The sequence below is a fragment of the Planctomycetia bacterium genome (assembly GCA_015075745.1).
Lineage (GTDB): Bacteria > Planctomycetota > Phycisphaerae > UBA1845 > UTPLA1 > UTPLA1.
The window spans coordinates 1,095,419-1,152,878 of the sequence record JABTTW010000002.1; the positions used below are offsets into that span (position 1 = coordinate 1,095,419).

The 57,460-nt window shown below is 60.4% G+C and carries 53 protein-coding genes, 1 tRNA gene and 1 pseudogene (2 of these 55 cut by a window edge); 15 read left to right on the forward strand and 40 right to left on the reverse strand.

Features of this window, described 5'->3' with window-relative positions:
* The 17 genes from HS101_18050 to HS101_18130 all read right to left on the reverse strand — a co-directional run.
* Positions 1–4 carry the 5' end (the start) of a type Z 30S ribosomal protein S14 gene (locus HS101_18050; protein ID MBE7508170.1) on the reverse strand. It extends 182 nt beyond the left edge of the window, so 4 of the gene's 186 nt are visible here — the first part of the coding sequence; it begins with the start codon at positions 2–4; its stop codon lies beyond the left edge, outside the window.
* Between the two features lie 72 nt (positions 5–76).
* Positions 77–631, reverse strand: a complete 555-nt coding sequence (gene rplE, locus HS101_18055) for a 50S ribosomal protein L5 (protein MBE7508171.1) — start codon at positions 629–631, stop codon at positions 77–79.
* 47 nt (positions 632–678) lie between these two features.
* Positions 679–1,029, reverse strand: a complete 351-nt coding sequence (gene rplX / locus HS101_18060) for a 50S ribosomal protein L24 (protein MBE7508172.1) — start codon at positions 1,027–1,029, stop codon at positions 679–681.
* 25 nt (positions 1,030–1,054) lie between these two features.
* Positions 1,055–1,468: a 50S ribosomal protein L14 gene (gene rplN / locus HS101_18065; GenBank protein ID MBE7508173.1), complete on the reverse strand. Its 414-nt coding sequence runs from the start codon at positions 1,466–1,468 to the stop codon at positions 1,055–1,057.
* A gap of 15 nt (positions 1,469–1,483) precedes the next feature.
* The gene (rpsQ, locus tag HS101_18070) at positions 1,484–1,774 is read right to left on the reverse strand and encodes a 30S ribosomal protein S17 (protein ID MBE7508174.1); all 291 of its coding nucleotides are present in this window, start codon (positions 1,772–1,774) and stop codon (positions 1,484–1,486) included.
* Positions 1,775–1,798: 24 nt separating this feature from the next.
* Positions 1,799–2,050: a 50S ribosomal protein L29 gene (rpmC, locus tag HS101_18075; GenBank protein ID MBE7508175.1), complete on the reverse strand. Its 252-nt coding sequence runs from the start codon at positions 2,048–2,050 to the stop codon at positions 1,799–1,801.
* 54 nt (positions 2,051–2,104) lie between these two features.
* The gene (gene rplP, locus HS101_18080; protein ID MBE7508176.1) at positions 2,105–2,524 is read right to left on the reverse strand and encodes a 50S ribosomal protein L16; all 420 of its coding nucleotides are present in this window, start codon (positions 2,522–2,524) and stop codon (positions 2,105–2,107) included.
* A 56-nt stretch (positions 2,525–2,580) separates the two neighbouring features.
* A complete protein-coding gene (gene rpsC / locus HS101_18085) occupies positions 2,581–3,300 on the reverse strand; it encodes a 30S ribosomal protein S3 (protein MBE7508177.1) in 720 nt (239 codons plus the stop codon).
* Between the two features lie 6 nt (positions 3,301–3,306).
* Positions 3,307–3,648 (reverse strand): 50S ribosomal protein L22, encoded by a 342-nt coding sequence (gene rplV, locus HS101_18090; GenBank protein ID MBE7508178.1) that lies wholly within the window; start codon positions 3,646–3,648, stop codon positions 3,307–3,309.
* Positions 3,649–3,664: 16 nt separating this feature from the next.
* Positions 3,665–3,952, reverse strand: a complete 288-nt coding sequence (gene rpsS, locus HS101_18095; protein ID MBE7508179.1) for a 30S ribosomal protein S19 — start codon at positions 3,950–3,952, stop codon at positions 3,665–3,667.
* A gap of 42 nt (positions 3,953–3,994) precedes the next feature.
* Entirely contained in the window at positions 3,995–4,864 is an 870-nt protein-coding gene (rplB, locus tag HS101_18100) for a 50S ribosomal protein L2 (GenBank protein MBE7508180.1), read from the reverse strand.
* A 51-nt stretch (positions 4,865–4,915) separates the two neighbouring features.
* On the reverse strand, positions 4,916–5,227 hold the full coding sequence (rplW, locus tag HS101_18105) for a 50S ribosomal protein L23 (protein ID MBE7508181.1): 312 nt from the start codon (positions 5,225–5,227) through the stop codon (positions 4,916–4,918).
* Between the two features lie 9 nt (positions 5,228–5,236).
* On the reverse strand, positions 5,237–5,887 hold the full coding sequence (gene rplD / locus HS101_18110; protein ID MBE7508182.1) for a 50S ribosomal protein L4: 651 nt from the start codon (positions 5,885–5,887) through the stop codon (positions 5,237–5,239).
* A gap of 57 nt (positions 5,888–5,944) precedes the next feature.
* Positions 5,945–6,595: a 50S ribosomal protein L3 gene (gene rplC / locus HS101_18115; GenBank protein ID MBE7508183.1), complete on the reverse strand. Its 651-nt coding sequence runs from the start codon at positions 6,593–6,595 to the stop codon at positions 5,945–5,947.
* A 131-nt stretch (positions 6,596–6,726) separates the two neighbouring features.
* Positions 6,727–7,035 (reverse strand): 30S ribosomal protein S10, encoded by a 309-nt coding sequence (gene rpsJ / locus HS101_18120; protein MBE7508184.1) that lies wholly within the window; start codon positions 7,033–7,035, stop codon positions 6,727–6,729.
* A gap of 403 nt (positions 7,036–7,438) precedes the next feature.
* The gene (gene fusA, locus HS101_18125) at positions 7,439–9,559 is read right to left on the reverse strand and encodes an elongation factor G (GenBank protein ID MBE7508185.1); all 2,121 of its coding nucleotides are present in this window, start codon (positions 9,557–9,559) and stop codon (positions 7,439–7,441) included.
* 323 nt (positions 9,560–9,882) lie between these two features.
* Positions 9,883–10,488: a PEP-CTERM sorting domain-containing protein gene (locus HS101_18130; GenBank protein ID MBE7508186.1), complete on the reverse strand. Its 606-nt coding sequence runs from the start codon at positions 10,486–10,488 to the stop codon at positions 9,883–9,885.
* A gap of 629 nt (positions 10,489–11,117) precedes the next feature.
* Between HS101_18130 and HS101_18135 the strand changes: the two genes are divergently transcribed.
* From HS101_18135 to HS101_18145, 3 genes are all read left to right on the forward strand, one after another.
* Positions 11,118–11,852 carry a hypothetical protein gene (locus HS101_18135; GenBank protein MBE7508187.1) on the forward strand — a complete coding sequence of 245 codons (735 nt, stop codon included), beginning with the start codon at positions 11,118–11,120 and terminating at the stop codon, positions 11,850–11,852.
* 445 nt (positions 11,853–12,297) lie between these two features.
* Positions 12,298–12,915, forward strand: coding sequence for a sigma-70 family RNA polymerase sigma factor (locus HS101_18140; GenBank protein ID MBE7508188.1), 618 nt, complete (start codon positions 12,298–12,300; stop codon positions 12,913–12,915).
* Positions 12,915–13,217, forward strand: a complete 303-nt coding sequence (locus HS101_18145; protein MBE7508189.1) for a zf-HC2 domain-containing protein — start codon at positions 12,915–12,917, stop codon at positions 13,215–13,217. The genes HS101_18140 and HS101_18145 overlap by 1 nt, the downstream gene beginning before the upstream one ends.
* A 75-nt stretch (positions 13,218–13,292) precedes the next feature.
* On the opposite strand, the gene HS101_18150 is transcribed toward HS101_18145, so the two are convergent.
* Together HS101_18150 and HS101_18155 are read right to left on the reverse strand one after the other, a co-directional pair.
* On the reverse strand, positions 13,293–14,174 hold the full coding sequence (locus tag HS101_18150) for a hypothetical protein (GenBank protein MBE7508190.1): 882 nt from the start codon (positions 14,172–14,174) through the stop codon (positions 13,293–13,295).
* Entirely contained in the window at positions 14,171–14,848 is a 678-nt protein-coding gene (locus HS101_18155) for an RNA polymerase sigma factor (protein ID MBE7508191.1), read from the reverse strand. Before HS101_18155 ends, HS101_18150 begins: the two co-directional genes overlap by 4 nt.
* A gap of 637 nt (positions 14,849–15,485) precedes the next feature.
* Here HS101_18155 and tnpA point away from each other — a divergent pair.
* Complete coding sequence (gene tnpA / locus HS101_18160) at positions 15,486–15,938, forward strand: IS200/IS605 family transposase (GenBank protein MBE7508192.1); 453 nt, start codon at positions 15,486–15,488, stop codon at positions 15,936–15,938.
* A gap of 827 nt (positions 15,939–16,765) precedes the next feature.
* Positions 16,766–17,710, forward strand: a complete 945-nt coding sequence (locus HS101_18165; GenBank protein MBE7508193.1) for a hypothetical protein — start codon at positions 16,766–16,768, stop codon at positions 17,708–17,710.
* A 36-nt stretch (positions 17,711–17,746) separates the two neighbouring features.
* On the opposite strand, the gene HS101_18170 is transcribed toward HS101_18165, so the two are convergent.
* Positions 17,747–21,364, reverse strand: coding sequence for a tandem-95 repeat protein (locus HS101_18170; protein MBE7508194.1), 3,618 nt, complete (start codon positions 21,362–21,364; stop codon positions 17,747–17,749).
* A gap of 237 nt (positions 21,365–21,601) precedes the next feature.
* Entirely contained in the window at positions 21,602–23,521 is a 1,920-nt protein-coding gene (locus HS101_18175; protein MBE7508195.1) for a hypothetical protein, read from the reverse strand.
* A gap of 659 nt (positions 23,522–24,180) precedes the next feature.
* On the opposite strand from HS101_18175, the gene HS101_18180 reads away from it, so the two are divergent.
* Together HS101_18180 and HS101_18185 are read left to right on the forward strand one after the other, a co-directional pair.
* Entirely contained in the window at positions 24,181–26,271 is a 2,091-nt protein-coding gene (locus HS101_18180; protein ID MBE7508196.1) for an elongation factor G, read from the forward strand.
* 100 nt (positions 26,272–26,371) lie between these two features.
* A complete protein-coding gene (locus tag HS101_18185; protein ID MBE7508197.1) occupies positions 26,372–27,088 on the forward strand; it encodes a hypothetical protein in 717 nt (238 codons plus the stop codon).
* A gap of 68 nt (positions 27,089–27,156) precedes the next feature.
* Here the strand turns inward: HS101_18185 and HS101_18190 are convergent, their stop codons facing one another.
* Both HS101_18190 and HS101_18195 read right to left on the reverse strand, forming a co-directional pair.
* Positions 27,157–29,130 carry a PQQ-binding-like beta-propeller repeat protein gene (locus HS101_18190; GenBank protein MBE7508198.1) on the reverse strand — a complete coding sequence of 658 codons (1,974 nt, stop codon included), beginning with the start codon at positions 29,128–29,130 and terminating at the stop codon, positions 27,157–27,159.
* 630 nt (positions 29,131–29,760) lie between these two features.
* Positions 29,761–32,511, reverse strand: a complete 2,751-nt coding sequence (locus HS101_18195) for a phosphoenolpyruvate carboxylase (GenBank protein ID MBE7508199.1) — start codon at positions 32,509–32,511, stop codon at positions 29,761–29,763.
* A gap of 85 nt (positions 32,512–32,596) precedes the next feature.
* Here HS101_18195 and HS101_18200 point away from each other — a divergent pair, with 85 nt between their 5' ends.
* Positions 32,597–34,162 carry a hypothetical protein gene (locus HS101_18200; protein MBE7508200.1) on the forward strand — a complete coding sequence of 522 codons (1,566 nt, stop codon included), beginning with the start codon at positions 32,597–32,599 and terminating at the stop codon, positions 34,160–34,162.
* Here HS101_18200 and HS101_18205 read toward each other — a convergent pair.
* From HS101_18205 to HS101_18220, 4 genes are all read right to left on the reverse strand, one after another.
* Positions 34,159–35,562 carry a 2-oxo acid dehydrogenase subunit E2 gene (locus HS101_18205; GenBank protein ID MBE7508201.1) on the reverse strand — a complete coding sequence of 468 codons (1,404 nt, stop codon included), beginning with the start codon at positions 35,560–35,562 and terminating at the stop codon, positions 34,159–34,161. The genes HS101_18200 and HS101_18205 overlap by 4 nt on opposite strands.
* Before the next feature lie 75 nt (positions 35,563–35,637).
* Complete coding sequence (locus HS101_18210) at positions 35,638–36,618, reverse strand: alpha-ketoacid dehydrogenase subunit beta (protein MBE7508202.1); 981 nt, start codon at positions 36,616–36,618, stop codon at positions 35,638–35,640.
* A 25-nt stretch (positions 36,619–36,643) separates the two neighbouring features.
* The gene (pdhA, locus tag HS101_18215) at positions 36,644–37,774 is read right to left on the reverse strand and encodes a pyruvate dehydrogenase (acetyl-transferring) E1 component subunit alpha (protein MBE7508203.1); all 1,131 of its coding nucleotides are present in this window, start codon (positions 37,772–37,774) and stop codon (positions 36,644–36,646) included.
* A 206-nt stretch (positions 37,775–37,980) separates the two neighbouring features.
* Positions 37,981–39,222, reverse strand: a complete 1,242-nt coding sequence (locus HS101_18220; protein ID MBE7508204.1) for a HEAT repeat domain-containing protein — start codon at positions 39,220–39,222, stop codon at positions 37,981–37,983.
* Between the two features lie 104 nt (positions 39,223–39,326).
* On the opposite strand from HS101_18220, the gene HS101_18225 reads away from it, so the two are divergent.
* Entirely contained in the window at positions 39,327–40,379 is a 1,053-nt protein-coding gene (locus tag HS101_18225; protein ID MBE7508205.1) for a DUF89 family protein, read from the forward strand.
* Between the two features lie 225 nt (positions 40,380–40,604).
* Positions 40,605–41,234, forward strand: coding sequence for an HNH endonuclease (locus tag HS101_18230; GenBank protein ID MBE7508206.1), 630 nt, complete (start codon positions 40,605–40,607; stop codon positions 41,232–41,234).
* Between the two features lie 75 nt (positions 41,235–41,309).
* Here the strand turns inward: HS101_18230 and HS101_18235 are convergent, their stop codons facing one another.
* Together HS101_18235 and HS101_18240 are read right to left on the reverse strand one after the other, a co-directional pair.
* Entirely contained in the window at positions 41,310–41,591 is a 282-nt protein-coding gene (locus tag HS101_18235) for a hypothetical protein (GenBank protein ID MBE7508207.1), read from the reverse strand.
* Between the two features lie 240 nt (positions 41,592–41,831).
* On the reverse strand, positions 41,832–41,984 hold the full coding sequence (locus HS101_18240; GenBank protein MBE7508208.1) for a hypothetical protein: 153 nt from the start codon (positions 41,982–41,984) through the stop codon (positions 41,832–41,834).
* Between the two features lie 90 nt (positions 41,985–42,074).
* Between HS101_18240 and HS101_18245 the strand changes: the two genes are divergently transcribed.
* Together HS101_18245 and HS101_18250 are read left to right on the forward strand one after the other, a co-directional pair.
* A tRNA-Gly gene (locus HS101_18245) sits at positions 42,075–42,146 on the forward strand.
* A 74-nt stretch (positions 42,147–42,220) separates the two neighbouring features.
* Positions 42,221–42,667 carry a hypothetical protein gene (locus tag HS101_18250; protein ID MBE7508209.1) on the forward strand — a complete coding sequence of 149 codons (447 nt, stop codon included), beginning with the start codon at positions 42,221–42,223 and terminating at the stop codon, positions 42,665–42,667.
* Between the two features lie 135 nt (positions 42,668–42,802).
* Here the strand turns inward: HS101_18250 and HS101_18255 are convergent.
* From HS101_18255 to HS101_18285, 7 genes and pseudogenes are all read right to left on the reverse strand, one after another.
* Positions 42,803–43,333: pseudogene (locus tag HS101_18255) on the reverse strand (phage integrase SAM-like domain-containing protein).
* A gap of 15 nt (positions 43,334–43,348) precedes the next feature.
* Positions 43,349–43,642 carry a hypothetical protein gene (locus HS101_18260; GenBank protein MBE7508210.1) on the reverse strand — a complete coding sequence of 98 codons (294 nt, stop codon included), beginning with the start codon at positions 43,640–43,642 and terminating at the stop codon, positions 43,349–43,351.
* Between the two features lie 5 nt (positions 43,643–43,647).
* The gene (locus tag HS101_18265) at positions 43,648–43,974 is read right to left on the reverse strand and encodes a hypothetical protein (GenBank protein ID MBE7508211.1); all 327 of its coding nucleotides are present in this window, start codon (positions 43,972–43,974) and stop codon (positions 43,648–43,650) included.
* A gap of 31 nt (positions 43,975–44,005) precedes the next feature.
* Positions 44,006–44,287 carry a hypothetical protein gene (locus HS101_18270; GenBank protein MBE7508212.1) on the reverse strand — a complete coding sequence of 94 codons (282 nt, stop codon included), beginning with the start codon at positions 44,285–44,287 and terminating at the stop codon, positions 44,006–44,008.
* Positions 44,288–44,345: 58 nt separating this feature from the next.
* Complete coding sequence (locus HS101_18275) at positions 44,346–45,083, reverse strand: ImmA/IrrE family metallo-endopeptidase (GenBank protein MBE7508213.1); 738 nt, start codon at positions 45,081–45,083, stop codon at positions 44,346–44,348.
* A 3-nt stretch (positions 45,084–45,086) separates the two neighbouring features.
* Positions 45,087–45,479: a helix-turn-helix transcriptional regulator gene (locus HS101_18280; protein MBE7508214.1), complete on the reverse strand. Its 393-nt coding sequence runs from the start codon at positions 45,477–45,479 to the stop codon at positions 45,087–45,089.
* An 84-nt stretch (positions 45,480–45,563) separates the two neighbouring features.
* The gene (locus tag HS101_18285; GenBank protein ID MBE7508215.1) at positions 45,564–46,190 is read right to left on the reverse strand and encodes a hypothetical protein; all 627 of its coding nucleotides are present in this window, start codon (positions 46,188–46,190) and stop codon (positions 45,564–45,566) included.
* A gap of 89 nt (positions 46,191–46,279) precedes the next feature.
* Here HS101_18285 and HS101_18290 point away from each other — a divergent pair, with 89 nt between their 5' ends.
* The 3 genes from HS101_18290 to HS101_18300 all read left to right on the forward strand — a co-directional run bounded on the left by HS101_18290 (position 46,280) and on the right by HS101_18300 (position 49,714).
* Positions 46,280–46,960: a cupin domain-containing protein gene (locus HS101_18290; protein ID MBE7508216.1), complete on the forward strand. Its 681-nt coding sequence runs from the start codon at positions 46,280–46,282 to the stop codon at positions 46,958–46,960.
* 1,508 nt (positions 46,961–48,468) lie between these two features.
* The gene (locus tag HS101_18295) at positions 48,469–49,083 is read left to right on the forward strand and encodes a hypothetical protein (GenBank protein ID MBE7508217.1); all 615 of its coding nucleotides are present in this window, start codon (positions 48,469–48,471) and stop codon (positions 49,081–49,083) included.
* An 82-nt stretch (positions 49,084–49,165) separates the two neighbouring features.
* A complete protein-coding gene (locus HS101_18300; GenBank protein MBE7508218.1) occupies positions 49,166–49,714 on the forward strand; it encodes a hypothetical protein in 549 nt (182 codons plus the stop codon).
* 23 nt (positions 49,715–49,737) lie between these two features.
* Here the strand turns inward: HS101_18300 and HS101_18305 are convergent, their stop codons facing one another.
* The 4 genes in view from HS101_18305 to HS101_18320 are tightly spaced (at most 18 nt apart) and all read right to left on the reverse strand, a layout consistent with a single transcriptional unit that may run on beyond the window.
* Entirely contained in the window at positions 49,738–52,548 is a 2,811-nt protein-coding gene (locus HS101_18305) for a DEAD/DEAH box helicase (protein ID MBE7508219.1), read from the reverse strand.
* Positions 52,532–53,032 (reverse strand): hypothetical protein, encoded by a 501-nt coding sequence (locus tag HS101_18310; protein ID MBE7508220.1) that lies wholly within the window; start codon positions 53,030–53,032, stop codon positions 52,532–52,534. The genes HS101_18305 and HS101_18310 overlap by 17 nt, the downstream gene beginning before the upstream one ends.
* A 17-nt stretch (positions 53,033–53,049) precedes the next feature.
* Positions 53,050–56,805: a DUF1156 domain-containing protein gene (locus tag HS101_18315; GenBank protein MBE7508221.1), complete on the reverse strand. Its 3,756-nt coding sequence runs from the start codon at positions 56,803–56,805 to the stop codon at positions 53,050–53,052.
* Positions 56,806–56,823: 18 nt separating this feature from the next.
* Positions 56,824–57,460 carry the 3' portion of a hypothetical protein gene (locus HS101_18320; protein MBE7508222.1) on the reverse strand. Its footprint extends 326 nt past the window's final position, so only the last 637 of its 963 coding nucleotides appear in the window; its start codon lies off the right edge, out of view — the gene reads right to left on this strand; the stop codon is at positions 56,824–56,826.

A 57,460-nucleotide genomic window follows, 5' to 3' on the forward strand; every position in this document is an offset into this window, starting at 1 on the left:
CCATAGGCTTCGTCGCTTTCCTGCTGCGCCCACCGTCCCGGCTTCGACGCTGCGCGCCGGGCCCACTGTCGCCTCTTTACGATTCCTTCTCGTCCTTCCGAAACGGCAGACCTATCATGGTCAGCAATTGCCGGCTCTCGCGATCATCGCGCGCCGACGTGCAAACCGTGATGTTCATCCCCTGCTGAAATTCCACTTTGTCGGCGTCGACCTCCGGGAATACAGTCTGTTCCGTCAAACCCATGCTGTAGTTGCCGCGCCCATCGAAGCTGCTCGTCGACAGCCCGCGAAAGTCGCGAATACGCGGAATCGCGACCGCGATCACGCGATCCAGAAACTCGTACATCCGCGCGCCCCGCAGCGTCACCTTCAGGCCGATCGGCTGTCCCTCGCGCAGCTTGAAATTCGATACGCTCTTTTTCGCGCGACAAACGATCGGCTTCTGGCCGACGATCTGAGTCAGCTCCTTCTCCGCCGCGTCCAATCGCTTTTTCTCCTGGGTGGCCTTGCCCAGACCCATCGAGACCACGACTTTCTCAAGCCGCGGAATCGATAGCCGGTTCTTTCGCCCGAGCTCCTTCTGCAATGCGGGAAGAACTTCGTTCTTATACTTTTCGTAAAGCCGAGCCATGTTCGTTTCGCAGCCGCGCTTCTACGCGACCACGCCCTAATTCACTTTCAACTCTTGACCGCGCCGCGAACGTCTTCAAGGGCCGTGCCCCCTTTGGTCACCCGACGCTTGGACTTAATCTTGCCGCCGGACTTCTCCAATTCCATGTGAACCCGGCTGCCGCGACCCGTCTTCGGATCCACTGGCAACACATTGGAAACATGGATCGATGCTTCCTTGCGGATACGGCCGCCCTGCGGACTCCGACGGCTCGGCTTCATGTGGCGATAGACCAGATTCACGCCTTCGACCACCACGCGCTGCTTGTCGGGATCGACTCGCAGGACCTTGCCCTGCTCACCGCGGTGATCCCCTGAGATCACCTCGACCCGATCGCCTTTTCGTACTTTCGCCGCCATAAGCCTGTCTCACTCCGTCGCTGACTTAGACCACTTCGCTCGCCAGCGAGACGATCTTCATGAATCCCATGTCGCGAAGCTCGCGGGCAACGGCTCCGAAAATGCGAGTGCCTTTCGGGTTGCGATCATCATCGATAATCACCGCCGCGTTCGAGTCGAAACGGACATAACTGCCGTCCCGCCGCTTCACCGGCGACTTCGTTCGAACTATGACGCACTTGACCTTTCGTCGCTGGGCTCGTTCCTTGCGGTTGTTGCCCACGATGTAGTCGCTATTGGGTAGCGCCTTCTTCACGCTGCAAACAACAACGTCGCCGACCGAGGCGGTTCGGCGCGTGAAGCCCTGGCGCCGAGTCGATCCGCCCAGTACGCGAATCACCAACGCCCGCTTCGCGCCGGTGTTGTCTGCTATATCAAGGACGCTTTCCGACTGAATCATGGAAAACTCGCTCCGCTATGCCTGCACTGCCCGACGCACGACCTTTGAAAGCCGCCACGACTTTGACTTACTGATCGGCCGGCACTCAACAATTTCCACCACGTCGCCCACCTTGGCTTCATTCTGCTCATCGTGAACATGAATCACGCTGCGACGACGCTGATACTTCCCATATTTCGCGTGCTTCACCAGACGATCGATCCGGACCTTGATCGTCTTGTCGCGGCTGTCGCTATCGACGACTGCGAGGCGCGCTCGCCGGGCCTTGCGCACCGAAGTCTGATCGCTCTTTGCTGCATCCGTCATGGCTGATCCGTCCTCGTCCATTCTTTATCGAGTCGCCTTCGCGGCCGTTCCCGCGGACTCCATGTGATACTGCTTCTGCTCGATATCCTTCTCGCCGCGCTCGTTGAGCACCGTAAAGACCCGTGCAATGTCCTTCTGGGTCTTGTGAAGCTGGGAAGGGTCCTCCAGCTTTTCGGTGACGCGCTGACTGCGCAAATCGAACAGGTGCCGGCGCAGGCGATCCAGCTCCGCGTGCAGCTCTTCGGTCTTCATATCCCGGATTTCGTTTATCTTCATCTTCGCCGGTCCCGGCCCGATGCGTTCGAGCCAGCCTAAATACCCTTTTGTCGCTTACAGTCCGTGTCGCCGCTTCAGAAATCGACAGCGATACGGCATCTTCCTCGAAACTCGCGAGAGCGCCTGCCGGGCTACGTCCTCAGGAACGCCCCCGATCTCAAACAGCACGGTCCCGGGCTTCACAACGGCAACCCAGTAATCCGGTTCACCCTTGCCCTTACCCATGCGCGTTTCCAACGGCTTGCTGGAGACGCTCTTGTGCGGAAAGATGCGGATAAACACCCGACCCTGCCGCTGCAGATAGTGCGACGCACACATGCGCCCCGCCTCGATCTGCCTGCCGGAAATCCAGCCGGGCTCCAACACCTGCAAGCCGAAATCGCCGTAGGCAACCGTGTTGCCACGCGTGGCGTTCCCGTGAATCTTGCCGCGCTGATGCTTGCGGAACTTTACTCGCGCCGGCATGAGTGCCATGTCACTGACTCCCTATCCATCGCTCCACGCCGCGCTCGCGGCGAGGAGGTTTTCGTCTATTCTCCGCCCGGACCGCGAGGCCGGCGTCCGCCGTTGTCGCCGGCCGTGCCGGCAGCCACACGCTCGTTATGCGCTTCATCGCGGTAGGACCCATGGTGCAGCCAAACTCGCACGCCAAGCGCCCCGTATGTCGTGAAGCTCTGGGCAAATCCGTAATCCACGTGCGCCTGAAGCGTCTGAAGCGGGATCGATCCCAGCTTCTGCGTCTCCTGGCGGGACATCTCCGCACCGCCCAGACGCCCCTTGCAGATAATCTTGATGCCAAGCGCCCCAGCCGCCATCGTCGCCTCGCAGTGCATCTTCATAACGCGGCGGAAACTACCCCGCTTCTTCAACTGCTCGGCAATATCCAATGCAATGAGCTGCGCATCGAGATCGGGATTCTTGATCTCTTTGATGTTCACGCTCACCTTGCGATCGATCAGGTCTTCCAACGCCTCGCGAAGCTTGTCCACTTCCGCGCCCTTGGGACCGATGACCATGCCCGGTCGGGCAGTCGCCACCTGAACCTTGACCTCATTGCGGGTGCGCTCGATCTGAACGCCCGAGCAACCGGCATAAGGCGGCGTTCGATTCAGCCGCTCATGAATCAGCTTTCGAATCTTAAAGTCCTCAATCAGGAACTCCGCGTAGGCCGCCTTCGGGGCGAACCACTTGGAACGCCAGTCCTCGGTCACGCTGATCCGAAATCCAATTGGATGAACCTTCTGTCCCATGTTGGATTACTTCCTCGGTCCTTCCGCCACCGTCACTACGATGTGGCTCGTTCGCTTCATGATTGCATGTGCCCGACCGCGGTCCTTCGGCTGAAACCGCTTAATGATCGGGCCCGGGTCCACCCGAGCCTCGTGCACGAAAAGACCTCGAACGTTGGCCTCTTTTTCGTCGGCGTCCGCCATCGCTGCGCGGAGCACCTTGTCAATCAAAACGCTCGCCCGCTTGCGCGTGAACTTCAGCAGATCAAGCGCGTCGTCCACTGGGCGACCGGCGATGAGCTGAGTCACCAGCCGAGCCTTCCGCGGGCTGATCCGGGCATATCGATGTATGGAGGTCCATTTCGCCATTGGATTACCCAATCACTTACTTCTTCGCGTCCGCGTCAGCCTTCTTCACGCCGGAGTGGCCACGCCAGGTCCGTGTCGGAGAAAACTCGCCCAGCTTGTGTCCCACCATGTCTTCCGTCACAAATACTTTCTTGAATATCTTGCCGTTATGCACATCAAACGTGCGACCAACGAACTCAGGCGGAATCGTGCAGCGCCGCGCCCACGTCTTGATGGGTTCGTGACTGCCCATTGACATTGCCTTCTCGACCTTCTCATAAAGCCGAGGATCGACAAACGGTCCCTTTTTTAAGCTGCGTCCCATACGTTTCGCGCCCTAATCCTTCAGTCCAGTTTCTTGCGAGCCTTACTTGCGCCGCGGCAATGATACCTGTCCATAGCGACGACTCTTTCGCCGCCGCAGAATTCGTCGATTCGAGTTCAGTCGCGGGTTACGCGTCCGACCACCCTTGGCCAACTTGCCCGTCGGGCTGCACGGATGACGTCCGCCGCCGCTACGTCCTTCGCCGCCGCCCAGCGGATGGGCGACCGGATTCTGTGCCGTCCCGCGAACATGCGGCCGTCGGCCCAAATACCGCCGACGACCCGCCTTTCCGTACACGATGTTCTTAAAGTCAGCATTGCCGACCTGGCCGATCGTCGCGCGACAATCCGCTCGCACCTGCCGCATTTCCCCCGAAGGCAGAATGATCGTCGCCCAATTGCCTTCTTTGGCAACGAAGCGCGCCGTCCCACCGGCGGTCCGACACATCTTGCCCCCCTGGCCGGCGATGATCTCAATATTGTGAATGTCCAGGCCGACCGGCATGTCCTTCAGCGCCATCGCGCAACCGACCTGAGGCTCAGCCTTTGAGCCGCTCATCACCTTTGTCCCCGCCGTCAGGCCGTTGGGGGCAAGGATATATCGTAGCTCACCATCTGCATATTTCAGCAACGCGATAAAGCTGTTGCGGTTCGGATCGTACTCGATCGCCTCAACCACGGCCGCAATGTCGTCCTTATTGCGCTTAAAGTCGATCACACGGTACAGCCGCTTGTGGCCGCCGCCCCGAAATCGCGATGTCGTGAAGCCCTGGTTGTTTCGACCACCGGTCTTCGACAACGGCCGAACCAGCGCCTTGACCGGGCGACGACTCCGCGACGTCAACTCGGCGAAATCATTGACGCTCGACTGCCGCCGGCCGGGAGTCGTCTTCTTATGAATTTTTACGCCCATGTCGCACGAACCTGTCTAATTCGTCGCACTAGCGACGAGTCAATTACTTCCCTAGAACAAATCGATGTGGTGCTCGGGCTTGAGAACCACCACCGCCTTCTTCCACTCCCGAGTCATGCCGAACTTAAACCGCGTGCGACGCTTTTTGCCCGCACAGACGCTCGTCCGAACGCTTTGAACCTTGACGCCATAAATCTTTTCAATCGCGTCGCAAATCTCGATCTTGTTTGCGGACGGATGAACCTCGAAGCTGTATGCGCCGCCGCGGCCTGGCCGTGTGTGCGATGCACCGTACGACTGGCGACTCTGGTGAGTCCCCTTCTCTGTGACCAGTGGCCTGCGAATGACGTGGTAGATATCCATCGCTCCACCTTACCCCTGCACGGCCGCGCGACCGCCCAATACCGGATCCTTCGTCAGCGACTGAAACGCTTCCGGCGTAAACATAAGACGCCGCGCCCGCAGCACTTCATGGGCGTTCATGTCCCATACCTGCTTCAAGCAGAACCCCGGAATGTTCCGTCCCGACAACAACAGATTCTTATCAACCGCCGACACTGCGAGCAGCGCCCCGCGATCCGACTTTGTCGCTCGCAGAACGGACGCAAGCGTCTTCGTCTTTGGCGCGTCTAGCGTCAGTCCGGTCAGGATCACCGCGGTGCCCGCCTGAGCCTTTGCCAGAATCGCCGAATTCCGAGCCAGCCGACGCATGTTCTTCGATAGCTTCTTCGAGTAATCTCGATTCGTCTTGGCGAAGGCGTGTCCGCCGCCCACGCGAACCGGTGTTCGCAGGTTTCCGGCGCGAGCGCGACCAGTCCCCTTCTGACGATACAGCTTCCGCGACGACCCATGCACCTCCGCACGAGTCTTCGTCTTGTGCGTGCCCTGACGCTGGTTCGCGCGGTACGTCACGACCGCCTGTTTCAGCAAGTCGATCCGCACGCGACCGCCCAGGAGCTCCGGGTCCAGCTTCTCGCTGCCAACCTGCTCGCCCTTCGTATTCAGAATGGGTATCTCGATCATAGCGACACTACATCTAAAAAGGTCGCCCCGGCTCTCACCGAACGACCTGTCCGTTGGTTAACCCTTCGTTTTCGCCTTGGAGATGATCACGTATCCGTTCTTCGGACCCGGGACCGTCCCCTGAATAAGAAGCAGATTACGATCCTTGTCGATCATCACCAGCTTTTGATTGCGGGCCGTGCAGCGTTCGTGCCCCATGTGACCCGACATGCGCTTGCCCTTTTTAATACAACGTCCAAGGCCGCGATTGCCGGAGGAGCCGATGCCACCCGGCGAGCGGTGCTTCCGCTCGGTTCCGTGCGAGGCCGGCTGTCCCTTGAAGCCATGCCGCTTCATGACGCCCTGATATCCCTTGCCGATCGACGTGCCGACCACATCCACATACTTCACTTCCGGCGACTCAAACAACTCTACCGTGACGACGTCACCCGCCTTCTGCTCCGTCGGAGCCGCCAACCGAATCTCCCGGACAAATCGCTGTGGCACCGTCTTCGCCGCATGGGCATGACCAATCTGCGGCCGAGTGCTCCGGCTTGCCCGCGCATTCTCAAACCCCAGTTGAACGGCCTCGTACCCGTCGCAATCCTTCGTCTTCACCTGAAGGATCGGGCACGGACCGGCCTGCACCACCGTCACCGGAACTGATGCGCCGTCCTTGGCGAACACGCGCGTCATGCCGATTTTTTTTCCAAGGATGGCCGCGGTCATGAGGTACAAAATCCCTTCCCTGACGGTTAATGAAACCGCGCGATAAGGCTCACGCAACGAACAAACTGCGCTGTATCAAAAAGAAGTCCGGACGCCGATATCGGTGCCAACGTCAGGTCACCGATCCTGCATCACGCTCTGATTTTTACAAATACGCCTGCCGGAACAACCAGCCGATTCAGTGCCTCCACAGTCCGGGCCGTCGGGTCGAAGATGTCGATCACACGCTTGTGAGTCCGCATCTCGAATTGCTCCATGGACTTCTTGTCAACGTGGGGGCTTCGAAGCACCGTATAACGCTCAATTCGCGTCGGAAGTGGAATAGGGCCGCTTACGCGGGCGCTCGTCCGCTTGGCATGTTCGCAAATCTCACGCGCTGAAATATCCAACGCCTGATGATCGTATGCCTCCATCCGTATTCGAATTCGATCCAGCGCCACAGGTGTTTCCGATCCGTCTGAGTGTTTCGCCTCGCCCCCTGTCAAAATTGGGGCAAGACAGGAAAGCGTACCAGACCGTCGATCAATGTCAAGCAACCTGGGCCCTAAAACCAGATTCTTCGCAATCAGTCATAACTTCCTGAATTAACACGACTTATGGCAGGGGCAGTGGGCCGGGGTCAATTTGCAGGCCTGATGCACCTGGAAATCTTGATTTTTGACATTTCCGCGAACTCTTTCGCCATACCCCAGTCCCCTCCGAGCCGGCCTTTCTCGACTGGCGAACGTTTCCAACACCCCGATCCCCAACCCGTTGACCGCTACCGAACCGTTTATGTCAACACGGGACGTCAATGTCGCCCCCTCTTTAGTCACTGGGTGATCCACCAGTGGAATTGATGGACTAAGCCCCGTACCCGTGCAGCTTGAGCAGGGCCTGTTGTTGGGCCGGCGGCATCGCTTCGTAGGCGTGCGGCTCCATCGAGTAGCTGGCCCGGCCCTGGGTCAATGTTCGAAGCTTCGTCGCATACTGAAAAAGCTCCGACAACGGTGCAAGGCCGTGGATGATTCGATATTGCCCGCGGCTTTCCGTGTCCTCAATGATTCCGCGCCGAGCCGCCAGATCACTATTCACCACACCGAAGAAATCCTCCGGCACCGTGACCTGAAGCTTCATCATCGGCTCAAGCATGATCGGACCCGCCGCCTTACAGGCCTCTTCAAAAGCAAGCCGGCCGGCGTTTTCGAATGCAAGGTCGGAGCTGTCCACCTCGTGCTGTTGCGCATCGATCAGCGTCACGCGCACGTCGAGAATCTCGTAACCCGCCAGCACGCCCATGGGTAGCGCGTCACGCACGCCCCGCTCAACCGCCGCGACGTAATCATGGTCGATCGACACGCCGCGAAGCCCATTGTAAAACTCGAAATGATCTCTGCCCTTTTCGCGTGCCAATGGTTCGACGCGCAGTTTGATGACCGCATATTGTCCCCGACCGCCTGTCTGCCGGATGAATCGGCCCTCCGCCTCCGCCGCCCGGGAAATCGTCTCCCGATAGGAAACACGCGGCTTCCCCACATTGACCGGCACGCCAAAATCGTGAGCGAGCTTGTACGCGAGAACTTCCAGATGCAATTCTCCCATACCGCTGATCAGCGTCTGGCCTGTTTCAGCGTCAAAGTGATGCTTGAACGTAGGATCCTGACGCTCTAGTTTCGCGAGCGACTCTCCGAGCTGATCCTTGTCCTTGGTGTTCTTCGGCTCCACGGAAACACTGATGACCGGCGCGGGAAACTCGATTCGTCCGAGTACGACCGGCGCCGACGTCTCGCAAATCGTGTGGCCCGTCAGCGAGTCCTTCAGTCCCAGACATGCGACGATATCGCCCGCAGGAGCTTCGTCGATCTGCTCCCGGCGTTTCGCGAACATGCGAAACATCCGGCTCAGATTCTCCTTCTTGCCCGTATTCCCGTTCAGAAGACGCATCCCGCTTTTGAGCACCCCGCTATAAACGCGGATGTAGTACAAGTCCATCGGCTTGTCTGAGACGATCTTGAAGACCAGGCCCGCAAGCGGCTCGCTCCTCGATGGACGCCGGATCACCACCGTTTCATCATTAATCGACTTCACTCCCTGGACCGGCGGCCGATCGAGCGGGGACGGCAGATAGTCCAGCACGCCGTCCAGCAGCGGCTGCACACCGATCTTCTTCAGCGATGACCCGCAAAACACCGGCTGCAGCACATTGCCGATCGTCGCTCGTCGAAGCGCCGCCTTGATCTCCGAAACCTCAAGCGGCGTCTCTTCCAGATACTTGTGCATCAGCCCGTCGTCCGTCTCGGCGACCTTTTCCTCAAGCTCGTGGCGAAGGCTCCGCGCCGTCTCCATCAGGCTTTCTGGAATAGCCTCTTCAACAACCGTAACTCCCTCCTGTCCGGTGAATCGAAGTGCTCTCATCGAGAGCAGGTCGATGACGCCGCTGAACCCCGATTCCGCCCCAATCGGGAATTGCACCGCAACCGGATGTGCCTCGAGGCGCTTTCGAATCGACGCCACCGAGCTTTCGAAATCGGCCCCGATCTTGTCCATCTTGTTCAGAAAGCAGATCGTCGGGACGCCATACTTCTTCGCCTGTCGCCACACGGTCTCTGATTGCGCCTCGACGCCTTCCTTCGAATCGAAGACAACAATCGCCCCATCCAATACCCGAAGGCTGCGCTCCACCTCTGCCGTGAAATCTACGTGGCCCGGCGTATCAATCAGATTGATGGTGTGATCGCGCCAAGGGCAGGTCACCGCCGCGCTGAAAATGGTGATGCCGCGATTCTGCTCTTGCTCGTCAAAGTCAGTAGTCGTCGTTCCGTCATCGACCTCTCCGATTTTGTGCGTCCGCCCGGTGTAAAAGAGGATTCGCTCCGTCGTTGTCGTTTTTCCGGCGTCGATATGGGCGGCAATCCCGATGTTCCGCACGCGGTGCATCGGGTCGCTCGATTGGCCGGGCTCCTCCTTGGTTGACTGTGGTTTCATGTTTCTAGAATCCTGCATGGCTGGAGGAGGAAGGGCGTATGTCCACCCCTCAATATTCTCGATCGCAATCCATCTAATGGTCGAACGGGGGATGATATAGGAAGCAATTGACCCTGTCGTCTCGTCTCGTTTGATCAACCGTCTGTCCGCGATGACATTCGAGCCAACACAGAGTGGATTGTGGTTGCGGAGGCGCGGGGAAGGGAAAGTCCTGGAGTGGAGTTGTGGGATCTACAAAAGAAAAAATACCGCGACTGCACAAGGCAGCCGCGGTACTTTGATCACAGTGAAACCTGAAGGAGCCCGAGAGCTCCGGTTGATATTTACTTGCGTCGGCGGGCGAAGAACACCAGGCCGCCAAGCAGCAGACCAAGCGTCGCAGGCTCCGGCGTCAGGCTGACGGTCAGCAGGTAGGAACCCGACTCAGGATGCGGACCGCCGAAGATGTCGTCGATGCCGTCGAAGTCGAAATCGGCATAACCCGAAACCGACAGCCAGACCATCTGGGCAACGCCGCTGTCATTCGAATAGCGAACAGCGCTACCGCGGGTCGGACCGGCAGGGCCAGTCGACCAGGAAGCATCGTCACCGGCATCATCATTGTCGTTCGCGAGGCCAAGGCTATCCCAGACACCCATGACGGTGTCAGGCGAGCTCGGGAAAACACCAAGCGGCGTGGTGATAGCCGTCAGGATGCACCCGCTCGGAATCGTCAACTTATAAAAGTCAACGTCGCCTGCCGAAAGGCTGGCCATGCCGACGTCTGCGCTCAACGCGCAGGAGCCATCATTCCAGTCAGCCGTATTGCTGACAAGCACATCGGCTGTCGCCAACGTGTTGTTGCCGGCCGTGTCAAAGCCAACGAAGACGGCATTCGCCGACGTCGCGGCCATCAATACGATTCCAGTGATAAGTGCTGTGATCCGCATTTCATCTCCTCCGATTTTCTGCCAGCCCATTCTGGGCGAACATTACTTCTGACCCATTCCTTAGAGTTCTGCTTACTGAACTCGAACCGCAATGTACCACGTCTCGCTGGTCCGAGTCAAGCTTTGCAGGACCCTAATTCCTTTTTTTGGTAGTAGTTTTATCCGACCCCACCAGCCCAAAACCATGTCGCTAAACCCCCCGGCCTCTGACACATAAGTACCTGTAAGAACGGATGTTATCTCCCGTCACCGGCGCCTGCCGTGCAACTACCACTACTCTCATATCCTGCCCGTACGGGTCCGGATCCTGTCCACAAACCCCTCTTCCGCCGGGGTGATATTCGCCTCCTGCCCCCCGCCCTAATTCTTTCGAATTACCCAGATTATCGCGAGTCCCATAGTCCCCAGGCCCCGGAATCCCCCAAGGCAGCCTCAATCCAGTCGGGATCACTACTCCTTGAGTAGGATCGGCTCGCCAGGACAGAAAATGTCACGGGCCCGCCCGAGACCCATGTCTATTTGAGGTAATATGGACGCCGGATCGTGAGTCTCCCGGGGCGTTGCCGCCGGCCCAGCCGATGCATTGTTACGGACCAGGACCGATCCCCGCCGGAACGAAGAGGTGCTTGATGAGAAGGAAAATAACGATCGCACTTTGGTTCGTTGGCTCTGTCTGGCTCATCACGAATAGTGCCGTCGTCGCGGAAGAATCGATTCCTTCCATCGAGGCTCAGGCGATCGCCGCAGCGGAGAAAGTGGATGCCGTCAGCGCCAAGATGCGAATCAATACGTTGGTGAAGATGGGTGATGCGGACATCGAAAGTGAGTCTAACGGAACCTACGAGCATCAGCGGCATGGCAACCGAATCGTCTTTCGAATCGACCTCAACAACGTCGTCACCTCAAGGCATCAGGGACAAACCCGAAAGGCCGAACAAACCGTCCTGACCATTAGTGACGGCTCAGCCTGTTACGTAATCACCACCCAGGCCGGACGCAAGCCGACAGTCACGAAGTCGATCGCCCAGCCCGGCCAAAACATCGTGGCCGATGAGAATTTCTTCACCAGCCTCAAGAAGTCATACGACCTCCGCGTCCTGCCCGACCAAAACATTGAAGGCAAGAAAGCGTGGGTCATCGAGGCTACTCCCAAGGCCGCTTCCGACGACCAGCCCGCCAAGACCATTCATTACATTCAGAAGGAGTCCGGCCTCCGCGTTAAAAGCACGGGACATGACAAGACCGGCCGCCGCATTCAGCTCACCGCCCTGTCGCAGATCAACCTGAAACCCGACATCAAACCCGACAGATTCCTGGTGGAGCTTCCCGACGACGTGACCATCGTGGATATGACCGGCAAGTAGCCCACCCTTGCTCACGCCGACCGCAACTCCCCTTGTCGCATTTCTTCAAGGCTGCGTTCGTCCCCATCCAGCGCTTTCCCCACAAAATCTGCGGATTCCGGGAACAAACGAACCGCGGAACCGGTTCTCATTTCCAGACAGTCTTCGCGCTTTTGAGCTGGCTGATGCCGAAGACTGCTTCGAGAAACAAGACACTCCCTCCGGCCGAATACCCCGGACTTTGCATTTGCGGGCTCCGCTATTAAATGAGCAGGTACCGCGCCCCACCGAAAGACTCAGCGCCCACCCAAAACCCACTCCCACTCCACCCTTGGGCGGGCGTGCCTGGCAGTCTCGTTCGCGAGACTGCCAGGCGTATCTTTTTGTGGCCAGTGACCCTCTCCCCCCATCATGGATTTGGATTCGTCTTGCCCCCGCTGTGGCGATGTAGAATAATCCCGTTTTTATGCCATCCCTTTCATCGAACCGTGCCGTCGACGAGACATCCGAGGAAGCCCTCCTCGCCGGTCTTCGCGCCGAGGACGATGATGCCTTTACGATTTTTGCGCACCAACATGCCGGCCCGATGCTGGCCGTGGCCCGGCGAATCGTAGGCAACGAAGAGGATGCCCGCGACGCACTTCAAGAGGCCTTTCTCTCCGCGTTCAAGGCCATCAAGTCTTTCGAAGGCGGCTCAAGGCTCTCCACCTGGCTGCATCGAATCGTCGTCAATGCCGCACTGATGAAACTGCGCTCCCGCAAGCGGGTTCAGGAACGATCCATCGAAGACCTGCTGCCGAAGTTCCTGTCCGACGGCCATCCGGCAACCCCGGCCTCGGCCTGGCGGGAAACAGGCGATTCAGAGGCACAGCGAAAGGAAAATCGGACGCTGGTCCGGGCAGCCATCGACGAACTACCCGAGATTTACCGTACCGTTTTGCTCCTCCGCGACATCGAAGAGTTGAGTACGGAGGAAACAAGTGAGGTGCTGGGAATTAATAACAACGCTGTCAAAACGCGACTTCATCGGGCACGGCAGGCCCTGCGGACCCTGCTCGATCCCCATTTTCGGGAGGGGCCGTAATGGGACTTTGGTCTCGCATGATCGCAAAGTTGCACTTGTTCGGGGCCCGGCGCGGTCTGCGCGAGCCGCTTTTGACCTGCCGTGAAGTCATCGATTTCATCGAGGCCTACCGAACGGGCGAACTTCCGGCCGAGCAGCGCCGCGAGTTTCAAATCCATATCGACGTGTGCCCTCCATGCGTGTCGTTTCTCGACACCTATGAGACGACCATCAAGTTGGAGAAGTGCTGTCGCGATGATTCGGCTGACATTGAGGTACCGCCCGAGCTGATCAAGGCCATTCTCGCCTCCCGCGAAAAGTAGCACCCAACGAGAGAAGCCCATGGACGGGCAGTCCACGGGCTCCTCATTGATCCACTGATCGCCGACGACGATTCGTTACTCGCCTTCGGTCACCTTCACCTTGACCGGGCTGTCTTCCATCGCCTGATCGAGCGCGTCCTTCAGCTCGACGTGCATCGTCGCGGGATTGCTGCTGGAGACGTCCATCAGCTTGATCTGGCGGACGTTCTCATTGCCCGCATCGCCGCTGGTCCATTTGATGGAAATCAAACCGCTATCCTCCACCGAGACTTCCGGCGTGCCATCGAATTTCTCTGCCGGCAGTGTCGCCAGTCGCTTGATGCTTAATGCGCCACCTTCCTCAACGGCCGTGGTAAAGACGCTCAGGTTCTCGCCCGACTCATCTTCGATGAGATAGAGCGCCCGATCCGAGCCGGCCGCGTTCGTCCACTCATGGACCGGCTCGGCATCGCCCAGATCTTCAATCGTTGCCGCGATCGGGCCGTCCGTGCTGACGCGCCGCCTGGAGACGTTCACGTCCTCGGTCATCTGGTCTCCGTCGTCCAGGTTGACCTGCACGCGCATCTCGTGCTCGCCGGCATCGGCGTTCTCCGTCTTGCGAACCTGCACATGCGCATCCCGGCCGTCGGCGAGCGTGGTTACCAGCTCGCCCTCATGTGTGCCGTCGCCGACCGGCTGAAGCTCAACGTCCAACTGCTGGCCGTCGATCTCCACCGTCACGAACAGGCTCTTGATGTAATCAATCCCGCCGCCGGCCGCGAACGCGCCGCCGCCGAGCACCAGAATCCCCAGCGCCGCGGCCACTGCCGGGCGATGAGCAAATCGTCGCGAAACCGTCGTCTTATCGAACTCCTTCATCAATTTCTCCTCGAGTTGGGGGTCAAACGAAGGCCCGTCATACTGGACGGACCGAAGGGAACCTAGCGCGCTATCTACCATGTCACGATCGCGATTCATGCTGATACGTCTCCTTTCGGAGCAACATTCGAAGGGCTCGTTCCGCTGCTCGCGGCGCCGGCTTCAGGCGGCCGGCGTTTCAATAACCGCTCGCGCATCGCGTCTCTGCCGCGCGACAGCCGGGACTTCACAGTCCCCAGCCGACAGCCAACAGCAACGGCGATGTCCTGCAGACTCAGACCCTCGAGATAATGCAGTGATAAGACAGTCTGGAATTTCGGCGGCAGCTCCAAGAGCGCCAACCGGGCTCGCTCGGCATCGGTCTCGGGCAGGTCGTGTCTGACCGAACCATTGCCGCCGCTGCTTGCGCCGTTGCCATCCGTCGGCCCGCGCATCGCGGCGAAGAACCCCTCGATCACGCTGCGCCGCTGTTGCCTTCTCACCCATCGATTAACCGTGGTCGTCGCAATTCGGTACAGCCACGCCTTGATCGGCACGCCCCGCTGCCGGTATCGCGGCAGGTATCGAAGGGCAGCCGTGAACACATCGGCCGTCAGGTCCTCGGCGGCATGGGCATCGCCGATCCGCCGGAGAATGTAGCCGACGATCATGCCGTAGTGCCGCCGGTACAGAATGGCAAAGGCCTCCCGATCCCGCTTCGCCCGCTCGACCAGGGCCGCCTCGGCATCATCGATGGTCAGGTGAGTCTGAGGAATGGGTATGGCCAATTGCACGGTCCGACTCCTGGCGTCTTGTAATCCGCGGGTCAAATGATGCGTTTCCTTCCGCTGTCTGCCATATAAAAGACGCGAGCCCGGGGGCCGGTTCCGTCGGAATCTGCGAATTTGCTCTCCATGGCCGAAACAATGGACCAACGCCGTAGTTTCGCAAGGTGACATAAGGTGACACAAGGCCTTCGAGAATCGTGCCAACACTTGTGGCGGGCATGTGTTGGGGTGGTGCAGGTTTTTGGCGGTTTTTCGGTGAAAAAGGCACGAGATATGCGGCCCTGGACTAGAGTCGGGGAGGGGTCAACAAGGCAACGGGTCGAGGGTCTTAGAGTGTTCATCGCTCGGCACCTCATGCGCCAGGGTCAAATTGGGCTCCATATATGAAATCTTGCTCCGCGCCCGCGCCTGCGGCAACTGATCCTGATGCCCTTCCAATTCGCACTCCACGCCTGAGAGCATCATCGCAAGTAAGTCTCGTGGGATTCCATTTTTAGCCCCCCAAGGGGGCGTTGGAATGTAGCCACGGGTGGAGCATCGCCGAGGCGCCAGCCGTTGGCGATGCGGAACCCGTGGAATGGTTCGACGAGTATGATAAGCCCCGAAGGGGCGTTGGAAGTCTCCGTTGACCAGCAGGTGTCGCATGCCCGGCACGTACTCGCAGGTTCTGTTACACGTCGTCTTCAGCACCAAGCATCGCGAGAAATGGATCAGTGCGCAGATCGCAGAGCGTCTCTTCCCATACATCGGCGGGATCATTCGCACTGAGAAGGGGACACTGCTCGACGTCGGCGGCATGGAGGATCATGTGCACCTGTACTTGCGCTGGCGGCCGGACGAGTCGATTTCAAATCTGATGCGAGTCGTGAAAGCGCGGTCGTCGAAATGGGTCCATGAAACGTTTCCAGAGCTCGCCGCGTTTGCATGGCAGGAGGGTTACTCCGCCTTTTCGGTCAGCAAGTCGCAGGAAGACGTGGTTAAAAAATACATCGCGAATCAGGCCGAGCATCATCGGCGTGAAGATTTTCGATCGGAGTTGCTGCGATTGCTGAGGGCGCACGGGGTCGAGTTCGACGTGAAGTATGTGTGTGATTGATGCACCTCTGCCCAGTCGAAAGCTTCCTCCGCCCCTAGCCGGGGCGGGGAGCGCTGCGCGATCAATTCCACGGGTTGCGCTCGGCGGCATGCGCCGCCTTCGCTCCACCCGTGGCTACAATCCGTCACCCGCTTCGGGGCGAAAAATCATTCGTGCGAGAAGGAATTCTCGCACGAGCGGCTTTGAGATCGGCCCGCCCACCACCGGTTGAAACCGGTTGCAAACACCGGCCGGCTAAAGCCCGGCCTCTGGAAGAACCGGCCTAATCTGCGCGCACATAGAGCAAGAATCCTTAGATGGAGCCCAATTTGACCCTGGCGCATGAGGTGCCGCGCGATGAGCACTCGAAAAAAGACCCTCGGCCCCTTGGAACCTCGACCCCTCGGCCCCTTCTTGTGTCACCCTCCCGGCACATTTTTCAAAGACTTACAAACGAAATTCCCCGAAATTTTCCGTGCTCTTTCGGGCATGTACCGGTCGTGTTTCACCTTGCGCATTTTCACGAAAAACCGCCAAAAACCCGAAGCGCCCCAACTCATGCCCTCCACAAGTGTTGGCACGATTTCCAAGAACCATGTGTCACCTTATGTCACCTTCGATTTTGCAGCACTTGCGCGCGATCAACGCCCTTGTTTTCACCCTCGGCGCCTCGGCCCCTCGTTCCCTCGGCCCCTTTTTCCCGCCTATTGTCACCCTGGATTTGTCGACGCCCGAAACGGCGTTTCAGCCCAACGGCGCGTGGCGCGGCAGCGGCCGGGCGGCCGATGACTATAATGCCCGACCCGCACGGACAAGGCCCCGAACCGGGCCAACTTGGAAAGGACTGAATGATTTTCGGAAAATGGATCGCACCGCGTGTCCTCATTGGATTAACGATTCTGGCGGCTGGTTGCCACGAGCCGCCGGTCAAGCTGAGCGAGGCGAAGCTCGACGGCGCAGAGAATCAAAAAACTTCGGCGCCCAGATACTGGGAGCAGGAGCCCCAGCACATCCCCCCCACCGGCTATCGCAAAGTCGCCCTGGTCGAATTTGCGATTGAATACGTCACCGAAAAGCTCGAATCGCTCTCCGACAACCAGCCCGGCGTGGTGATCCACGAATTCATCCCCATCGGCTTCGTCACCTCGATGGCCGGTGCAGGCCGGATTCGCATTCAGATCGACGAGGCACTGCGCAAGGAGTTCCCCGACGAGCTGCACGACCACTTCGTCGGGCTGCTCAAGGCCGAGGGCTACGAATTGATCCCGCAGGAGGCCGTCCGCTCGGCGCCGTCTTACAAGAAGCTGGTCCTCGGCGAGCCGGGCCACAACGACCTGGGCCATGCCTTCAACGTGGCCGGGACGGATGTCGGCGTGCCGCGGCTGCTCGTCATCGAGCCGGCGACGGGCTACGACGTCATCTTGGGGACGAACGACATGCGCACCGTGGAGCAGGTGGAGCAGGACCTGATCGAGGAGACCGGCGCGGACGCGGCGCTGCGCGTGCGATTTCGAATCAGCGTTTATCGCCAGGTGGCGTCGATGGAGAAGTGGTCGATCATGCGCGTGACCAAGGGCGAGAAGTCCGGGTTTCACTTCGCCGAGCGATCGCTGATCTCCGACGAGACAGTTGTGGAGAAGGAAGACTTCCTGCCGGTCGCGGGCATCATCAAGAAGATCAACACCGATCAGTACCGCGAGGCGATCCGCAAACTGTATCCGCCCTTCCTGGCGATGGCGGTGCAGACGCTGGTAGCGGAGCCGGTGAAGACGGAGCTGGCCGAGGTGAATTAGCCCGGCTGCGGGGCAATGGCTGGCTGATGAGAGGGGTTATTTGAGGCTGCCGTCGACGAGACGGATTTCTTCGATGTTCACGAACTGGATGCCGTGGACGCCATCCTGGGTGGGATCGGCCGAGCCGGACAACGTGACCGAGACCATTCCGCCGAATGCGGCGCCGCCTTGGGTGTAAGACCCGCCGATGAAGTCCCCGGGTGTCAGGGTGCCGACACCCATGACCGTCACCGTCCAGCCGCCGCCGCTGAGCTGAAGAACGTCAAAATCCTCCTGGCCGTCAAAGGCGTCGGAACCGTTCTCCGTGAAGAATCCGCCGGTCATTCGACTGTCGGACATGTAGGTGTCGTTACCTGTCCCTGCAAAAAAAAAGTCGGGCCCAAGGCCGCCCGCGGCCATATCGTTCCCGGGACCGCCGGTGAGGGTGTCCGCGCCGGGTCCGCCGAAGAGCATATCGTTGTCGTCGCCGCCCTCGATCATGTCCGCGCGGTTGCCGCCCTGAATCGTGTCATTGCCGTCGCCGCCGAAGAAGGTGATCGACTTGTCGAAATCGGACGGGCCGGAGCCAATGTCCGGGAGCGTGACCATGTCATCCCCGCCGAGCGCGTCGTAGTACTCAGTCTTGCTGAACTGACCGGCCACAAGGGTGTTGAAATCGACCGCGTCGTTTCCCTCGGTGAAGAGGGTCAGGGCCTGCATGGTGACGGTGACGGTGAGCGTGTCCATCGTCGACGCCATGTCGTTGTTGGAGGTCTCGGTGGCGGTCGCTGTGACGCTCAGCATGACTGTATCGGCGGTCATCGCGGTGAGGGTGAGGCCTGCGAGGTCACCGGGGGCGAGGGTCCAGGAGCCGCCGCCGTTGTCTGTTCCCGCTGAGAGCGTCGCGTCGAGCGGGACGTTTTCGACTGTGATGGAGAGCGTTTCGGAGCCGTCGGAGTCGACCAGCGAGGCTGTGATGTCGAGGGCGATGGCTTCGTTGGTCAGGCCCGACGTGTCCATGACGGAGAGGTTCGGCGCATCGGCGACGGCGGCGACGTTGATGGTCACCGTGCTGCCGACCGTGGCGAGGCCGTCGGTGACGTCGTAGGCGAAGTCGCCGGCTGGCCCTGATGCATCGAGGGCCGCGTCGAAGAGCAGGCCGGTGAGATCGGCTTCGCTGAGGATGTCGGTGACCATGACCGGCGTGCCGTCGGCGAGGGTGACGGTTCCGAGCATGGCATCGGGCAGGCCGGTGACGGTGATGGTCAGCATGTCGCCGACGTCGGGGTCGGTGGGGGCGACGATGTTGAGGGGGTTGTCCTGGGAGTCTTCGTCTACGTTCAAGACGGATGGCTCGGCGACGATGGGTTCGTCGTTGGAGCCGTTAACGGTGACGGTGACGGTCGCGGTGCTTTGCGCGCCAAAGGTGTCTTCGATGGTGTAGGTGAAGGTGTCGGTGGTCGATTCATCCTGGCCGAGATCATTGAAGAGGCCGGTGAAATCGTAGATGACATCGTCGCCGACGATCGAGACGACGGCCCCGGCGATGGAGTCGGTGACGTTGGAGATGAAAAATGTGTCGCCGATGTCAATGTCGGAGTCATTGGAGAGGATCGTCGCGATCGGGATGACGAGCGGCGGAGCGTCCTTGAGGACTTCGACCATGTCATCTTCGGCGACGGGCGGGTCATTGACTCCGGTGACGGTCATGGTGACGGTCGCGGAGGCGGTGAGGCCGGCGAGGTCCTCAATTGTGTAGGTGAAGGTGTCGGTCGTGTTTGCGCCGGCGGCGAGCTCCTGGAAGAGGCCGGTGTGGTCGTAGATGACGTCGTCGCCGACGATGGAGACGACGGCGCCGGCGGCGGAATCGGTGACGTTGGAGATGGCGATGCTGTCGCCGATGTCGATGTCGAAGTCGTTGGCGAGGAGGTCGGGGCCGAAGAGGGTGACGGGGTCGCCGTCTTCCGTCGCCTGGCCTTCGTCATCCATCGCGACGGGCGGATCGTTGACGCCGTTTACCGTGACGGTGACGACGGCGGTGTCCTGGCCGCCGTGGGCGTCGTCGATGGTGTAGGTAAAGGTGTCGGTGGCGTTCTGACCGGCGCCGAGTTCGAGGAAGCTTTCGCCGGGGTCGTAGGTGACTTCGTTGCTATCGAGCGAGACGGCGCCGGTGGCGCTTGCGGCGTCGATGGAGACAATTGTCAGGACGTCGTCGGCGTCGATGTCGGTGTCGTTGGCGAGGAAGAAGGAGGCGGGCTGGGTCGTGGCGGGACCATCGGCGTCGACCGCGAATTCGTCGTCCGCGGCGATGGGGTCGTCATTGCGGCCGGTGATGTTGATGGTGACTGTGGCGGTGCTGGTTGCGCCGGCCAGGTCCTGCATGGTGTAGGTGAAGAGGTCGGTTGTGTTCGCGCCGGCGGAGAGGCTCTGGAAGAGGCCGGTGTGATCGTAGATGACGTTGGTGCCGACGATGGTGACGACGGCTCCGGCGAATGAGTCGGTGACGTTGGAGATGGTGAGCATGTCGCCGGTCGGCAGGTCCACGTCGGTGTCATTGGCGAGCAGGGTCGCGAAGGGGAGATTGAGGGGCGGATCGTCTTCGAAGGTGGCGCCGACATCGTTGAACGCCATGGGCGGATCGTTCAGCGGTGTGACGGTGACGGAGACGACGGTCGTGGCGCAGAGGGGAACCGCTCCGGCATCGCAGACTTCGTAAGCGAAGGCGTCGGGACCGTTGAAGTCTGTGTTGGGTGTGTAGGTGATGGCGCCGGTCATCGCGTTTACGCTCGTCGTGCCGCTTGCGGGGGCGAGGACGATGCGAACGGACGAGACGGCGAGACCGAAGTCGGCATCTTCATCGTTGGCGAGCACGTCGATGGTGACGGGAGTGTCTTCGGGCGTAGTGGCAGCGTCGGGCCGGGCGATCGGGGGCGCGGGGGTTGGGAGCGGTTGAGAGCCGCCATCGCCGTCGTCGCCGCCGTCGTCGGGCTGCTGGGAGAGGTAGTTGAAAATGACGTCGGCGATGATCTGGAAGATTGTGAAGAGAAGCAGATAGCCGAGACAGCCGGGACAGAACTGGAAGAGAAACGCGAGGAGAATGACAGTGGGGTCAATGACGAGTTGGGCGCTGTTGTCCTTGCCGCTGAGGCTCAGGACTTCGTCGACCTTCGTGGGATCGACGACGAGACTCATCAACTCCGGGTTAGCGGCAACGTAGGCGTCGACGCCGGTAAGGCCGACGGGCAGCTCTCGGGCGGATAGGACTTTTTCCGGCTGCCACTGGTCGCCCCGTGCGGAGATGACGCGGGTGACCTGTTTTGTCTTGGGATTGAACTCCATGGAGGTGTTCTTGCCGCGGCGGCTGGTGGCGAGGTTTGTCAGTGCGAGACCATCGCGGCCTTCACCGTAACCGCCCTGGATGTTTCGATCGGGCTCGGGGTAGATGAGTCGGAATTGGTTGGAGGACGGGTCAATTTCGAGTGCGATGGCGCCGCCGAAGGCGGTGTTGTTGAGTTCGAGTGTGAGTGGATGATTGGGGGTGAGGTTGATCCGGATGGCTCGGGCGGCGTCGAAACTGTTTGCGCCGCAGCCGGCCCAGTAGTTGATGTTGAGAATGAGGGCGGCACAGAGCAGGGCTTTGAGCCGAAAGAGGAAACGGCGCCGTCCAGCGAGCATGATGCAATTCTCCCCTGTCGCGATAGCGATTGAGCGCATGAGCGCGGTTGCGAGGCGGCAATGACGCCGTCGGTCGCCAGGCCCCCGGTGTGCGGGATGAGTTTCCCCCTCCGCCTGCGACTAGTTGACAGTCTAACGGAGTTTGTGAGATCGGGTCAAGAAAGAGGGCCGGATTTGAAGGGGAAACGCGAAAAGCGGGGCGTGCCCCACGGCCCTTTCGGCGCGATGACGGAGTTGTTATGACGAACTGTTACGCACTTCCCGCCACTTGACGATTTTCGTCTTGGTGGATTCGCAGTCGGAGGGCGAATCACTCGCTGCGCAGGAACCGACGACGGTCCAACCGGAGTTGCCCGCGAGGCCGGAGACATCCGAGGCGGTGTGTGAGGGGAAGAAATAAGTGGCGCCGTCGTTGATCTTCACCATGCTGCCGCAGCGCAATTCAGGACAATTCGTGTTGGTCGTGACTCTGGAGGCGGCGTCGAAGCGGAGAATCCCGCCGGATTCGACGATGAGTTTACCGGCGCTACCGTTCACGGTGAGATTGTGGCCCTGAAGGTCGAGCGTGCCTTCGGCGATGATCAGGTCCTGCGAATACTGATTGAGGACGAGATCGGCATTTAGTTTGACAGAGCCGGCCACGCAGCGACTCTTGTTAATGGTGATATCTCGGGGGAGCTTGCCGGCGCCGCCGTTGGTGTCGATGGTCTGATCGCCGTCTCCATCGAGGACCAGCGTAACGGCATTCCAGCTTTGGACTGACGAGTCCGCGGTTGAAATGTCGCCGGCCACGTAGATCGTTCCACCCTGAAAGTAGTTGACGCTGGTCAGGGTGAAGCTGCCGTTGACATCCATCGGCCCGTTGACGGTGACACTGTTACCGCCGGTGCTGATTTCTACATTGCCGTAGCTCATGGTTCCCGGCGTGATCGTCTTGTCGTAGCCGACAAAACGAAGGGCCTGGGGGCCGGCGTCGACGTTTCCGGCGGTATGGGTCCAATGATTGAAGACCCCGATGGGCCCGGCGATGGTCAGGGTTCCGCCTGGCTTATTGATATCCACGCTGGGAACCAGTGCATTTGGAACACCAGCGGTGAGCGACTGATCGCCGGCGCCATCGAAACGGATGACGGTGCCGGGATAGCCGATCAGGGCGGTGTCGTTGGAGGTGACGTTGCCCGCCACATTGATGGCGCCGCCGTTCATGTAATTGACACTCTGGATGGTGAATGAGCCGTTCACGTCCATCGTGCCGGACGTCGTAATGCTGTTGCCGCCGGTGTTGAAGACGACATCGCCGTAGGTCATTGAGCCTGGAACGATGGTCTTGTCGAAGCCGACGAACTGGAGCGGCTGGGTACCGGGATCGACGAGACCGGCGGAGTGGGTCCAGTGATTGAAGACGCCGATCGGTCCGTTGATGGTGAGGGTTCCGCTCGGCTTGTCGATGTTCACGCTTGGAACCAAGGCATTGGGAACACCGGCGATGAGGGATTGGTTGCCGGTTCCGTTGAACAAGATGACAGTACCGGGATAGCCAATCAGGGCGGTGTCGTTGGAGGTGACGTTTCCGGCGACGGCGATGGTTCCGCCGTTCATGTAATTGACGGAGCTGATGACCAGATTTCCAGCAAGCGTAATGGTTCCGGTAGTCGTGACGCTGTTGCCGCCGGTGGCGATGGTGAGGTTGTTGAGGACGGCGGAGCCGACGTTGACGGACTTGTCATAGGTGTCGAGGGTCACAGTACCGCCGTTGTGAAGAAAAGTGCCGCCGGAGATGGTGAGATTTCTGAGTACAAAAAACGTGCCGGAGGTCGATTGGAAGGTTCCCGCGCTTTGGATGAAGGGGCCGTTGCAGTCGATCATGGCGTCGCCGCCGCGAAAGGTCCCGTCGGCGAAGAGTATTCCGGTGCTGCCGACGGTGAGCTGGGCCCCTGCTGCCTGGGTGATGGTGCCGGTGTAGCCTGCTTTTACGTCCAGGCCGTTGATGCTGACGTTGGTGTTGATCGTGACGTCACTGGTCCCCGATGCACTGAATTGGGCGACGTCGCTGGTGGTCGGCAGCTTTCCGCCGGACCAGTTGGCGGCGGTGCTCCAGTTGCTTCCTGAGCCACCAATCCACGAGACCACAGCCGCCGGGCACCAATGAGCGGTCATCGGAATCGTGCAGACGAGAGCGAGGATCGAAACGAACGGAAACCGGCGAATGCCTATGGACGGCCTTGGCGAGTTGGACGGTACTGGTGTGCGGGTATTCATCTGGTGTCACTTCCAATTGCTCCGGGGCCCGGGAGGCGACGGTCTGTGCTCGCACAGCGATTCTTCGCCTGGCAATCTTCTCGGCCATGGCGGGGACTCGGCACAGATCGGGCCACCGCCAACCAAAGCATCGGAAACAAATCTCGACGTGCAAAGGACATAGTTCCGCAGACGTCCGGAGTGGTTTGGGGGCGGGACGGCGACTGCCCGATAGAAAGGCGGCGGCAGCGCGCGGCGTCGGGACAGCGGTTGTAGGAGGTAAGCGCGGAGGCCTTTTCTCGGACGAAGGTCAAAATTTTGTTTGACTGGTGTTTTATGGACCGGATATACTAAGGGGCTCGGCCTTAACCAGCCGATCAGACCGCCGAATCGATTCTCCCCCTTTGAAATACCAAGGGAAGATCGTCGCCGAACCGCAAAACGTCGCGGGGCGGCAAGGTTTCAGCTCCGCAATTTTAGCGGCAGGCTGAATTGGAATGAATGTGCATGTCGAGACATGCGGAGTTGACGAGATGGCCGTTTCGACGAAAGTCAGGACTACGACCGAAGGTGATGAGATGAACGCGTCGCCCCTATCACATTTGCGCAACGTCGGGATTTCCGCCCATATCGATTCGGGCAAGACCACGCTGACGGAGCGCATTCTGTATTACGCCGGCCGAATCCACAAGATTCAGGAGGTGAAGGGTAAGGACGGCGAAGGCGCGACGATGGACTATATGGACCTGGAGCGCGAGCGCGGCATCACGATCACCAGCGCCGCGACGCGCGTCGAGTGGAACGAGAACCCGATCAACATCATCGACACGCCGGGGCACGTGGACTTCACGGTGGAAGTCGAGCGGTCGCTTCGCGTATTGGACGGGGCGATCCTGGTACTGTGCGGCGTCGCCGGTGTGCAGTCGCAGTCGATCACGGTCGATCGGCAAATGAAGCGGTACCGGGTGCCGCGAATCTGCTTTATCAACAAGCTCGATCGTCAGGGCGCCGATCCGGTCAACGTGATCAAGGGCCTCGAAGAGAAGCTCGGCCTGACGACCGTTCAGATGCAGCTCCCGATCGGTCTGGGCAACGACCTGCAGGGAATCATCGACCTGGTTCGGATGCAGGCGGCCTACTTCGACGGTGATCGCGGCGAGAGGATTCGGTGGGAGCCGATCCCTGAATCGTTGAAGGATGAGGCCCAGAGCGCACGGGCCGGCATGCTGGATGCGCTGAGTCTTCACGACGACGAACTGCTTTCCATCATGCTGGAGGAGAAGCCGGTTCCCGAGGAACTTATCCACACCATCGTTCGGCGCGGCTGTATTTCGGGCGATTTCTCACCTGTGCTGATGGGATCAGCTTATAAGAACAAGGGCGTCCAGCTTCTGCTTGACGCGATCATTCGGTATCTGCCCAGCCCTCTCGATCGCGAGATCTTCGCGTACGACATGGACAACGGCGAGGCCGAAGTTCCGCTTGAGGCGAGCCCAGACGCTGCCTTTGTGGGGCTGGCGTTCAAGCTGGTGGATGAGACATTCGGGCAGCTTACCTACATGCGCATCTACCAGGGCAAGATGACTCGGGGCGAGCGCTACACGATTTCCCGAACGGGCAAGCCGGCTCGCTTCGGCCGAATCCTTCGGATGCACGCGAACGATCGCGAAGACATCGACAACGCGTCCGCGGGCGACATCGTGGCGGTGGTCGGAATCGACTGCGTCTCTGGCGACACGTTCTGCGGCGAGGGCGCGAGTTACTCGCTGGAGTCGATGCACGTGATGGACCCGGTGATTTCGCTCGCCGTGTCACCGGCGCGCAGCGCCGACCGGGACAAGTTTTCGAAGGCCGTATCGCGATTCGCGAAGGAAGACCCCACTTTTCACGTGAGCAGCGACCCCGAGACGGGAGAGACGATCATCTCGGGCATGGGGGAACTGCACCTCGATGTTTATTGCGAGCGCATTCGCCGTGAGTACAAGGTGGAGCTGGTGGTCGGTCAGCCGCGGGTCAGCTACCGCGAAGCGCCGTCGCAGGCAGTGCCGTACAACTACAAGCACAAGAAGCAGACCGGCGGATCGGGCCAGTATGCCCACGTCGTCGGAACGCTCGAGCCGCTGCCGGATGACCACGAGACCGGGTACGAATTCGAGAACAAGGTCTTCGGCGGACGCATCCCGACCGAGTACATTCCGTCGGTCGACAAGGGATATCAGTCGATGCTGGCGAAGGGGCCGTTGGCGGGCTATCAGATCACAGGCGTGAAGATGATTCTCGAAGACGGGTCGAGCCACGCGGTGGATTCGTCCGACATGGCGTTTCAGATTTGTGCACGCGACGCCTTCCGCGAGGCGTTTCTGGCCAGCAAGCCGGTATTGCTCGAGCCGATCATGAAGGTCCAGGCGGAGACGCCGTCGGAGTTTCAGGGGTCGATCATCGGCGATCTGGCGAGCCGGCGCGGACTTGTTCTGGCGACGGAGAATCGGGGCCCGCTGACTGTGATTGATGCGGAGGTCCCGCTGGCGAAGATGTTCGGCTATGCGACAGACGTTCGCTCGATGTCGCAGGGCAAGGCTTCGTTTACGATGGAGTTCCTGAAATACAAGCGCGTCCCGGCGTCGATCCAGGTGGAAATCGTCGAGGCGGCGAAGAAGGCCAAGAAGTAAGATTGGACGGCGCGGAGTCGTCCCTTCTTTGGTAGAGCGCGAACTCGCGACTCATCCTCGTCAAGATTTGTGATACATCGCACATTCGGAGGTCGCCACCATGCACGAACGATTCAGCGATCGAGCCCGCCGGGCCTTGGCGCTTGCCAACCTCGAGGCCATCCAACTTCATCATGAAAACCTTTCCCCAACGCATGTGCTTTTGGGCCTTTTGAATGTCGGCGGTAGCGTGGGGGTCTTGGCCCTACACAATCTGGATGTTGACATTGAGGCGATGCGTGCCGACTTGGCCAAGCGGGTTGAGCCAGGCAACAAGGAGCTTCACCAGGCGAAGCTGGCGCAGAGCGCCGAGACCCGCCAAGTAATCCTTTTCGCGATCGAGGAAGCCCGCAAGGTGGGCCATAAGTACATCGGAACAGAGCACCTGCTTCTGGGAATCCTTCGTGAAAACACCAACCTGGCGGCGGCGGCGTTGACGGCGCGCGGCGTCAAGATTGAGGCGTTGCGAGAGGAGATTCTGACGCTTCTGCGATCGGCGACGGATGAGAGCCACATGGCGACGGCCTCCGGCCATGATGGTCACGAGTGGATTCATCAGCAGGAGCTGGCCAAGGCATTTCGCTCGCCGAAGTTCTGGCATCGCCTGATTCAGGCTGTGGACTCGGCCAATCGCCTGGGCCACGGCGAGATCCGCGACGAGCACCTTCTGCTGGCGCTCTTACGAGAACCCGACGGATTCGTCTCGCAGATGCTCAATGAGAAGGGCGTGACGCTGGACTGGGTACGGGATCGGATCACGCGGGCCGCAGCGCTCTAAGAGGCGTGCTCGTTTGTCACGCACGTTGGGCCCATCTCAGGCTGAGGGAGACCAACGTCGAACCGGACTCAATTTCGACTGGCAAAGGGTTTGCTGCCATCAACACGAAAGACGAAGTCCTCGGTGCGTCCAATTAGCGAGTCGGGAAGTATCGCGAACGAGGCGTATGTCGGGGACTTGATGTCGCACTTTGCCACCACGCTAAACTCAGATTGAGTCGCATCCAGGATGGTGGTCAAACCCCGATCATTGGTGAAGTAGACGTAGTCGCCGGAGGCAACCGGAGACGCATAGTGCATGCCTCCGAGCCGGTCTCGCCATAGCTTCTCGCCTGTCGCGGTATCCAGACAGACCGCGACTCCGCCGTCGGTCACCGCGTATAGCTTTCCATGTGTGAGAATTGGAGAGGAGCAGTTCGACGACGGAACGATCACGCTCCACACTTCGGGGTCATCGGTGGAGCCGAGCTTAGACTTGGCGAGGGCCGTCGTTCGCTTGGACCCCACGCAGTAAATACGATCGTCATCCATAACAATGCTTGCGACCAGGTCGCCGTCGAAACTGTAGTCGATGGGATGGTGCCACTTCTTCTTGCCCGTGGTAACGTCAAGACCCGTCAGCCCCACGAAATCCCATACGAGAATAGTCGGCTGACCATTGATCGTATCGACCACGGGGGTCCTGCTGCTCCCGCTTTCCGCCACCTTCGGGTTGGTGTCGAACAGTTCCTGCCAAAGCACCTGACCGGTATTGCAATCGACAGCAGTCAATTGCGGGCGATTCCACAATCCGCGCCACACAAAGAGCAAATCCTCATTTGCGGTCAGCGACACCCCGACGCCGTAAATGCTCTTAAATAGCACCTTCTTGTTTTCCCACAGCAACTTGCCATGCAGGTCAATACACATCAGCCCACCGCAACCGAAGAACGAATACAACTTCTGTCGATGGTGGCAGGATGTGGGAGTAGCTGGCGAATTGATCTTGTGTAATTGGCCTTCCGGGGCGTAGAGCCCTTCGGTCGTCCAAACCGTCTCACCGGTTTTGCTGTCCAGACAGACAATCGCCCGGGCGTAGACAACATCGTTCGAAATAAAGTTAACCCGAACGAAGGTAAAGATTGCGACCGCCAACAAGAGCGGCTTAAGCGTTCCTGGAACAATCGGCCGGGCGGCTGCGGACCTACAAAGGACCACAAGTTCATAGACGGCGTAAGCGAACATGATCGCAAGCACCGCGATGAGTGTGGACCAGCCATTCATCGGAATCCATTTCGGCCTGGCCAGGTGGTACGTCAAATACGGTGACTTCGCCACGAGAGAATCGAGAACAAACGCAGCGACCATCAGTCCCGCGGCACATACGAAGAGGGAAGAAGCAAACACCACAAGCGATCGACGGACTGGCCAGCGGGCCGAGTCTTGTTCCGTTCTTGCAATGCCGCTTCTCATCAAGAGGACAAGTCCAAAGACGATTGGGATAGCGCCACACATCCAAATGGCCAACTCATCCATAGGAACGGAGCGTACGCCCCATGAGGTTTCCTCGCCCGGGAGTGGTCTCTGACGAACGATTTTTGCGCCGATTACGGTGCTGATGACGAGGCCCACCACAACGGCGAACGAATAAAAGTATGATGAACGGCGGAGCATGGTCGATCTCGCGATCCCTTGAGGTTCGGCAGAAACCAACCGGCGCGTCATGCCATAGTTTACAAGGCTGGCCAAGCCACTGAGAAAGGGAATCGCCGCGCTTGCCCAAACCACTATTGCACTGGCGCCGAAGTAGCCTCCGCGAAACGCATGGTCTTTGGAGGGGGAAAAGATGAAGACCATGACGCCAAAGACAAGCCCGGCGACGCCCATCACGATGCGCCAGATCGAGCCCGGCGCGGCGTGGTATTCCATCAGGAGAATGCACAGGCCGACCATAATGCTTGAGCCGAGCCAGGCACGGATGACGCATCTTTCGTAGTCGATTGCGGCAGGCGCAAAGAAGACAAAGAACCAGATGAGGCAAGCGGCGCCGATGAATGCAGCCATGGTTGTGACTTGACTAACGATTCCATAGCCCGGGAAATTCGTTTGGCTGCTCCGAATGATAATTCGCACAAATACGAGACCAACCAATAGGGCCAGCGCCGTCAATCCGTATGAGAAAAATTGCTCGACCCAAGCCATTTGAACAGAGGGGTAGGCCGTCGTGACATAGACGCGATCTGCAACGACGATCGGAGAGGAATGGCCCTGTCCAGGTACGACCGTCTTCCAGCGGAGTCCATCCTTGTCACTCCAACTCGTCGGGGTGGCGCCGTCGGCTCTGACTCCGAATCGTTTTCCGCCCCTCCACTGCGACCACTCCGCATCATCCGCCAAGAGCGGTGATGCAGAAAAGAGCATGGTTATCGTTGCCAGTCTTCCGACGCATTTAAGGTAAGAACAAGACGGCCTCATCGTCCAGCTCCTTGGGAACGATGAGTGCCTCCCTAATTGAAATGACTGCGCATGCCCGAGGAGACCGTCACTGTTCCTATGATTCGCTTAGTATAAATCTGTACAATCGATGATTGCAAGGGTCGCCGGTGAAATAAGACATTGGTACCGCCGGGCGCGGGCGACTCCTGAATGAGCCGGCATCAGGGTTAACAGCACTTCCCGGGTGAAAATTGAGGCTCAACCGGTGCTCTGCATCGCTGCCGCTATGCCATTGACGCTTCTTTGCAACATGAGGCGAAGGGCCGGGCGGGCGGCGTCGGGGGCAACTCGATAGCGGCGGAGCAGCTCCACCTGAAGGATATTCAGCACGTCGGTCGCGGGATTGCGCGCGGAAATCAAAGATTGGATGACGGGGTTGTTGTCGAGCAAGCGAGACTGCCCGGTGATTGAGAGGATGGCGTTTGCCGTGCGTTGGAACTCCGCGCTGATGCGCAGGTGAATATCGCTTGAGGACTTGCTCGCATCGGCATAGAGGCGTGAGGCGGGCAGGCGAGCCCTGGTCATTTCCTGCTGCATGTTGTCGATGATGGTCTTGAAGAACTCCCATTCCTGGTACAGGCGACGAAGTGAGTCGGCGGTCTCGGGTCGATCGTGGATCAATGACTCCACCGCTGAGCCCACGCCAAACCAGCCGGGCACGTTGTAGCGCATCTGCGTCCAGGCGAAGACCCAGGGAATGGCGCGGAGGTTTTCGAACGACAAGCCTCCGGCGTTTCTTGAAACGGGTCTAGAGGCGATCGGCAGGCCGGCGATGTGCTCGATCGGCGAGATGCCGCAATACCACTCCCAGAATTGGTCGTCATCAATCAACTCGCGGTAGGCCTGCATCGACCGGACGGCGAGTTCGTCCATGATTCTGACTCGGTCCTCGACGGAAATGTGTTGCGGGCCGACGGCGCCGGCGAAACCGGCCATGGTTGATTGGTCGGCCTCGGATTGCGCCGTACCGACGAGCATCGCGGAGACAATCTGCTCGAGGTGGCGACGGGTGATCTGCGGGAGGCCGTAGCGAAAGGAGATGACTTCGCCCTGCTCGGTGAAGCGGATGCGACCGTTTCTGCTGACAGGCGGCGACGAGAGAATTGCGCGATTGGCGCGGCCGCCGCCCCGACCGACCGTACCGCCGCGGCCGTGAAAGAAACGCAACTCGATGCCGGCCTGGCGACAGGTCTGTGCGATGACGGACTGGGCTTTTTGCAGGGCCCAATTCGACATCCAGTAACCGCCGTCCTTATTGCTGTCGGAGTAGCCGAGCATAATCTCTTGAAAATCGTTTCGGGCGCGCAGGTAGGCTCGATAGGCGGTTGATGCGAAGAGGCGCTCCAAGAGGGCCGGGGCATTTTCGAGATCCTCAACGGTCTCTACGAGCGGAGCTACGTCCAGTGAGGCGGTGAGGCAACCATCCCGGGTCTCCCAGAGGCCGGCCTCCTTGATGAGCAGAAGCACTTCGAGCACGTCACTGACCTGGTGAGTCATACTGACGACGTAACTTCCGATGGCTTCGGCGTCGATCGCCATGGCGGACTTGAGGACATCAAGGACGTCGAGGATCTGTCGTGTGTCATCGGAGAGGGGCATCGACGGCCCGTGCAGTGGGCGCGGGGTGACCAGTTCCTGCTCGAGAATCTCTATGCGACGGGATTCATCGGTTGATTCGTAGTCCGGGCAAACGCCGGCCACGCGGAGGAGTTCGGCGACGGCGGACTCGTGCAGGTCGCTGTGGCGTCGGACGTCCATCGCGGCCATTGAGAAGCGAAATGTCTTGGCGCTGCGTTCGACGCGGGCGAGCCTTCCACTTCGAGCGAGAGACGGCAGGCCGGCCTGCTCGAGAGAATCACGGAGATGGTCAATGTCTTCGATGAAACGGGCCGCTGGATAGATTGAGGCATCGTCAAACGCGAGGCGGAGCTTGCCGATGATCTGGGCGACGCGGTGACGGAAGGGCTCGTGGGCGAGGAATCGAAGCAGTTCCTGCGGGACGAGGTTTTGATTCGAATCCTGCGCGACAATGCGTCGTAACTCTTCGGGGACTTCGGCGTGGCGATCGGAGACGCTGAGCTCGGCGAAGACGTCTTCCAGGGCGCGGATGTGCAACTGGACTGCGGCCTGGTGCTGCATTGTGAGTGCGGTGCGGGTGACGTCGGGGGTGACGTTAGGATTGCCGTCGGCGTCACCGCCGATCCAGGTTCTATAGCGGAGAAAGATGGGGAGCGGGCCGCTCCAGTCGTAGTAAGTTTCGAGGGCCGCGGCGATGTCTTCGTAGAGCAGCGGGACGGTTTCCCAGATGGTCGAGGTCAGGAAGTGGAGGCCGCTGCGCACTTCGTCGAGGACGGTGGGCCGTTCGCTGCGAATGTCCTCGGTGACGTAAAGAGTCAGCACCAGGGCGCGAAGGTCGTCAATGAGTCGCTTACGCTCGGCCGGTGCGAGGGAAGCATCGTCCAGCAGGAGAAGCACTTCGGCGATTGCCTTGTGTTTTCGAAGAATGGTTCGCCGGCGACCCTCGGTGGGATGGGCTGTGAGGGTGGGACGGATGTCGAGCCGGGCGACGACGGCGAGGACATCGTGAATGTTCAGGCCCAGTTCTTTGAGTTGACGGACGGCGTCGGCGATCGACTCGGCGCGAGGACTCTCATCGGTCGCGACGCGCTGGCGGGCGCGATTGACCCGGATGATCTCGCACTTCTCGGCTTGATTGAGCAGGTGGAACTGGAGGGTGAGCGAATTGAGCAGCCGGTCGATTTCGGTGTCGGAGAGCGCGGCGATCATCGCCAGGACCTCGGCGGACGCCGCGCCGGCCTGGTCCAGCGCCTTTGACGCGCAGCGCTGCCGCAAATCGTTGCACATCGTGACGTGCTGACTGCCCGATCGTTTGAGCATGATGGACTCCATCATGCCGGCGAGGAGTTCGTTATTTGCTTGCATGGTCATGGGGCTTGGGCTCCTGTCCTCGCTTGTCGCTTTGCAGGCGGTAGTCTAACGTCTCCAGAAAATCGGCCTAATGGAGAAACGGAAGATGCTCACTCAGGTTGAATCGCGACGATTTTCCAGCGCGATCATATTACTCGTTGCTACGCTGGGCGGCTTGGGCGGCGTCGCGCGGGCCGACGCCGGTGACGCAGCCGTTTTCGAAGTTCGATTCGACCGGAAACTGCGGGACGAGCCGTTTACCGGGCGAGTATTGATATTCCTTTCCGCGGAACTAAGCGGCGAGCCGAGGCTTACCCATAACTGGTTAAGCCGGGAGCCGATACTCAGCCAGGACGTGAGCGACTGGGCACCGGGACAACCGCTTCAGCTCAAGCGCCTGCAAGCGTACCCTTACGAATTGGGGAAGATTCCATCGGGAAAATACGCCGTGCAGGCAGTGATGCACACGAACATTGACCGACCACATTCGGGCAGGGCGGCGGGCAATCTCTATTCGCGGGCCAAGACGATTGACTTCGATGCTAACACGAGCGGCGTGATTCGGCTGAGGATCGGCCGGAAGGTGAAGGAGGACCGACACGACGTCGATACGGAAAACGCCAAGAGCGTGCGGATTCGCAGCGAATGCCTTTCGAAATTTCATGGGCGGGATGTGTTCCTACGATGCATGGTGGCGCTTCCGACGGCCTATCGAGAGAACCCGACGAAGAAGTTCCCAGCGCTTTACGTGATTCCCGGATTCGGCGGGGACGAACGCGAGGCGATGATGTATTCGAGTTTCCTGGGGTCGTCGAAAACGCCATTTGTGCGGATCGGCCTGGATGCGATGTGTCCGCTCGGGCACCACGTGTTCGCAGACTCCGACAATAACGGGCCGTATGGTCGGGCGCTGGTTGAAGAACTAATTCCGCACCTCGAAAAGGAGTTTCGGTTGATTTCGGAGCCGACGGCGCGCCTGCTCACAGGGCACTCGTCGGGTGGATGGAGCAGCCTGTGGTTGCAGATCACGTATCCCGAGTATTTTGGTGGGACGTGGTCCACGTCGCCGGACTCGGTGGACTTTCGCGATTTCTGCGGGCTCGACCTCTACGACGCCAAGACGAACTTCTTCACGCAATCATCGGGGACGCCGTGGCCGATCATGCGCCAGGGCGGCTCCATCAAGCTGCTCTTAAGGGACTTCGCGAGGATGGAAGATGTGCTTGGGCCGGGAGGGCAGATGCAGTCCTTTGAGGCGGTATTCGGCCCGCGCGGTGAGGATGGCGCGCCCGTGCCGCTTTGGGATCGGCGTACGGGGAAGATCGACCCCGAAGTGGTCAAGGCGTGGCGGCGATATGACATCACCGACAAACTTCGGCGGGAATGGAAAACGCTGGGCCCGAAGCTAACGGGCAAAATCACGGTCATCATCGGGGACGCCGACAACTTCTATCTCAATGGGGCGACGGAACTGCTGAAAAAAGCTCTGGCCGAACTGGGCTCAGATGCGCGTGTGATCATCGAGCCCGATCGGGATCACGGCTCGATCATGTTCTCGCCGTCGTTTCGGGCGATGATGGACGAAATGAGCGCGAAGTTCGCGGCGTCTCATCCGGAGTTTGAGATCGAATCGAAGATCTCGACGACGCAGGGGACGTCGAACGACGACTAAGAAACGAGCAGCAGGTTCAGGGGGCTCTCAAGGAAGCCCATGACGGCGTGAATGAACTTGGCGCCGTCGGCCCCGTCGATAACCCGATGATCGAACGACAGGAAAAGCGGCAGTACCTTTCGAGGGACAACCTGGCCGTCACGAACCACGGGCTTCCAGTCCAGCTTGCCCATGCCGAGAATGGCGACTTCGGGCCAGTTGATGATCGGGGTGGACATCGTGCCGCCAAGGGCGCCGACGTTTGTGACCGTGAAGGTTCCCCCGCGCATGTCCGCGATGTCGAGTTTAAAGTCGCGGGCCTTGTCGGCAAGCTCTTTGAGCTCCTTGGAGATGGTCATCAGGCCCTTGCGATCGGTGTCGCGCAGGACGGGGACCATGAGTCCCCTTGGGGAATCGACGGCGATGCCCACATGGACGTATTCCTTAAAGATCATTGTTCCATTCGGCTCATCAAACGACGCGTTGAACTGCGGAAACTGTCGGAGTGCGCCGGCGACGGCCTTGACGACGAAGGCGGTGAGGGTGAGCTTCGCGCCCTTGTCGGCGAAGATGGCACTTTGCTCCTTACGGAATTGCTCAAGGTCGGTCACGTCGACCTCGTTGCAATGCGTGACGTGAGGAATGGTGGTGACCGAACGGACCATGGCGCGGGCGATGGTCTTGCGAATTTGGGGGAGGGCCTCCTTGCGGACCGGACCCCACTGGGCGAAATCGGGCATGGCGTCTGCGCCGGCGGGCACGGCCATCGGAGCCTGAGTCGTTCGCTGGGGCGCGGATGGCGCCGAAGGGGCGGCTCCGGGCTGGGCAACGTCGGGCGCTCTTCCGGCGCCGCTGGGACCGGCGATTGCGAATCGTTCAATGTCCTCACGGACGATACGGCCGCCCGGGCCGGTGCCGCGGACGCTTTCCAGATCAATGCCCATTTCGCGAGCCTGCCGACGAATGGCCGGCGCCGCGGGGATTGGTCCATTGCCGGAGCGAGGAGCTTCGGCGACGGCCGCGGAACTCCGAGGCGCTGCGACCTCTCGCGGACCGGCGACCGTTGCTTCGCTGCGCATGGAAGGAGCGCTCACGGAGGCGGCAGGCGCACTGGACGTTCGCGCCTCCACGGGAGGGGCGGCTGCCGGTGCGACTGCGGCTGCCGGTGCGACCGCGGCTGCTCCGGGCTCTTCCACGACGAGCAGAACCTCGCCCACCTTGATTGTGTCGCCCTGCTTAACGTTGAGCTTTGAGATGACTCCGGCATAGGGCACGGGAAGCTCAACGGCGGCCTTGTCGGTCTCGACTTCCATGACCATCTGGTCGGCCGTAACTGTGTCACCCTGTTTGATCTTGACGTTGACGACCTGGGCCTCATGGATGCCCTCGCCCAAGTCCGGTAGCTTGAATTCCTTGGCCATGTATCACCCTGTCTCAAAATGCCGAGTTGAAATCGGTCTTGATGGGCACCGCGCGTCCGCGCGATTGCTCCTTCGTTAGTAACTCACTACTTCCCGCACCGCCGTGATGATCTTCCGCGGATCCGGCAGATAGGGCTTTTCGATGTTGAAGTATGGAAGCACGAGATCGTAACCGGTGACGCGCTGGATCGGCGCTTCGAGGAACATGAGCGCGCTTTCGACGATGCGGGCGATGATCTCTGCCGCCGGACCGCAGTTTCTCGGGGCCTCGTGTACGACGACGCATCGTCCGGTCTTCTTGACTGAAGCGGTAATCGTCTCGGTATCCATTGGGACGAGAGAAAGCAGGTCGATGATCTCAGGATCGATCTGGTATTCGTCGACCAGGTCATCAGCGGCCTCGAGCACCGGCCGCATCGTCGATCCATAGGAGATAATAGTGACGTCGTTGCCGGGGCGAACCACATTCGCCTTGCCGATTTCCATCGTCTCCGGCTGGTCGGGCACCTCTTCCTTGAAGGCGCGGTAGCAGGCCTTCGGCTCGTAGAACATGACCGGATCGGGATCGAGAATGGAAGCCCGCAGAAGGGCGCGGGCGTTACGCGGTCCTGAGGGAATCACGACCTTCAGACCGGGCAGGTGGGCCCAGATGGCCTCGCGGCTTTCGCTGTGATGCTCGATGGCGCGGATACCGCCGCCGTAGGGCATGCGAACGACCATCGGGCAGGTGAATCGGCCGCGCGTGCGATTGCGAAATCGGCTGGCGTGGTTCTCGATCTGATGAAAAGCGTGATACCCGAAGCCGGAAAACTGCATCTCAGCAATGGGCTTGAACCCTGCGAGGCAAAGGCCGATGGCAACGCCTGCGATGGCAGACTCCGCGACCGGAAAGTCAACGACTCTCTCTTCTCCGAACTCTTTGAGCAGGCCCTCGGTGACCCGGAAGACGCCTTCGTCCTGCCCGACATCCTGACCGAGGATGAGAACGGAGGGATCCTCGGCGAGCGCTTCGTGCATCGCCAGATTGAGGGACTTGGCCATCGTCAATAGTGCCATTTGCAATCTCACTCCACGTCAGTCGTCAATGAACATTACCCGAGAGCTGAGAGCCGTGGTCTGAGCCCTTGGTCTCGCCGGCTGATGAATCCAGAAAGGCCTGGAATTCGACAAACTGGGCCTCCAGGTGGTTCGGCATGGTCGCGAAACAGTGCTTGAACGGTTCCATAATATCCGGCTGGTACTGCTCGGCACTCTCGACCGCGGCACCGATCTCGGCGGCGATTTCGTCTTCGAGGAGGTCGCGGGCCTTGTCATCCATGATGCCGTTCTTCTTCAAGTATTTATAGAAACGAGTGAGCGGATCGCGGCACTTCCACTGCTCAACTTCCTCTTCGGTGCGATACTTCTTGGGATCATCGGCGGTCGTATGGACGCCAAGCCGATAGGTGACGGCCTCAATCAGGGTCGGACCGCCGCCTTGCCGTGCACGTTCGACGGCCTGATCGGCGGCGACGATCATCGCGAAAATGTCGTTGCCATCGACCTGTATGCCGTTGAAGCCAAAAGCGATGGCCTTCTGCGCGATCGTCGCGGCAGCGGTCTGCTTCTTGCGCGGCAGGCTGATGGCCCACTGGTTATTTTGCACGACGCAGACGAGCGGGAGGTTAAAGGCCCCGGCGACGTTCATGGCCTCGTTGAAATCACCCTCGCTGGTTCCGCCGTCGCCGACGAAGCAAAGGGCGACCGTGCCGTCGTGGCGAAGCTTGCAGCCCCAGGCGATGCCGGCGCCATAGAGGCACTGACTCGCGACCGGCACGCAGATGGGCGTATCGCGGATACCCTGCGGCGTCGACGAGCCGATCTCGTTGCCCCCCCACCAGAGCATCAGTCGCTCCATCGGCCAGCCGCGGTAGATCATGGCGGCGGGCTCGCGGAACGAGGGGATCATCCAGTCGTTCTTGCTGAGGACATAGGCGGGGCCGAGTGATGCGGCCTCCTGACCCAGTGCGGGGCCGTAGGTACCGATGCGGCCCTGCCGCTGGAGCTTGAGCATGCGCTCGTCAAAGCGACGCGCCGTCAACAGCGAACGGAGCAATCGCCGAAGCTCCTGAGGTTCGAGCTTAGGCACCAGGGCCTGGTCGACACTGCCATCCTCGTCGAGGATGTAAAGCGACTCGACGTAGTTTTCCAGTTCCAGCTTTCCTCGGGGCACATTTCCTCCTTTCGGAGTCGATCACCGGTGCGGGCTCCATGCACGCAGCCTTGCAGGTTCAACAGTGGCCGGCGCCTGTCAGCGCGAAGGCCCATTGTCTAGGGCCTGAAGCCGAGCGGCAGGTCGCCGCCTGGATCAGCATCTCGATTCTAGCGTTGGAATCGGATTTGCGAAACAACGCACCGGGAAAGGCGGCCTGTGAGTTGTCAGCCGCCCTTATTCTGACGGACCCACTGGCGCCATGCACCCTCGTCAAAACCGAAGTTCTGGCCGGTAATGGCGATCAGGGCTTCCTGAACTTCGGTGCGATGGACCGAGACGATCTGGTCTTCGTAGTACGACAAATCGCCCATGGGGTACGCAGGGCCGATGACCCCAATGAACTGCGGCTGATAGAAGACTATTCCGCCGCCGTAGCGGTATCGGCGAGCGCATCCAAATGTGCCGTACACGCTGTCGAGAAAGACGGGGAGGCTGACGCGTACCCGCTGCCTTTCGAGGGTGGAGAGGAGTGGAATGAGGTCGCCGACGGCTTCGCGGGCCTTGAGGGCGCCTAAGGCAGCAGCGGCATTGCGCAGGACAAACTCATCCTCATCGGCCAGTGCGCCGCGCAACTCGTCGATGACTCGCGTATCTTTGCGGGGGATCAACTCGGTCGAGGCCATCTGCCGGATCGTGACGGAGGGATCCAACACGGTCACGACGATCAGGTTCATCGTCGACTCGTCTTCTTCGAATTGCCCCAGGGCATCGACCATCAACCGTCTGGCCGCGGGATTGCCCTGACTAAGAACTTTGGTGATGGCGGGGATGGCGAGCGGATCTTTGATGTCCATGATCTGCCGCCGACCGTCGCGAAATCGCTCTGAGTGCCAGCCCTCGCCCTCAAGCCGGCCGCGATGAATAGCGGTGATCTTAACATGCCACTCGGCGATGGCTTTGCGGACGATCTTTTCGTCGCGCTTGGCCTGGCGCATCGCTTCGAGCTCTTCGGGGGACGGCGCGCGGGAGGAGGGCTTGGAACGTTTCACCCATTTGCCGTCTCGCTTGACCTCACCGAGCGCGGCACGTGCCTTCTTATGCTCGGGATCGAGCTCGATAGCCCATTCGAGGTGCCTCTTCTGCTCGGTATGGAGGCCCTGACGGCGACACCACTGGGCAAGATCGTAGTGACCATCGGCGGTGTCGGGGAAATTCTTCTTTTCCTTCTCGTAACGCTCCCAGGGAGACTCGGACTCAGTTCTCTCGGCGATCCGGGACTTTTCGATTTCAAAGATGCCGAGAGTCGTTTGAATCTTCAGGATATCCTCAGACTCTTCAACAACCCTGCCCTCGATGACGCCGCCTTCGGTCAATCGAAACGTGTCGGCCATCAAGGGACGCGTCGTGCTGAGCAGGAGGACAGCGGTGAGGTGGATCGTCAACGATGCTCGATGCCTTGCGAACATGCACATGATTATACGCCCTTTCTTGCCCCCATCGCCTCCTTCATCTACAACCATCCCCCCTTACCGGGCTCCGTGCTGCCCGAACCGGCCCCGTGGACGAGTCCATGCCTGTACTACCCTTATTGCTGAATCCCGAGTCGTACCGCCCATGCGTTCAGAATCTTCTGACCGACGGACCGGAAGTTCAGGATTACTGGTTGACGCTCTTCGAGCGCCATCTTGAGACGCTGGCGCGACTTCCGCTCGGCAACGGTCAATTCGATCAGCATTCCGTCTGGCCCGAGTTCAGTCGAACTTATTTGGCGGGTCTTGCGGCGATTCGACAGCGACCGGACCTGCGCGGCCGGCTGACCGTGCTGGAATTGACCATCTATCGCGAAGAGCAGTTTGCCGCACACGGGATTAACGATCCATTTCATGATCTCAAGCAACGCGAGAATGAGCTTGCACTGGGACTGTTTGCCGCTGTTTTGGCGGACGTTGATGCGGCGGCGCCGGATGAACGAATCGACCTACTGGCGCAGGGACTGTTCGCGGGCAATCTTTTTGACATGGGATCGCGGGCGGTGGTTGAGGCGTTTGAGTCCGGGACGTTTGACTTCCGCTCGGCTCGACAAGGACTCAGACCTCGGCCGTGGCCCATCGATCACCTCGATGCATGGAAGGACCGGCTGGCGCAAGGGCGCTATCGCCGGGCCATCTTCTTTGTCGACAACGCGGGGCCGGATATTCTGTTGGGCGCGATCCCAATGGCACGCGAACTTGCTGACCGCGGCATTCATGTCGTGCTTGCGGCAAACACGCGACCTGCCCTTAACGACATCACCGCCGAAGAGCTTATGTCCCTTCTGCCCCGGCTCATGGAACTGGACACCAAGCTCACCGGCCTCGTTAGGCGAGAATTAATCACCGTCGTCGAAACGGGGTGCGTCGCGCCGCTGATCGATCTGGCGGATCTTTCGGGGACCTGTTGCCGGGCCGCGGAGCAATCGGACCTGCTGGTGCTAGAAGGCATGGGGCGCGCCATCGAAAGCAACTTCGACGCGGCCTTCAAGGTGGACACCTTAAAGCTTGCGATGATCAAGGACCGGATGGTGGCCGAAGTGATCGGTGTCAAGCTGATGGACCCGATCTTCCGGTTCGACCCGGCCCCATAATGAGGACGACCATCGTCAAGGTGCATCAGCAGTCAAGCGGACCGTCGAACACGTTCGCGCCCAGACCCTTGCAGAAGGCTCCTCTAATCCCTAATATCAAGTAGTAGTATTTGACCACGCAGTGGGCGAGGGTTCAGGGCGTCTCCCCGGCGGTCGGAGAATCTCTCGCCAGGGGCCCCTCACCCGAAATCGTCGGCCGCGTCGTCTGAAAACCGGGATTGTTCTATGTACGCCCATGCCGGCGGTCTCAGTTGTAACGTGCTGGTGCTGAACCAGAACTACCTGGCCATTCGCGTGGTGAATGTCCGTCGGGCCTTTTCTCTGCTCTTTAAGGAGCTGGCCGAAGTCGTGCACATCGAGCGCGGCCAGTATGCCTCGTACGATTTTATGGAATGGTGCGAGCTGTCCGAGTTGGCGCGCGAGTTCGAGCCGGATGCGCACGACTGGATTCGCACGGTGCGGTTTGACATCGCGGTACCGCGGATCATTCGACTGGCATTCTACGATCGACTGCCGCGGCAACAGGTCAAGTTCAACCGGCGAAACCTGTATGCCCGGGATGAGAACAGGTGCCAATACTGCGGCAAGAAGCATTCGACGACGGAACTGTCCCTGGATCACGTTGTGCCGCGGAGCATGGGCGGCAAGACATCGTGGGAAAACATTGTCTGCGCCTGTCTGAAGTGCAACATTCGCAAAGGCGGCCGAACGCCGGAGATGGCGGGCATGCACCTGATCAGCACGCCGAAGAAGCCGAAGCGAAATCCGGTAATTACGGTGAAGCTGGCGGACGATCGATATGCAAGCTGGAAGGCCTTTTTGGACAATGCGTACTGGTCGGTGGAGCTGAAGTAGCGCCGGAAAAAAACGTGATTCGCAGTTTCTGAACTCTGACAATCGAAAGCCCCGGGAATATTCCCCGGGGCTTTTTCATGCGCGTTGGTTCGCCGCGGTGTGGACCGGAGGGTTCATGTCTCGGTGCGAATCCCAGTTCCAAGTGAGCATCTGTCCGCCATGCACGGGTCTGCCGGCACGGTCGATGATGGCTTTCACAAGCTGAAGGCGCTTGGCGACCTGAGAGGCGGAAAAGCCCAGCTTTACAATCGCTCGATTGAAGGCCCCGATGTCCTCCATCTTGAGGTCGGAGAGCCGCATCCTGGCGTTTGCCCCGACCCCGCGTTCCGTGTTGATGAACGCGAGGAGGTCCTTCACCGCTTGGTGTCGGTCGCGATAGACCTCCGCCGAGATGGTTCCCCGTCGATTGGGTTCGTATCCCTTCCGTGCCCGAGCCTCCTCGGCGTCGAGGAAGCTGCTTGCAATTTCGAGGATGCTGCCTGAAAGTATGCGGTTGTCCTTCTTGGGTTTGGTGGTTCGCTTGGCCTTGGTCGGGAACGCTCTCTTGTTCTCACCACCACGGTGTTCCAGGACCCAAGCGTGATAGAGGAGCTTTGCTTACGGCTCGCCGCTACGCTCTTTGATGCCGAACCGGTGCCGGCGAGGCACGCCGTCTTCGTCTCTGAAGCTCACGTGCCAGCCGATGCCCTGAACGTTGGTGAAGGAGAGTTTCGGAACTCGCTTGTGGCGGTTTGGACCGTGCTTGGGCACCGCGGTATACTCCGGGCGTCGGCCGCTCACCGTGGCGGCCTACCCGGAGTTGTAGTAGCGGTCGTAGAAAAGAAGTAGAAAACGGCCTTCGCGGGCGTAATTCAGTGGTAGAATGCCAGCTTCCCAAGCTGGACGTCGTCGGTTCGAATCCGATCGCCCGCTTTCTTCATAAAGTCCTTCAGCTTGAGCACTTGCGGTGCCGAGCCGCCATCTGCTGAAGATGCCGAATTGTCGAGTTGCGTCAGAAGTTGCGTCAGATCACCGGCGATCATGCGCTGAGACGCAGCGTTGATGTCGGCCTCGTTGACGCGGAGATAGTGCTGGCGGGCCACCTCGTCGGAATGGCCCATCCACTCGACGACGACGTGGAACGGGAACCCGGCCGCCATCCAATCGTTTTCGCGGTTCTTCCGAAGCGTGTGACACCACTTGGCGTATTTCGCCAAGCCTGCCCGCTTGCGGATCACGCCGAAGTCTCGCCAGACGTTTTGGGCCACGAGTCCGTGCACGAGAAGCGGCTCGCCCTCGGGCGCAATTCGACGCGCGTCGCGAAGAATCGGCAGCAATTCGGGTGCGATCGGCACCACGCGCCGCCGCTTGGTCTTCTGCGCCCAGACGGTCAGCCGATTCCTCTTCCAGTCAACGTCGGTCCATCGAAGAGAGAGCGCCTCGCCCTGGCGTAGTCCGGCAAGGCGGCATAGCGCGAGCAATGTCCGCCATGCCTGGTTGGGGCAAGCAACGATCAGCTTCGCCAATTCGTCCATGCTCACGTAGTACCAGTCTTTTTCAACCGGCGGGAGCCCGCCGGCCAGTCGGTCAAACGGGTTGTACATGATGAGATCATCATCAACGGCCCGGTTGAACATCGTCCGTGCGTTGCGGACGTGCTGGTCCACCGTTCGTGGGCTGGTTTTCTCGAACACGCGCTGGTTGAGCTTGGCGAGTTCGCCTTTTGAGAGCGCGGTCTTGAACTCGCGTGCGTCGTAACGCGTGATCTGGTCGAGGCGGCGATCCTCGCCGAGAAAGCCGTTCAGATACTTCGCCGTTCGCTCGTGCAGCTCGACGGTGCCCGGAGCCAATTCGGTTCGCCGGGACTCGATGTAGGTGCCCAGGAAGTCCTTGAGCGATGGGATGCGGCCGGGGCTGCGAAGTCCGGGCTTCTGGTGAAGTTCCAATTCCTTTGCCTGCCGGCGTTTTTCCGCCTGTCGCTTCGACAGCTCAGTCGTTCGGCCGAGATTCTCGCTATACCGCTTTCCATCGGCTCCGAACCAGCGAAGCTGATAATACGTGTAACGCACGCCGTTCGGCTTCGTGACGCTGTGCGTTGCTAGCGAGACTTCCGGGGTCATGGTTCTCTCTGATCTTTAGCGAGGATTCTCGTTCGTCAAGCGCTCCAGGAAGCGGTCAAGCTCGACACGCCGGTAGAAGACGCTCTTGGACACCTGCGTGCCGCGCAACAAGCCCATCGCCCGATAGCGCGCCAACGATTCGCCGGGATTGCGAAGCCCCCGGATGGTGTCGAGCCGCAGGTAGCGAACCGCCTCGGCCTCGGTCAGCAACTCGGGCCACGCAATCGACAGCGCGCCGGGCAGGATGTGCCCTGTGGAGGCCGCGGTATCGCGTTCAATGACCGATGGATCCAGGTTCTCTCGATTCATCTTTCTCACTCCGGGCAATCAGGACTCGTCCGCGGAAAGGCGCCGCGGGTCGTCGTAATGCGAAGTCCGACGAGTGCGCGAAGGCGCCGCCGAAGTTGTCGCGCATCGCCGAAGTCGCGTGCGAGCGGCGGAGTTCGCTCTTCGACCAGAGTCGCGATGCGGCGGTAGTTGCAGCCGGTCAGCACCAATTCCCGTCGTCCAAGCTCGCAGCGCGCACAATCCTCCGCGAGCATGAGGCCGACGGTCACCGCCAGAAGTTCTGCCTCTGACGGCGGCGGCAGTGGTCGGCCGCTACGGGCAATCGGCGTGTCGGTAAGGTCGTACTGCATCACGACTGCGCGCTCCATTTTCAGTTTTGCCGAGTCAAGCTCGCACCGCATTCGCGGGCGCCTCGTCGGGCGTGCGTAGCGTCAGGTACTCATAGAGCTTCTCTGCGACCAGCGCGAGCTTTGGAAGATCGTCTGGCCGCAAGTAGCCGGTGCTCTTCCACTCGCCGGTTCGTTCGTCGCGGTAGGGTTTTTCGATGCGAATGCTGTGTTGGACGACCGGCCGGCCGTCGAGCGTGGCGGATTTGCCCCATACGGCGCCGCTGATGGCCCCTGCACGCACCTCGTGGATTGGCAGGTCGCTGTTTCTCGTCGTCATCTCCAAGTACTCCATGTCGTGTACGCTTACTTGCGTACAACCGAGACAAAAAAAAGTCCTACCGTTTCGTGGAGCCTTCGTCGGCGAATTCGAGCATCGGTTGACGGTCCGGTTCCGGCTCTATGAGCTTCTGGACAAGTTTTCGTGGCAAGAGGGGCTGCGCGCGGGCAATCCGCGGCTGGATGTCCGAACAGCGGATCACGGCGGCTGCCTTCGAGACCTTGAACTTGCGAGCGAGCGTCGGGAGAAACCGGCGGCGCCATAGTGACTCGGAATCATCGATCGGTTCCATCAACTCAGCAAAGCACTGCGAACGCTTCATGCCCTGACTATCGCAGAGTTGCAGGAGTTCCCGTTCCAGCAGGGCCAGAGGCATCAAGAACGCGGCTGCGAAGCGGTTCGCTTCACGCTCAAACTGGTCGCGGGTACTGAGGCCGTAATCGAGCGTGTCGCGGAACGTGCGCGCCGCCTTCGCGTGAAGGATGATGTGGCCAAGCTCGTGGGCGGCAGTGAATCGGCAGCGCCCCTCGTGGCTGAGAACCTGCTCGTCAATCATGATCTCTCGCTTCGTGGGATAGGCAGCGCCCAGCACGTCCGCACCGAAGCGCGAGAGGTTGCCGAAGCCGAGCCGGACGCGAAGCGGCCCTTCAATCCATTCCTCAACGGGAATGGGAAGCGGCAGGCTCTCCATCTTGCGTTGCTTGCGGCACTGCTCAAGGCACTCCCAAGCGCGGCGATCGACCTGGCGAGAACCCCATCGCGGCTCGAAGTAGCGGTATTCCAGGACGGGTCGCATCGCTCATTTCGCCTTTCGGGGTTCCTTTTGGATCGACAGGCGCTGAGCCTCTTCGATCAGCGCGTCCCATTGGTCACGCGTGAGACGGCGCGCGTTCCGCAGGAGGGCCGGCACCTTTTCCGCCGTCAACGCATCTTGGCTGGCGATCTCGCTGACGATGACGTCCGGGCGGCTCCAGCCAGCCCGGAGCTTCGGTTCGGCAATTCCGTAAGCTTCGCTAATTCGCTTCAAAAGTTCTTCGGAGGGTGTTCGTCGACCAAGCTCCAGGTCGGTGAGATGCGCGGGGGCGATTCCAAGGATCTTGGCCATTTCGCGGAGGCCCTTGTTGAGACCTACACGAGTGCGGCGAAGCAGCTCGCCAACCGGCTCCGGACTGGTTGTTGCGTGTCGTGCCATTGGCTCCTCATGTACTGTACGCTGATATGCTAACAACCGTCCGGATGAAGTCAAGCCCCTGGGTACGGAATTCCTTGGGACGGGTCAGTCGGCCCGGAACGCGGCGAACGGCGGGGCTGGAATGCCTGGAGGTCGCTGATACCGGTAGCGGCGTAAAGCGATGACGGCATGGACCAGGTAGGCGGCCGTAACCCCGACGTAGGCGTCGTACGCCAAGCCGAGCTCGGCATCCACGAGCGACCGGGAGTGGAACAGGACGATACACGCCGCCAAGGCCGTCAAGCAGGCCGCTCCGACGGCCAGCATAGCGGCTGTTCCGGTCCGGCCTGCCGTAGCGCGTTTTCGATTGGGATGTTGGGATTGGAAAACCATCAGCTCCACACCCGCAATTCGATTGACCATTCGCTCGATTTCATCGATGCGGCGCAGGTGGTCCTCCTTGGAGCGTGCGTGTCCGAGCGTCGTGGCAACTATCCACGACAGGCAGGATGGGATGCCTACTAGGAATAGGAGCTGAGTCTCCGCCGGAAGCGCTGGCACGCTGCCGAGCACAACTCCGAGCGCGCCACCGGCGGTTGGGATACGCTGATCCATCGCGCTCAACCGGAACAGCACGAGCTGATATAACGCCCGATACTCTTCGGTAAGCACCGAAACCTGCTCGCGGTCGGTGAGGCGGCTCGCCGTACCGGTTTGAAATTCATTGGTCACGCCCCTTGTACCTCCTCGGCAAGTACCGTACACGTACCTAACTTTGATGCGTCCCTCGACTCGACGATTCAAACCGAAGGAGGTGTGGCATGTCGATGATTCAGGCAGAAACGACGCTGAAATGCAGGGAGAGTTCCGGCGCTCGGGCGCTGGTGCGACTCTTCGAACTGGCACGCGCGGGACTCGATGTCGCCTCGTGCGGTCGAACAGGCTGTGAGCCGTTTCGCAGATCGATGCGGCTCGGGTTCCCCGAGCTCGATGGCGTCACGATTGGGGAGTTGGTGAAGCTGGCGGAGACCGAATTCCCGCTGGAGTTGCGAGCGCCGTTCGAGGACACGGACAGCATCGCAGGCGCCGTGTGGCGTGGGTCCGATGTATTCGACGGCGCCGATGATGGGCTGGTCATGTTGCGATTCGACGCCGGAACGCTCGATCTGCCCATGCATGTTCACGAACGCTCGGACCGTTTCATCGTGGCGCTCAAGGGCTCGGGCTTTTTTCACGTGTCGAATGAAACCTTGGAAGTCTTTTCGGGAGCGGACTTGCGCGCGATCCCGGTGCAAGCGGGCGACGCAATCGCCTTCACGCGCGGCCTCATGCACACGTTCAGCTCGCCGATGACGACGCTGGTGTTGCTGTCGTATCACGCGCCGCTGATTGAGCTGGATGACCCGGGCCAATACACGCTTCCGTCCTTCGTCTGGACGCCGCGAATGGGTCAGTCATTCGCTCGGGAATCTGCGTGTGCCCGGAGTGCTGAAGTACGCTAGGCTCGCGCCGCGAGCTTCGGCTCGTGGTCGTCAGTAACGAAAATCATGTTGCGCGACGCCATTCAGACCGGGCGGCATCGCCCGTTCAACTCGGCCTTACCAACCGAGCCAAGGGCACGGCCTAACCAACCGTGATGATGCCGACCCGTAGAGCCGGATGCGTCGAGAGGCGCTTGTCCGGCTCGACGGAGGCTCGTGGAATCAAAACTCGATGCGGCGCCAACTGCGTCGAGCGAATCTCCGCGTTCTATCCGATGCGTTGTCCCGGAAGCGGGGCGACGGAGAAAAGCCCCGCACTTACCGGTTTCTTGCCGGTGGGTGCGGGGCCGTCGCAATCAAAGGTGGTGCGTCTGCCGCACGGTGGACAAATCCCTCCACGGGGTTCGGACCACAGTCTCGATTCATCGGGACAATTCGGGTGCAAGTCCCGTCAGGTTCGTTCAACGTCGGCCGGCGTGGGGAGCTTCCGTGCCCGCAAGGGTCGGAACCGGGCTGTGACCAGCTCGGCGATCGGGTGAGATAAGCCCGACGGTGAAAAGCTCAACCATGAAAGGCCCGCAAGGGCTTGCCGGTCATTGCCAGCCAAAGACGGAGCCGAATCGCGAATGGCTCAGGTCGGCGGATAAGCGGGTGCTTCTTGTTTCGACCCGCAGAAATCGTCACCGTTTCGGTGGCGGAAACTCTGCCTCGGCGGGAGCCGCGGCAGACGACCTGAGCTCGACGGGCATCACCGTCTAGCAACGTGATTGGCTGGTGGAAGATTGCGACTAATCCGGGAAGGGCTTGAGCATCCGGGGTGGTTCCCGGTGCCTGGTCTGGTCGGCCAGGTGCTTCAAACGCTCAAGTCCAGGAGTGTGCCTTCAGTAGAAGCGGCCGGGAGGCCGGCGGGCGTGGCTGCAAGGCAGTGGCCGCTCGTTCGTGCCGGGGCTGGTAACTCCGGCAATCGCGACGACGAAAGAGGCGACGGGTTCATACCCGGTCTGAATGGCGTACTTAGTGAGGCGCGACGCGCCTCGCGCGTCCCTTGGATGGGGCCTGCGTGGCTGCACGCGGCCGGTCTTGGCGGACCGGCGGCTTGTGGCACACGGAATGACGATGACAGGCTACGTGTGCCTTGCACACGGGCGGTTGTCGTTGGGGTTCCTGCTTGGGGCAGTTCCATTACTGGGGGCGGTCAACTTAGAAACAAGTTCGACCGCCCCGGTCGAAGGGCAGCATTGTGCCGTGGTCGGTCCCATGGATGCGACCGACCGGTTGGCTGGCTGCGATGGGTGAGGGCGGTGAGAGGCGATGACGTCGGGCGATAGCGGGGCGACCGTAAACGGTCGCGACATATTGAGATTCCCGCGAGTCCGAGCTGCGTCCTGCCGCGCTTCCCGCAAGTGGCTGCCGAGCAAAGCGCACGGTTTCCATGCGGAAACGCATAACGGCTTCGGGGATTGTGCCATAAACAATCCCCACCTTTCGGGCAGTATCAGGCGTCGGGCGGGGGAATGCAGTATCGGTGCGTGGCGACTTCGGTGGACGGGTTCATTCAGCAGGTGGCGGTGGCGTACCTGGCCCGGGGCTACTGGTTCTACGTGGCGGGCCGCATCCCCCCGACCAAAGATCCCGAGCATGTAGATCAGAAACTGGTCGCCCGGTACGGCATCGCGGTCTCGCAAAAAGAACGGTGCCGCCGGAAACGCGCCGGCCTGGCCAACATGCAGTACATCCGCCACGAGCGGTTCTTCCTCCTCATGGCGACCCACGGCCAGCACGGATTCTTCGAGGACGAAGCCGGGCAGCTACGGGACGCACGGCGGGTTGCGATTCGCTACGCCGGGTATTCGCTTTCCCACCGTAGCGGGCGAGCTTCGGTGCGAATAGCGTCCGACGAATTTTCCCGCCTGAAGGCGTACTTCCTCGAACTCGCCTGCCGCCGATCTGCGGACGCGCTTTCGACCGAATTCGCCCGGGTCCATTTTCAGGCTTTCGCGCCGGTGAGGGTCCAATTGCTAAACCTGTGGCGGGCGGTCAATCGCGCTCGTTGCACAGCGGGGCTGGAGGCGGTTCCGATTGAAGCTGTGCCTTGGAAACGTCGCATTGTACGGCCGTTTGGCGGGGTCGCCGATAACGGATAGACTCCGCCTGTGGCGTCGCAGGCTGGCGGAAGCTGTCCCAAGAGCGACGTGGCTAGTGATTTGATCCGCGGAGCTGCGATTCATGGCGATCTCAAAGGCTGAAATCGAACCGTTGGCCGGGCTCATGGAAATGGGCCATCTCTCGCTGTGGTTTTTATCCACCGCCCTGCAACAAGAGAATTGGGGTAGGACTGTCGAGGAAGTCTACACAGCCACGATTGGACAAGGAGCAGGCCCGGGCGGCGGGAAACCCCAAGTATTCAACCAAGGGACGTGCTTAATGGCGGCATATCTCATGTTTGTCGTACCAAAAGAGGCCCTCTTCAAAGAATTCTCCAGTCACTTAGCTCCAGAATCGCTGAGCCTGGATGCCTTCACCTTGACGGATGGGTCCGGCGGCCCATGGAATAAGCCGTTGGAGCAAACCCTGAACAAGCTCCGCAATGGAATCGCACATGCAAATGTAGGCGTTGAGCCTGGAACCGATGAGCTTACGATTCGCAACTACCCGCTTGGCAGCAAGGCTTCCGACCCGCCCGATTTTGTGGCGAAGATATCGCTTCGAAGTTTCATCGCCTTCGTTGAATCCTATAAGAATGCCTGGATGAAATGGGCTGATTCTCTCACGTGATCGGTTCAGGCTGATTTGAGCGGTCAATGAAGCGATGGGCGTACAGCCGGAGAGAGCATCGCCGCTCCCAAGAGGACTGACGAATAACTCGCCCCATCCGAGAGCAGTCCCGCATGGCTCATCTCTCGATGAAGTGCATCCCGAAAGCGAGCGACAAGGCCTGCTTCATCGCGCGTAAGCGGACGGGCGTCATGGGGTTTAAGGGCGCCGAACGAACGGACCAAACGCTCAATGGCAAGTGAGCGGTCGCCGCCATCATCGAAGCCGAGGCGCACGACTCGGTTATCGAGCTTGCCGCCCTCTGCCTGAACAATGACCTTCCACACGGTACTCAATCCTGAGCCCGGAAGCTCGACATCGGTTTGCGCCGACACAAAACGCCGCTCTGCCTCAAGTTGTCGGCAACGCTCGATCAACCTTGAAACGGCCGGGTGCTCCAACCCGAGCAACTCGACGTTTTCCTCGCGGAGAGCCTCGTCTCGGTCCGTGGTGAAGGGTGTCTCCGCCTTGTCCGGGTCGATGAGGACGTATCGCGTGCCGCTCTTCGACACGAACTGCCCGCCGAATAGTGCGGCAGCCCGTTGCACAAACGCTACCAGTCGCCGCATGCCCTCGCCGCGGTCGTCGAACTTCTGATACTCGCCGAGATTGAACTTCTCCAGGTCCTGGAACAGCTCGAAGACCACGTGCCGCGCGAGGCTGGCGTTCGACATTGCGACTTCGAGCTCTTCCTTGGTCCGCTGGAGTGAGGGGTCTCGCAAGGCGTCCTGGTAGAGCTTCTCATAACTCAGCCGGCTGCCGAGTTGGCCGAGAATCTGCGAGCGCAGATCCTCCGCGATCTGACCTTGTTCATCCACCTTGCCGAGTGCCGTGGCAATCTCGCGCAGCTTGTCCTCCAGCAAGAGGAAAATCTGCCCCTCAATCGTGTCGGATGCGACGAGGTTGTACACCTGGGCCGTGTGCTCCTGCCCGTAACGATGAATGCGCCCGATCCGCTGCTCAAGGTCCATCGGATTCCACGGCAGGTCGTGGTTGAACAACACGCGGGCGAACTGAAGGTTGATGCCCTCACGCCCGGCGGCGGTCGTCAACAGCACGCACGGACCATCCGGGCGCTTGAAGCGCTTCTGAGCGGCAGTCTTGGCGCCGTGGTCGCCGCCTTTCAGCACTTCGACACCCTTGCCCGGGAACTTCCACTCGATCGCGGTACGCAAGCTGTCGATGCTCCCAAGATAGGTCGTGAAGATCACGACTTTTTCCTGCGGGTTGAGCTTCCAGAGTTGCTCCAGCGCGCCGAGCAACACCGTCGTCTTCGTCTCGGTCTGCGGCGGAAAGCGGTCGAGCAGCTCGCGGATTCTGCGACGTTCCTCCGGCAAGGCAACAAGCACCATGCTCGCCGCTGTGTCGTCAGTCATCGCGGCCGCGGCCTCCGAATCATCCATCGACTCAGGCGTTCTTGTGAATTCCAAAGTCTCGTCGCGCTTTCGGAGCAACTGAACCTTCAAGTCGGCGAGTATCTGGTCCACTTGGGCCCGACCGATCGCGTCCGACGGCAGGCCGTGAAGGTCGCGAATCTGTTCACGGGCCTCGTCCAGTGCCCGGTTTCGTCCGTCCACGTCAAGCGCCTCATCGCGCTCAATCGCCTCTTGAAGCGTCAACATGAGCAGCCGCTTGCGAAGCGTCGCACGCACGGCCGAGAAGCTGCTGGCGGCAATCTTCTGGAAGATCGTCATGACGAAGCCGAGCGCCCGGCTTTTGCCGCCAAGCTGCTCAGCCAGCGCGTAGCCTTCATTGAGATAGTCGGTAAGCGCTGAATAAAACACCTGCTCGGCGTCATTGAGCGAAAACGCCTCGGTATGCACCTGCCGCCGGGCGAACAGCGGCCCGCCGCTCGCATTGCAGGCGTCGGCCTTCGTACGGCGGATTACAACCGCATTGAGCCGATGGCGGTTGTCCACCATGTCCGCTTCGTCTTCGAAGAGCGTCGGGTCCATCAAGCGCACAAGCATCCAGAACCGGTAGTGGTCGCCCTGGTGCGGAGTTGCTGAAAGCAATAGCAGGTCGCGTGAATGCTCTCGCATCGCCTCGGCCAGTTTGTAATTCTGCGTCTTGGTCGATTTGCGCCCATTCTTATACACGCTGAGGTGGTGGGCCTCGTCGAACACGACAAGATCCCAAATAGGCGCGTCCTTGATCCGGCGAAGCCGTTGCGGGCGCTTCAACGTGTCAATCGACGCGATCATGCGATTGTGCTTGGCGAATGCGTTCGACTTGCGGTCCGACACGTCGCCTTCGGAGCCGAACACCTCGAAGTCGAGATTGAACACGTCATTGAGTTCGCGCCGCCAGTTTTCGACCAAACCCGCCGGGACAATCATGAGCGCCCGCTGCAACTCTCCGCGTGAGGCCAGCTCCCGGAGAATCAGCGCCGTCTCGATGGTTTTGCCCAATCCCACTTCATCGGCGATCAGAAAACGACGCGGCCGGGCATTCGCCATTCGATGGACAAGCACGACCTGGTGCGGCAACAGGTCCACCTTCGCCGATGTGAGAACGGCCGCGCTTTCCATCAACGGCAACTCTTCGGCCTCGATGGCCAAAGCGAGCCGCTCAATGGCCTCCGGCGTTCCCGGCCGCAAGGAGGACAGAACGCGCTGCTCCCACGTCAGCGCCCCCGCAAGCGCATCGGCCGGCACCTGCCGCTCGCCGTGGGTGCGGAAATAGACGCGAATGAACCCGGTGGGCTCGACGCCAAGCACCACGCCTTCGCCCAGCTCGGGGTGCGAGACGTTCTTGCCAATCTCGATTTTCGGATGGTCAGGAGCGCGGAGCATAATACCCTCCGCGGACCTTTTGACCAGCCGCCCGGTCCGTTCGCACGAGCCGTCGCATGTCCGTCACGGCCGAGCCGTTCCAAAGCTCGGTGGACAGGCACAGCCGCTCGCCGTCGCGATTCTCAAAATGCACCATCTCCGTTACCGGGTCTTCCACGATCCTCGGCGCCGGAGTGTTCATCCCAAACACAAGCCCACACTCGGTCCAGCGGTTTTGAAACTCCGCGATCAAAGGGCGGATTTGTCGGCGGACGAAATCTTCAGCATCCCGCGTGGGCAGAACCTCAAGCACAGTGTCCAAGCCGCCAAGAAGGACCGTCCGACCGGATGTTGGCGGCGCGCTCGGCCACGACGAAAGCCAGCTCAATGCCTGCCGAAGCGAAATCAGCGCGCCGTCGTTGAGCAACGGCCCGAGCATGATCTTGTCAAAGATCACGCTCGACCCGCGCGTCAGCCACATTTTGGAATCGACAAACTCTTCCATCTACCTGGCTCCACCAATCACCCGTCACTCAGCGCTTCCTGCTCCAGCATCGAGAACAACGTCATCTGCTCCGTTTCGACCTTGCGCGGCTTGCTGCGCCACGCATCGACCAATCGAATCGCCCGGCTCGCGGCGTCTTTCGTGTCCGCCTCGCCGGCCGTGTCGGCATACCACTTCAGAATCGCGTCGGTGGAGCGTTTCAGACTGCCGGCCCAGTTGTCCAGTTCGCGGTCGATGTTCAATCCGCTGCCCGACCTGGCCGCGCCGATCAGGAAATGGGCCTGGTCGAGGTCGGTCTTGAGCGCCGCCTTGCGTGTCCGGCCACGCTGCGTGAAGTACGTCATCCGCTCATCCAGCGGCACGGCATGCACCTTCGTGCCGACGATCCGCGCCCAGCCCCGGGCTTGCAGGTCGTTCGGCTCGACGCCCGTGCCGCGCAGTGTCTTGCTCAATTCGTCGCGGCTCATCTCGTCGCGGTCCTGGAACAGGCTTAGATACAGTCGCGATGCCGGCTCGCATTCCGGCGGTCGCTGCCGGGCGCCTGGCTCGGCGGCGAGCAGGTCGTCGAGTAGCTGATTGATGCCCAGCAGCGCTTCGCGGACCTGGAGCACTTGACCCTCGCCGGTGAACACCTGTCCGTAGTGCTGGCTGTAGAACTCCAGCGACTTGCCGATCAGGATGACGCGCACGTCGGCGGCGTTGAGCGCCCGGCCGTGAACGTGCTCCAGCAGGACCTTGTAGCGGGCCGCTTCGTCCTTCACCCAGCGGCGCATCTTGGCCCAAGCTACCGGCTCGGGCTTCTCCAGCCGCTTGCGGCAGACGTGGATGATGTCGTATTCAATTTTCTTAGAACCGAATGCGGCGGTCGCGCCTTTCGTCTCGTCACTGCGAATCGGATATGTCGCTTCGAGAATGAAGCCAGCATTAAAGAGGGCTTCGAGTACGTCCACCCACGGCGCATCAGCGCTGTGATGGAACGTAAAAGCCATGATGCCGCCGGGTTTCAGCACGCGGCCGGTTTCGGCCCAACAGGCCGTCAACGTATCGCAGTAGAACTGTGACGCCGGTTCGCGCCGGTAAAGCGGATTGCCCTCGCCGACTTGGAGACTATCATCGCCGGAGTTCTGCCGGATTGTTGAGAGCCATCGTTCTTCGATGAGCGACTCCTGCTCCCACAGCTCCCGGTCGTCGGGGTGCTCCACGGAGTTTTGCACGGCCTCGATCGCTCTCGGACTCCGTTCGGGCTCGAAGTAGGCACGCTCGGGCATGCCCTCGTACCATCTCAGCAGCGGCAACCGCATCCAAACGTAGAAGAAATCGGCCAAATCACCGTAGAACAGGTTGTTGCCGAAGGGAGGATCAGTGATCGCGAGGTCAATATTCTCGATCTGACCCACGGAGCGGAGGGAAGTGGAGCTTCCCGATACGACCGTTCCTTCTGGGCGAACCGGGTCTTCTGCGAGAACCTTAGCACTCTTGCTCTTCTCGCCGTCCGCTAGCTTCGCAAGCTCCCACGGCGTAGCGCACCAAGCGAGCGCATCGAGCGTCGTCGTCGTACACGAGGTCCATTTGCCGTATCCGATCTTGCCATAGACGTTGGTTTCAACGACGAGCTGCTTAGGATGGTAATTAGCGTTTGAGAGTGATGGCGCAAGTTTATCGAACGATTGGTGCCAGAAAGAGAACATACACATCATTCGGAGGTACTGTTGAAACGCACCGAGCGCTTGCTCACACGTGTCCAGTGAATAGCGAGAAATTCCGCCTTTAATCGCGGAAAGCAACTTAGTATGCACGATCAACTGGCGTGGATTGAACATCTTCCACCAGTGTGAGTAACCCCATCCGCGATTCACACCGCCATTGGCGCGCATCATGTACGCATCCCAGCACTCGCTCGTCGGCCAGAACCCCGATAAATCCGCGTCTTTTCGGTTCTGCCATTCTCGCTCTGCCACATTGAGTCGGTGGAAATCGTGATCATCCGCGCGTTTGAAGAATCGTCCGCCGTAGTTGAAGCCGGCTTCATCGCAGGCGGGGCAGTGGCACTGAAGCGTGTATGGTACCACTGGCGGTGTATGTCCCGTCTTCCCGACTGCGGTCAGGATGTCCTGTTCAATGCCGTCGGCATCGCAGCGAAACTGAGATTTGCCCGGCACGGTTCCCTTGCGGGTATCGACGGCTCGGCCGTCCCGGAGTGTGATTCGCGCTGGCGGGCCAAACTTCTTGCGGTCGGTCTCGGCTTCACCTACTTCTTCTCCGCCCTCCACGTCTGCCGCTTCGTCGGGCGCCTCCTCTTCCGGTTCGTCATCGGCGGTTGCATCCTCGGCGAGTTTCACGCGGCCGCGCACTTCGATGAGATTCAGCCCCTCCAGGCGCTTTTGCCACCAACGGGCGGTCGCCTCGGGTTCAGCGCCGGCCCAGCCGCCGTACTCCCGACCTTCGGCGTCCTTCTCCGGCGCACCCTCGAACCACTTCGGGTCGATCAGCAGGTACATGTAGACGTGCTTCGATTCGATCCCGAAGTCCTTCTTCTTGATGTCGCCGACGCGCGTGCTCGGCTTGGCGTGCCGGGTGAGCACGCGCTTCACTTCTTCTCCCGCGAACGCCTGGCAGTGCGGGCACGAAAAGCCCGGCTCGGCGTCGATGGCCGCTAGCAGGCGCTCCACGCGCTGCCGCCTTTCCAGCGACGCGCCCTTGGGGTAATCCTTCAACTCCTGGGCGAACGACTGCGTCACTTCGGTGAACGGCGTCTCGCTCTCGACGATGACGCGCTCCGCACCGGGGGCCATGCGCGTCTCGCCAAGTTCGGCGTGGAACTGATATCCGCACGCGGGGCAGTCGATCGGCACGTAGTGGGCCGTGAGCTTCTTCTCGGCGATCACCGGCGAGCGGAAGATCGGCGTACGATGGCCGCACGGCTGGCCCTGGCTGCCGGCGCACGGGCCATGCTTGGCCCAGAACGTATAGATGACTTCCGGGCCTTCCCAGCGAAAGTGCGTGCGCTCCCCCGATGCGAGGTTGATCGGGTCGAGATTCGCGGGCGCGGGCCGGTCGGTGCGCACGTCGATCCAGCGGCCCTTGTGACCGCGCGGGCAGGTCGTCGTATAGAAGGGCTGAATCTGCGGCTTGACCTCGGCTTCGATCTCGTCGAAGAACGCCTTGACTTGGGCCGGGTCGCTGCACGCCAGTTCGTTCTTGACGATGAACCAAGCGACGGGGTTCAAATCGACACCGGTGACCTTGAAACCGAGCCGGCTGCCTTCGACCAGCGTCGTGCCGCCGCCCATGAAAGGATCGAGCACGCGGAGCTTCTTGAAGCTTCCGGCCTTCTGATGGTTGCAGTAGTAGTGGTCCCAGACGAGCTTAGCCGCCTCCTCGGGATTGTCGGGCGCTTCGGTGCCCGCCGCGATCAGCATCGCCCGGAAAATGCTGGAGCGACGGCGGGCCCACCACTTTGACATTTGATAGATGGGCTTGCCGGCGTTTCCCTCCAGCTTCGACAGCGCGTTGATCGGCGCGATGGGGAAATCGACTTCAAGGCACGTCTTGCGACGCTTCGGGTCGGAGAAGCCGGGGACGGGCAGGCGGATGGCCTTGGCGAGATTCGGCGGCTCGAAGCCGTTGGCACCGTTCTTCTTGTTCTTACGGCCGCCGTTAGCGGGGCTGCCGGACGCCGCCTCTGCCGCGCGCGCATCCATGTTGAGCAGGTTGTCCGGCTCCACGTCGATCAAAAGAGGCTGATTCGCGCTGTCGAATTTCGATTTTGCCATGGTCGCGACGTTTCCCCATTACAGCGCTGGAAGCTCGACGAACGGAACCGCCACTTCGAGCAGGCTCATCCCACCGTGGCACAAGTACGGATAGCCGCCCTGGACCTTCCACTTCCGCTGGCCCATCACGACGTGGTGGCCGCCATGCGTGAATACGACAGGCGGCATGAGGTGCTGGTTCCACGCGGCCGATGCAGGCTTGCAGCGTGATGCGCTGAATGTGTCGCGCAGCGCGGTGACGACCTCCTCGTCGGTTTCATTCGTCGCAAAGCTCCGGGCGAGCGCATAGCCGTGATCTGACGTGATGATCAACCGGCGGCCTTGGCGCAGGGCATCGATGAATCGCCAGAAGCCGGGGCCTTGAATTGTTTGCCGGGCGACCGAGTTGACCTGGTCGGGCGAGCGTTCGTGAACGTGGAGAATGTCGTCGAGCCACGTGTGCCACACGAACAGGTCGCGACGCGGGCGAATCGCGGAGACGGAATCATCAAAGGGATGATTGAGCACGTCCACGGCCAGGTCATCGGAAGCGAGAGCAAAACCGGCGGGCGCGGAACCAGTCGCCAAACGGGCGCGGGACTGAGCACCCATCGCGGCGGCGAAGTTGTCCGTGTCGGAAGGAACCTCTGAACCGGTGACGCGGATTTGCGTCGGC

Excerpts from the sequence above, each read along its gene's own strand:
- HS101_18195 (MBE7508199.1), bottom strand. The coding sequence starts at position 32,511 with ATGACCATGCAAGCAAATAACGAACTCCTCGCCGGCATGATGGAGTCC.
- HS101_18190 (MBE7508198.1), bottom strand. The coding sequence starts at position 29,130 with ATGGCTGCATTCATCGGCGCCGCTTGCCTCATCTGGTTCTTTGTCTTC.
- HS101_18310 (MBE7508220.1), bottom strand. The coding sequence starts at position 53,032 with ATGGAAGAGTTTGTCGATTCCAAAATGTGGCTGACGCGCGGGTCGAGC.
- rpsC (MBE7508177.1), bottom strand. The coding sequence starts at position 3,300 with ATGGGACAGAAGGTTCATCCAATTGGATTTCGGATCAGCGTGACCGAG.
- HS101_18140 (MBE7508188.1), top strand. The coding sequence starts at position 12,298 with ATGCCATCCCTTTCATCGAACCGTGCCGTCGACGAGACATCCGAGGAA.
- HS101_18225 (MBE7508205.1), top strand. The coding sequence starts at position 39,327 with ATGCCTGTACTACCCTTATTGCTGAATCCCGAGTCGTACCGCCCATGC.
- HS101_18175 (MBE7508195.1), bottom strand. The coding sequence starts at position 23,521 with ATGACCGCTCATTGGTGCCCGGCGGCTGTGGTCTCGTGGATTGGTGGC.
- HS101_18280 (MBE7508214.1), bottom strand. The coding sequence starts at position 45,479 with ATGGCACGACACGCAACAACCAGTCCGGAGCCGGTTGGCGAGCTGCTT.
- rplX (MBE7508172.1), bottom strand. The coding sequence starts at position 1,029 with ATGGCGGCGAAAGTACGAAAAGGCGATCGGGTCGAGGTGATCTCAGGG.
- HS101_18130 (MBE7508186.1), bottom strand. The coding sequence starts at position 10,488 with ATGCGGATCACAGCACTTATCACTGGAATCGTATTGATGGCCGCGACG.
- HS101_18150 (MBE7508190.1), bottom strand. The coding sequence starts at position 14,174 with ATGAATCGCGATCGTGACATGGTAGATAGCGCGCTAGGTTCCCTTCGG.
- HS101_18260 (MBE7508210.1), bottom strand. The coding sequence starts at position 43,642 with ATGAATCGAGAGAACCTGGATCCATCGGTCATTGAACGCGATACCGCG.
- rplP (MBE7508176.1), bottom strand. The coding sequence starts at position 2,524 with ATGGCACTCATGCCGGCGCGAGTAAAGTTCCGCAAGCATCAGCGCGGC.
- rplB (MBE7508180.1), bottom strand. The coding sequence starts at position 4,864 with ATGGGCGTAAAAATTCATAAGAAGACGACTCCCGGCCGGCGGCAGTCG.
- HS101_18305 (MBE7508219.1), bottom strand. The coding sequence starts at position 52,548 with ATGCTCCGCGCTCCTGACCATCCGAAAATCGAGATTGGCAAGAACGTC.
- HS101_18185 (MBE7508197.1), top strand. The coding sequence starts at position 26,372 with ATGCACGAACGATTCAGCGATCGAGCCCGCCGGGCCTTGGCGCTTGCC.
- HS101_18210 (MBE7508202.1), bottom strand. The coding sequence starts at position 36,618 with ATGGCACTATTGACGATGGCCAAGTCCCTCAATCTGGCGATGCACGAA.
- rplN (MBE7508173.1), bottom strand. The coding sequence starts at position 1,468 with ATGATTCAGTCGGAAAGCGTCCTTGATATAGCAGACAACACCGGCGCG.
- rplW (MBE7508181.1), bottom strand. The coding sequence starts at position 5,227 with ATGGATATCTACCACGTCATTCGCAGGCCACTGGTCACAGAGAAGGGG.
- tnpA (MBE7508192.1), top strand. The coding sequence starts at position 15,486 with ATGCCCGGCACGTACTCGCAGGTTCTGTTACACGTCGTCTTCAGCACC.
- HS101_18200 (MBE7508200.1), top strand. The coding sequence starts at position 32,597 with ATGCTCACTCAGGTTGAATCGCGACGATTTTCCAGCGCGATCATATTA.
- HS101_18270 (MBE7508212.1), bottom strand. The coding sequence starts at position 44,287 with ATGACGACGAGAAACAGCGACCTGCCAATCCACGAGGTGCGTGCAGGG.
- HS101_18165 (MBE7508193.1), top strand. The coding sequence starts at position 16,766 with ATGATTTTCGGAAAATGGATCGCACCGCGTGTCCTCATTGGATTAACG.
- rpsQ (MBE7508174.1), bottom strand. The coding sequence starts at position 1,774 with ATGACGGATGCAGCAAAGAGCGATCAGACTTCGGTGCGCAAGGCCCGG.
- HS101_18180 (MBE7508196.1), top strand. The coding sequence starts at position 24,181 with ATGAACGCGTCGCCCCTATCACATTTGCGCAACGTCGGGATTTCCGCC.
- HS101_18230 (MBE7508206.1), top strand. The coding sequence starts at position 40,605 with ATGTACGCCCATGCCGGCGGTCTCAGTTGTAACGTGCTGGTGCTGAAC.
- rplD (MBE7508182.1), bottom strand. The coding sequence starts at position 5,887 with ATGATCGAGATACCCATTCTGAATACGAAGGGCGAGCAGGTTGGCAGC.
- HS101_18300 (MBE7508218.1), top strand. The coding sequence starts at position 49,166 with ATGGCGATCTCAAAGGCTGAAATCGAACCGTTGGCCGGGCTCATGGAA.
- HS101_18205 (MBE7508201.1), bottom strand. The coding sequence starts at position 35,562 with ATGGCCAAGGAATTCAAGCTACCGGACTTGGGCGAGGGCATCCATGAG.
- rplC (MBE7508183.1), bottom strand. The coding sequence starts at position 6,595 with ATGACCGCGGCCATCCTTGGAAAAAAAATCGGCATGACGCGCGTGTTC.
- fusA (MBE7508185.1), bottom strand. The coding sequence starts at position 9,559 with ATGAAACCACAGTCAACCAAGGAGGAGCCCGGCCAATCGAGCGACCCG.
- HS101_18315 (MBE7508221.1), bottom strand. The coding sequence starts at position 56,805 with ATGGCAAAATCGAAATTCGACAGCGCGAATCAGCCTCTTTTGATCGAC.
- rpmC (MBE7508175.1), bottom strand. The coding sequence starts at position 2,050 with ATGAAGATAAACGAAATCCGGGATATGAAGACCGAAGAGCTGCACGCG.
- rplV (MBE7508178.1), bottom strand. The coding sequence starts at position 3,648 with ATGGCGAAATGGACCTCCATACATCGATATGCCCGGATCAGCCCGCGG.
- HS101_18220 (MBE7508204.1), bottom strand. The coding sequence starts at position 39,222 with ATGTTCGCAAGGCATCGAGCATCGTTGACGATCCACCTCACCGCTGTC.
- HS101_18135 (MBE7508187.1), top strand. The coding sequence starts at position 11,118 with ATGAGAAGGAAAATAACGATCGCACTTTGGTTCGTTGGCTCTGTCTGG.
- HS101_18275 (MBE7508213.1), bottom strand. The coding sequence starts at position 45,083 with ATGCGACCCGTCCTGGAATACCGCTACTTCGAGCCGCGATGGGGTTCT.
- HS101_18290 (MBE7508216.1), top strand. The coding sequence starts at position 46,280 with ATGTCGATGATTCAGGCAGAAACGACGCTGAAATGCAGGGAGAGTTCC.
- HS101_18170 (MBE7508194.1), bottom strand. The coding sequence starts at position 21,364 with ATGCTCGCTGGACGGCGCCGTTTCCTCTTTCGGCTCAAAGCCCTGCTC.
- rplE (MBE7508171.1), bottom strand. The coding sequence starts at position 631 with ATGGCTCGGCTTTACGAAAAGTATAAGAACGAAGTTCTTCCCGCATTG.
- HS101_18145 (MBE7508189.1), top strand. The coding sequence starts at position 12,915 with ATGGGACTTTGGTCTCGCATGATCGCAAAGTTGCACTTGTTCGGGGCC.
- rpsS (MBE7508179.1), bottom strand. The coding sequence starts at position 3,952 with ATGGGACGCAGCTTAAAAAAGGGACCGTTTGTCGATCCTCGGCTTTAT.